The 43344-nt window shown below is 66.6% G+C and carries 35 protein-coding genes, 1 tRNA gene and 4 pseudogenes; 12 read left to right on the plus strand and 28 right to left on the minus strand.

Translation table 11 applies throughout. The annotated features are described in order from the left end of the window. Nucleotides 1-168: transposase (locus tag BM430_RS34320; RefSeq protein WP_143132164.1), on the minus strand; the 168-nt coding region annotated here is incomplete at its 3' end. 219 nt (nucleotides 169-387) lie between these two features. On the opposite strand from BM430_RS34320, the gene BM430_RS29805 reads away from it, so the two are divergent. Further along, nucleotides 388-2463, plus strand: a complete 2076-nt coding sequence (locus BM430_RS29805) for a hypothetical protein (RefSeq protein ID WP_143132165.1) — start codon at nucleotides 388-390, stop codon at nucleotides 2461-2463. Between the two features lie 49 nt (nucleotides 2464-2512). On the opposite strand, the pseudogene istB reads toward BM430_RS29805, so the two are convergent. Both istB and BM430_RS29815 read right to left on the minus strand, forming a co-directional pair. After that, nucleotides 2513-3139 (minus strand): annotated as a pseudogene (istB, locus tag BM430_RS29810) (IS21-like element helper ATPase IstB); the annotation flags it as partial. Between the two features lie 77 nt (nucleotides 3140-3216). After that, nucleotides 3217-5904 (minus strand): AMP-binding protein, encoded by a 2688-nt coding sequence (locus tag BM430_RS29815; protein WP_093570874.1) that lies wholly within the window; start codon nucleotides 5902-5904, stop codon nucleotides 3217-3219. Between the two features lie 316 nt (nucleotides 5905-6220). On the opposite strand from BM430_RS29815, the pseudogene BM430_RS29820 reads away from it, so the two are divergent. Next, nucleotides 6221-6977, plus strand: a pseudogene (locus BM430_RS29820) (IS5 family transposase). Nucleotides 6978-7065: 88 nt separating this feature from the next. Here BM430_RS29820 and BM430_RS29825 read toward each other — a convergent pair. From BM430_RS29825 to BM430_RS29840, 5 genes are all read right to left on the minus strand, one after another. Next, entirely contained in the window at nucleotides 7066-7812 is a 747-nt protein-coding gene (locus BM430_RS29825) for a glycosyltransferase family protein (protein ID WP_093570845.1), read from the minus strand. Between the two features lie 45 nt (nucleotides 7813-7857). Then, the gene (locus tag BM430_RS29830; protein ID WP_177303210.1) at nucleotides 7858-9441 is read right to left on the minus strand and encodes an aminoglycoside phosphotransferase family protein; all 1584 of its coding nucleotides are present in this window, start codon (nucleotides 9439-9441) and stop codon (nucleotides 7858-7860) included. Between the two features lie 109 nt (nucleotides 9442-9550). After that, on the minus strand, nucleotides 9551-9919 hold the full coding sequence (locus BM430_RS29835) for an HAD family hydrolase (protein WP_280142294.1): 369 nt from the start codon (nucleotides 9917-9919) through the stop codon (nucleotides 9551-9553). 281 nt (nucleotides 9920-10200) lie between these two features. Next, a complete protein-coding gene (locus tag BM430_RS34325) occupies nucleotides 10201-11304 on the minus strand; it encodes a hypothetical protein (protein WP_143132167.1) in 1104 nt (367 codons plus the stop codon). A gap of 326 nt (nucleotides 11305-11630) precedes the next feature. Further along, a complete protein-coding gene (locus tag BM430_RS29840) occupies nucleotides 11631-12383 on the minus strand; it encodes a capsular polysaccharide synthesis protein (RefSeq protein ID WP_093570848.1) in 753 nt (250 codons plus the stop codon). Nucleotides 12384-12735: 352 nt separating this feature from the next. On the opposite strand from BM430_RS29840, the gene BM430_RS29845 reads away from it, so the two are divergent. Both BM430_RS29845 and BM430_RS29850 read left to right on the plus strand, forming a co-directional pair. Beyond that, nucleotides 12736-12812, plus strand: a tRNA-Pro gene (locus BM430_RS29845). A gap of 25 nt (nucleotides 12813-12837) precedes the next feature. Then, on the plus strand, nucleotides 12838-13146 hold the full coding sequence (locus BM430_RS29850) for an ETC complex I subunit (protein ID WP_093570849.1): 309 nt from the start codon (nucleotides 12838-12840) through the stop codon (nucleotides 13144-13146). Between the two features lie 16 nt (nucleotides 13147-13162). Here the strand turns inward: BM430_RS29850 and BM430_RS29855 are convergent, their stop codons facing one another. Then, on the minus strand, nucleotides 13163-14254 hold the full coding sequence (locus tag BM430_RS29855) for a spore photoproduct lyase family protein (protein WP_244539719.1): 1092 nt from the start codon (nucleotides 14252-14254) through the stop codon (nucleotides 13163-13165). Further along, nucleotides 14251-15417 (minus strand): MFS transporter, encoded by a 1167-nt coding sequence (locus BM430_RS29860; RefSeq protein WP_244539720.1) that lies wholly within the window; start codon nucleotides 15415-15417, stop codon nucleotides 14251-14253. The genes BM430_RS29855 and BM430_RS29860 overlap by 4 nt, the downstream gene beginning before the upstream one ends. Before the next feature lie 469 nt (nucleotides 15418-15886). Here BM430_RS29860 and BM430_RS29865 point away from each other — a divergent pair, with 469 nt between their 5' ends. The 4 genes from BM430_RS29865 to BM430_RS29880 all read left to right on the plus strand — a co-directional run bounded on the left by BM430_RS29865 (nucleotide 15887) and on the right by BM430_RS29880 (nucleotide 18978). After that, the gene (locus BM430_RS29865; RefSeq protein WP_093570851.1) at nucleotides 15887-16087 is read left to right on the plus strand and encodes a hypothetical protein; all 201 of its coding nucleotides are present in this window, start codon (nucleotides 15887-15889) and stop codon (nucleotides 16085-16087) included. 207 nt (nucleotides 16088-16294) lie between these two features. Continuing rightward, entirely contained in the window at nucleotides 16295-16636 is a 342-nt protein-coding gene (locus tag BM430_RS29870; RefSeq protein WP_093570852.1) for a DUF1491 family protein, read from the plus strand. A gap of 138 nt (nucleotides 16637-16774) precedes the next feature. Further along, nucleotides 16775-17950 carry an acetylornithine deacetylase gene (argE, locus tag BM430_RS29875; protein WP_093570853.1) on the plus strand — a complete coding sequence of 392 codons (1176 nt, stop codon included), beginning with the start codon at nucleotides 16775-16777 and terminating at the stop codon, nucleotides 17948-17950. Between the two features lie 101 nt (nucleotides 17951-18051). Then, on the plus strand, nucleotides 18052-18978 hold the full coding sequence (locus tag BM430_RS29880; protein WP_093570854.1) for a bestrophin family protein: 927 nt from the start codon (nucleotides 18052-18054) through the stop codon (nucleotides 18976-18978). A 48-nt stretch (nucleotides 18979-19026) separates the two neighbouring features. Here the strand turns inward: BM430_RS29880 and map are convergent, their stop codons facing one another. The 15 genes and pseudogenes from map to BM430_RS29950 all read right to left on the minus strand — a co-directional run bounded on the left by map (nucleotide 19027) and on the right by BM430_RS29950 (nucleotide 33379). Continuing rightward, a complete protein-coding gene (map, locus tag BM430_RS29885; protein ID WP_093570855.1) occupies nucleotides 19027-19779 on the minus strand; it encodes a type I methionyl aminopeptidase in 753 nt (250 codons plus the stop codon). A gap of 85 nt (nucleotides 19780-19864) precedes the next feature. Beyond that, on the minus strand, nucleotides 19865-20707 hold the full coding sequence (locus BM430_RS29890; RefSeq protein ID WP_093570856.1) for an alpha/beta hydrolase: 843 nt from the start codon (nucleotides 20705-20707) through the stop codon (nucleotides 19865-19867). After that, nucleotides 20707-21150 carry a RidA family protein gene (locus tag BM430_RS29895; protein WP_093570857.1) on the minus strand — a complete coding sequence of 148 codons (444 nt, stop codon included), beginning with the start codon at nucleotides 21148-21150 and terminating at the stop codon, nucleotides 20707-20709. The genes BM430_RS29890 and BM430_RS29895 overlap by 1 nt, the downstream gene beginning before the upstream one ends. Before the next feature lie 252 nt (nucleotides 21151-21402). Beyond that, entirely contained in the window at nucleotides 21403-22995 is a 1593-nt protein-coding gene (locus tag BM430_RS29900) for an AMP-binding protein (protein ID WP_244539723.1), read from the minus strand. A 199-nt stretch (nucleotides 22996-23194) separates the two neighbouring features. After that, a complete protein-coding gene (locus tag BM430_RS29905; RefSeq protein ID WP_093570859.1) occupies nucleotides 23195-24340 on the minus strand; it encodes an acyl-CoA dehydrogenase family protein in 1146 nt (381 codons plus the stop codon). Between the two features lie 138 nt (nucleotides 24341-24478). Next, entirely contained in the window at nucleotides 24479-25312 is an 834-nt protein-coding gene (locus tag BM430_RS35095) for an enoyl-CoA hydratase family protein (protein WP_210188469.1), read from the minus strand. A 186-nt stretch (nucleotides 25313-25498) separates the two neighbouring features. Next, nucleotides 25499-25888 (minus strand): annotated as a pseudogene (locus BM430_RS35100) (MarR family transcriptional regulator); the annotation flags it as partial. Next, nucleotides 25819-26583 (minus strand): SDR family NAD(P)-dependent oxidoreductase, encoded by a 765-nt coding sequence (locus BM430_RS29915; protein ID WP_093570861.1) that lies wholly within the window; start codon nucleotides 26581-26583, stop codon nucleotides 25819-25821. The pseudogene BM430_RS35100 and the gene BM430_RS29915, both read right to left, overlap by 70 nt. Before the next feature lie 273 nt (nucleotides 26584-26856). After that, nucleotides 26857-28113 (minus strand): flavin-dependent oxidoreductase, encoded by a 1257-nt coding sequence (locus BM430_RS29920; RefSeq protein WP_093570862.1) that lies wholly within the window; start codon nucleotides 28111-28113, stop codon nucleotides 26857-26859. A 4-nt stretch (nucleotides 28114-28117) separates the two neighbouring features. Further along, a complete protein-coding gene (locus tag BM430_RS29925; protein WP_093570863.1) occupies nucleotides 28118-28576 on the minus strand; it encodes a cupin domain-containing protein in 459 nt (152 codons plus the stop codon). 24 nt (nucleotides 28577-28600) lie between these two features. Beyond that, nucleotides 28601-29296, minus strand: a complete 696-nt coding sequence (locus BM430_RS29930; RefSeq protein ID WP_093570864.1) for an ABC transporter ATP-binding protein — start codon at nucleotides 29294-29296, stop codon at nucleotides 28601-28603. After that, nucleotides 29296-30066 carry an ABC transporter ATP-binding protein gene (locus BM430_RS29935; protein WP_093570865.1) on the minus strand — a complete coding sequence of 257 codons (771 nt, stop codon included), beginning with the start codon at nucleotides 30064-30066 and terminating at the stop codon, nucleotides 29296-29298. The genes BM430_RS29930 and BM430_RS29935 overlap by 1 nt, the downstream gene beginning before the upstream one ends. Beyond that, nucleotides 30063-31052, minus strand: coding sequence for a branched-chain amino acid ABC transporter permease (locus BM430_RS29940; protein ID WP_093570866.1), 990 nt, complete (start codon nucleotides 31050-31052; stop codon nucleotides 30063-30065). The genes BM430_RS29935 and BM430_RS29940 overlap by 4 nt, the downstream gene beginning before the upstream one ends. After that, entirely contained in the window at nucleotides 31049-31972 is a 924-nt protein-coding gene (locus tag BM430_RS29945) for a branched-chain amino acid ABC transporter permease (protein WP_093570867.1), read from the minus strand. Before BM430_RS29945 ends, BM430_RS29940 begins: the two co-directional genes overlap by 4 nt. Nucleotides 31973-32194: 222 nt before the next feature. After that, on the minus strand, nucleotides 32195-33379 hold the full coding sequence (locus BM430_RS29950; protein ID WP_093570868.1) for an ABC transporter substrate-binding protein: 1185 nt from the start codon (nucleotides 33377-33379) through the stop codon (nucleotides 32195-32197). Between the two features lie 389 nt (nucleotides 33380-33768). Between BM430_RS29950 and BM430_RS29955 the strand changes: the two genes are divergently transcribed. Both BM430_RS29955 and BM430_RS29960 read left to right on the plus strand, forming a co-directional pair. Beyond that, nucleotides 33769-36147, plus strand: a complete 2379-nt coding sequence (locus tag BM430_RS29955) for an oxidoreductase (protein WP_244539721.1) — start codon at nucleotides 33769-33771, stop codon at nucleotides 36145-36147. A 270-nt stretch (nucleotides 36148-36417) separates the two neighbouring features. Continuing rightward, nucleotides 36418-38103 (plus strand): methyl-accepting chemotaxis protein, encoded by a 1686-nt coding sequence (locus BM430_RS29960; RefSeq protein WP_093570870.1) that lies wholly within the window; start codon nucleotides 36418-36420, stop codon nucleotides 38101-38103. Between the two features lie 564 nt (nucleotides 38104-38667). Here the strand turns inward: BM430_RS29960 and BM430_RS29965 are convergent. Then, on the minus strand, nucleotides 38668-38979 hold the full coding sequence (locus BM430_RS29965) for a hypothetical protein (RefSeq protein ID WP_093570871.1): 312 nt from the start codon (nucleotides 38977-38979) through the stop codon (nucleotides 38668-38670). A 150-nt stretch (nucleotides 38980-39129) separates the two neighbouring features. On the opposite strand from BM430_RS29965, the gene BM430_RS29970 reads away from it, so the two are divergent. Further along, nucleotides 39130-39753: a glutathione S-transferase family protein gene (locus tag BM430_RS29970; RefSeq protein WP_093570872.1), complete on the plus strand. Its 624-nt coding sequence runs from the start codon at nucleotides 39130-39132 to the stop codon at nucleotides 39751-39753. 60 nt (nucleotides 39754-39813) lie between these two features. Here the strand turns inward: BM430_RS29970 and BM430_RS29975 are convergent, their stop codons facing one another. Both BM430_RS29975 and ilvD read right to left on the minus strand, forming a co-directional pair. Next, the gene (locus BM430_RS29975; protein WP_093570876.1) at nucleotides 39814-40596 is read right to left on the minus strand and encodes a tetratricopeptide repeat protein; all 783 of its coding nucleotides are present in this window, start codon (nucleotides 40594-40596) and stop codon (nucleotides 39814-39816) included. A gap of 55 nt (nucleotides 40597-40651) precedes the next feature. Further along, on the minus strand, nucleotides 40652-42385 hold the full coding sequence (gene ilvD, locus BM430_RS29980) for a dihydroxy-acid dehydratase (protein ID WP_093570873.1): 1734 nt from the start codon (nucleotides 42383-42385) through the stop codon (nucleotides 40652-40654). Between the two features lie 704 nt (nucleotides 42386-43089). On the opposite strand from ilvD, the pseudogene BM430_RS29985 reads away from it, so the two are divergent. Further along, a pseudogene (locus BM430_RS29985) lies at nucleotides 43090-43344 on the plus strand (IS110 family transposase); the annotation flags it as partial.

Consider the following 43344-nt stretch of genomic DNA (forward strand, 5'->3'; position numbering starts at 1 on the left):
TTCAGACTGGCGCACCCAGTTCCGTAGCGTCTCGACCGAGCAGCCGATCTTGGCGGCTATCGACTGGATCGCCGACCACTGCGAGCCGTGCTCGCCCTCATGGTCGCGCACCATCCGCACCGCGCGCTCGCGCACCTCGGGCGAAAAAGGGGCTGTTCGTTTCGTCATGGCTCCATCCGCTCAGAAGTTGGAGCCTCCGGGAAACCCGGGGCGGTTCAGTCGGCGCGAGCGGCTTCACATTCACCAAGCTCGCCACCGGCGTCTACGAGGGCACGTTCACCTACACGATGACGGGGCCGGAGACCCGCTTCGAGTTCTTCCTAGCGGTCGGGGCCGGCAGCGGGGCGCGCTCCACGCGCGGCTTCGTCCGCCTGGAGCAGGCGACGCTTGAGATCGTCTCGACGCCGCTCACCACCAACCATCAACGGGCAGGTCGCGAGTTATCGCGCGCAGAGCGTCGCACGGCTTGCCCAGGCCCCCAGCCGCCGCCGCGAAGCGACCGTCGCGGCTGACGGTTCGTCCCTGGACGGCCTGACCAAGGTCATCGACGGCACGGCGCTGATGAGCGCCGCGGGAGCAGTCGGGCCCGACGAGGCGAACATCGTCCGGATCATGCCCAGCACGTACCTCGGCGAGCGCGCTCCTGGCGAGACCGTCGAGAAGGCGCCGTCGATCCTGCCGGCCGCGTTCGTGCATCTCATCGGCCAGGGCCGCGCCGAGGATGTGCGGGTGATCTCGCGGTTCCCCGACAGCCAGTCGAGCCAGGACACCATCCAGATCATCCGCATCCTGTGGAGCGGGTATTACGCGAACATCCTGTTCCTAATCAGGAACGATCGCTACGCGCTCCACATCGAAGCCGGCAACGCCTCCAATCGCGCGGTGCAGGTCTTTGAGGACATCATCGCCATCCACGAGGGTGCCACGGGCTGGCCGAGCCCGTCCGCGATTGGCGTCGGCCAGCATGCCGGCAACCGGCAGACCTACCGACGTGTCCGCGCTCGGTCGCCCTATGCCGGCCTCGGCATGCACGACAACATCAACTGGAGCGAGGCGAGCTACACGCTCATCAAGGACTCCGTTCTCCACGGCACCGGGATCGACGGTCGCTCTCTGGTGCTCACCAGCACCGGCTCGGGCCTCGTCTCGCCGGTTGTTGTGCGCGGCTCGACTCTGGCGGGGCATGTCCGGATGGACTGCACATACCTGTCGGGCGTGGCTCCCAAGGATCAGAAAGCCAACCGCTACGGCTACAGCCTCACCGTCTACGCCTCGTCGCCGATCGACGCGGTGGGCGTGTGCGACGTGTCGACCCTGACACTCATGTCGGCCGCGAGCCCATCATCCGCGGTAGCGCTGACCGGCCCGGCCGCGGCGGCGCTGTTCGGCGCGTCGCCGGACTACCGTGAGGGCGCCGCGGATTACCCCGCCCGGGTCTACGGCGCCCTGGCGTGGACCGTTCCGGCTGGTGAGAGCGACCCCGGCGTGACGGGGGCCGCGCGGCTCAGCGATCAGCGTGGGAACGCGTTCTGGCTCGGTGTCGCGTGGGACGGCCTCGCCCCCGTGACGGTCAACCTCGCGCTCGACTACCGAGGCCTGAGCAACGACGCTGTGGTCGCGGCGCTCAACAACGCGCTCGCCTCCGCGATGGGCAATAACACCGGCGGCCGGGCCTTCAGCCTCTCGCAGCCCTACAACAACCGCCCGCCGGTCCATCAGCCCGACCGCGAGGGACGCGGGCTCAACGTCGGCTCGACCACGATCCTGCACGGCATGGCCCTGGCCTGGTCCGGACACGACGTGCGGGCGATGACCTCGACGGACGCGACCAGCCTGTTCGCCGGCATCGCGATCGGCGACACCATCCCGGGCCGGCCTGCGCGGTTTCTGCGCACCGGCTGGATCGGTCAGGCGCAACTCCGGTTCGACGGCATGCCGAGCACACAGCCCGGCGACCGGTTCCAGGTGTCAGCCTCGGTCCCTGGCGCGCTCGTCGAGGGCACCGACCTGCCGCTGCTCGTCGTGCGCTCCGTCGAGCCGCACGGCGCCTGCCTCAAGATCATCGAGAGCGTGCTGTTCACGGGCGACACGAACCAGGCTGTTCGAGACGCCTTCGCGAGCATCACCTACCGCGACGTACCCGGACTCGGCGATGCAGTCGACGCCAAAGCGTCCCGGAGCGCCAACCTCTCCGACCTCGGCAGCGCCGGCGCGGCGCGCGCCAACCTCGCCCTGCCTCTCCGCCCCGGCGATACTGGGTTCGTCCCGCAGCTCGGCGCAGAAAGACGCGAGCCTCGCCCAGGCGGTCACGGCGCTGGGCACTGGCAACGTGGTCCCGATCCGGCTGGTGGCGTAGCCCGTGACCGGCATCGAGATCGCCGCGCTCCTCAGGGACTACGGGCCCTACGGTGCGATAGGCCTGCTGTGCGCTGTGGTCGTCTACCTCATGTCAACGCCGATTGAAGTCTGACCCACCTTTGGGTTTGTCGCCGATCGTAACCTGACCCACCCCTCACGCAGGAACCGCTGGTTCCCGCACCGGCCGCGCCACCAGCCCGGCGCGCCGCTTGTCCTTTAGCCGGTAGCTCTCGCCCGTGATCGTCACCACGCTGGCGTGGTGCAGCACCCGGTCCAGCATCGCCGCCGTCAGCACCGCGTCGCCGGCAAACGCCTGGTCCCACGCCCCGAACGACAGGTTCGAGGTCAGGATCATCGCGCCCCGCTCGTAGCGCTTGGCCGCCATCTGGAAGAACAGGTTCGCCTGCTCGCGCGCAAACGGCAGGTAGCCGATCTCGTCGACGATCAGCAGACGGTAGAGGTTCACTGCCCGGTGCATCGCCTCCTTCAGGCGCCCCTGGCGCTGCGCCGTCTCCAGCGTCAGAACCAGGTCCGCCGCACTGGTGAAGCGCACCTTCATCCCGCGCTGCGTCGCCAGGTAGCCGAGCGCGATCGCCAGATGCGTCTTGCCCACGCCGGACGGGCCCAGGAACACCACGTTCTGCGCCCGCTCCACGAAGGCCAGGCTGGCCAGTTCCTGGATCTGCGCCCGTGGTGCCCCGGTGGCGAAGCCGAAGTCGTACCCCTCCAGCGTCTTCACCGCCGGGAAGCCCGCCACCCGGGCGAACATCTCCCGTGCCCGGCCCGCAGGCCGGCGACTTCACTGGACCTCCGAGACCAAACCTTCAGCCTCGCCGGCAGCCGCCGAGCTGGGCTTTTTTACAGCTCGCTCATCTCAAATTTTTCCAAGCTCTTAGATCTGGATATTTTTCCACTCGTCGATTTGATAAGGAAACCGCGAGGCAGAAGTCGCACCCGACGCGGTGACACGCTACATAATGAAAAGACAAGATTCCGTATTTCAGTTTCAATGGCATCCGAGGCGCAATCTTCCAAGGGCTCGGCAAGGACGATCAACTCTGCGGTCGAGCTGGAGCTGTCATACCGACTTGCCACAAGAACCCTGCCGGGGGCCAGCCCGTTAATTCTATTGATCTCGTCTTCGATCTCGTGAGCAACCACATTCTTGCCATTGATGATAATGACATCGTCCGATCTGCCTTTGACAAAAAGCTCGTTGTCTACGAACGCGCCAAGGTCGCGGGTGTTGTACCAGCCTTCGACAATACGCTCTGCTGACAGTTCGGGCAGTGCATAATACCCAGAAAACATTGAAGACGACCTGATCCAGATTTCTCCAATTTGTCCATCCGGCACGCGTGCAGTCTTTTCTCTGATTTCGACTTCTACACCTGGAAGCAACTGGCCTGAGGAGAGATAGGGCGATAGTTCGCCGACGCCCATCCTGACCGGGGTCCCGAAGACGCTTTGCGATACGGCAAACACGTTCTCTGCCATCGCATAACTGGTGCCGAGCTTACTAGAATCGCACCCCATGGGGCCGAGCTTTTCAGCAAAAGCATCAAAGGCGTCGATGCGACAGGGCTCCGAACAACTGATGACCGCCTTGATGCTGCTCAGATCCCACCAGCGGCTACCGTCCACGAATTTAGCAATGTGAAGGAAGGCAAAATTTGGTAGCCAAGCATACGCGGCTTTTTCTTCCTGTATTTGATCGAGAAGTAAGGTAGGATGCGTCACCCACTCAATTGCGTCCATGCTGATAATGGGACATCCGACAATGGCTGGGATTACGAAAGATGTAATAAGTCCCATATCATGGTAAAGTGGCAACCAACTGCAAATAACATCACCAGTTTCGATTTTAATACTGTTAGCATAGAGCCGACATTGCTCCAACACTTGAGCATGCGTCAGCATGACACCTTTCTTGTGTCCGGTCGTGCCAGAGCTGTGTTGCAGGAAGGCCAAAGCGTCCTTCGTTGCTAAAGCGGGTGTGATCTCCTGAACGCGCTCCCAAGCGTCGGATGGTACCACCAGATCATCGACCAGCACGCAATGCAGTTCGATGCCGCGTGGCACGTGTTGCGCGAGATCACGAGTTGTGATGACGGCGGCCGGAGTGATCCTTGAAAATAGCACTTCCATGCCATCTTTGAAAACGGCCGGATCTTGCTTCCGAGTGAGCGGGGGAAGCATGGTTGGAATTAAGCCGAGAAGCGTGCAGCAGATGAAGGACGAATATATGTATTGAGAATGATCGAGGATGATTGCAACGATTGAGCCAGGTTCGACGCCAGTTAATGCGTCTTTCAATGTGATAATATCAGAGGCCACATCGCGGTAGGTAAGGGTTTTTTCTGAATTATTCTTGATAAATTTCGCAAAACGCTCGTCCGGGGTCTCGACGGCACGCTGGACAAAGTTGGAGAAAATAATTTCCACGTAGTTGGCGTCGTCGCTAGCCGCTATGCCATGCCCGGCGAGCAGTCTACGGATTTCTCCGACCGTTGCTGTCTCCATTGTAGCTTCAAAGGAAAATCTTACATTGAAAGCAGCCTCGACTCCGGTTAAAATTTCGACTTGCTTGAGGCTGTCCCAATTCTCCGTAACATCCATGCCGGAATTTTCTGATATGTCGGCGGCAGGCAGATCTAATAATCTGCCGATAACTTCGGACAAGCTCGGAGACGCATTCCATTGCCTCAGAGCCGATTGGCTGCCCAGGAGCCGCGACGGGCGATTTGGCGCACCAACGGCATCTGTCGTCCAGCCGGCAACTAGCAGGGTGTGAATGTATCCAGCGATCCCACGATAAACCTTCATATCAAAATGAGCCCAGTCAGACTCGCCTTTTGTTAGCTCATCAGGTAAATTAAGAGGCGGGATAAGAACTATATCAAGATTTTTCGATTTTTCTTGAAATATCTTATAGAAATCAGCGGCACGTGCGGCACGCTCAGGCATATTATCACTTGTGCACGAATGAGTTGCGCTAAATATAATCTGAGCTTGGGGTTGAAATTTTTTTAGATACTCAATGATAGAAATCCAATTATCAGCGGACTGTTCTGGAGTTAGAAAATTTGTAACTTGTAAATTATTATTAAATATATTGTTTGCACCAGCCAAGTGCATTGGGAAACCGAACTCAAAATCCATCCCATCTTTAGAGAATTTATATAATCGCATGTCTACATCAATAAGATTATCGAGCAGTAAAACATCGAATTTCGAATTCAGTAAGTTTGCATGAAATGTCGGTAGATCGCGACTGATCTCCGTAAGGCCTGCATATTCCTTGTAGTTCTCTGCAAGATACCTAAAACTATTATTAGAATCGTCCGCTGGCAAATCTAGAAATCTCATCATTTCTTCGATATTCGGGAGTGTTTGCGTCCCGTTGATGAAATTTTTTACGAAAATATCACTTCTCGGCAAAGCGGTGTTATTTAGACGGACGAAATTATAGTCGCTTATTAGAAATAATGTCGGCAGGTTGGACAAACAAGAGCCAACAATGCCAACTTTCAAAGCCATCGACATTAATTTCTCCTTCACATCAGATGAGGAAATTTACGCCTAGAAGAGCGTCCGGCAAGCCAGTTTCCGAGTGTGCGGCATAAATTCCAACGCAGGAGTTGGCAAGGCGGGTCGTCTACAGGTTTGGCCCCAACGCATTCAGCAACGGCCTCTCACTGCCACCGTATGTGCGACAGAATTACAAAATAGCCTGGCTGTACGCGTCGTCCTTCGTAAGGTTCACTCAGCCGTATGATGCACATTCAAATGCATTGCATCTAAAGTGCGAGAGCGTTCTGATTCAGTTTCGAGTGTAGGCGCCTCCCACATGGAGGAGACAATGGCAGAGCTGTTACGGCTATCGGACGAGAAATGGCAGGTCATCGCGCCATTCATGCCCAAAAACCAGCCCGGCGCGCACCGCAAGGACGACCGCAGGATCATCTCGTGCATCCTACGCGTCATCAAGTCCGGCTGCCGCTGGAAGGACTGACCGACCGACTATGGTCCCTCCACCGCCGTCTCCACCCGCTTCAACAGGTTGTCGCGCCGCCGCTTTTAAACCGGCCTGCTGCACGCCCTGGCCAAGGCCGGATGGTCCGACGAAGCCGCTGCTCTCGACTCAACCTACGTCAAAGCCCAGCGCGCCGCCCAAGGCGAGAAGGGTGGCCCGTGAACAGGCCATCGGCCCCTCGCGGGCGGGTGCGACCACCAAGATCCACGTCCTCACCGATGTGATCGGCCGCCCCGGCGTCATCCACCCCACCCCCGGCAACGCCAGCGTCGTGAAGACCACGCCCGCCGTGCTGGAGAAGGCGCCCGCCCGCGCGCGCCAGCTGATCGCCGACAAGGGCTACGATGCCGACTGGCTGCGCCAGGACCTGCGCGAGCACGGCATCAGCGTGATCATTCCGGGCACCCGTGCCCGCAAGCGCAAGATCCGCCTCGACAAGCGCCGCTTTCGCGACCGCTGGCGGGTCGAGGCGGTGATCTGCCGCCTCAAGGGCTTCCGCCGCATCGCCACACGCTACGACAAGCTTGCCCGCAACTTCGCATCGGCTCTCGCGCCCGCTGCCATCATCGCGTTCTGGTGCTGATTGAGTCTCAGCCCTAGAATCACATTTCGCCCATCATTGCAATACCTTGAACGGGTTTAGACCCTAGCGCCACGCCAATGTAGTTTCGTTATTTTCGGTCAAAAGCGCCCGACACTGCGATCTCGTTTTGTCGCAGAAATTCGTATTCATCTGGGGTACCACAAAAAAGTACATCCGATTTGTCAATTACTGTATAATTTACTTCCAATCCCCTATTTATCATGTGCTGATACAAGGGCGCAACGAAGAGCTCGTGCGAGGAGGGGTTGGCGAGCTCTTGTTCGTATGATTGGTAATATGTTTGGGCGTCATAAAAGGAGTAGAGGCCAGTGCAGCAATAATGCGAAATTCGCACTTTCTCGACGACGCGCCGGACTCGGGCAGAACCTGGATCAACCGGCTCAACGAACGACCAGTGCGAACCTTCGCCGACGAAGGTTTCCAGAGAGCCGTGGCACTTCGTAGCGGACGGTTCGACGGAGAGGCCCGGCCGAAAAGTGTCGATGTTAAAGATCGTAAGCGGTTCGTCGAGAGCTACGCCTGCCTTATCCAAGCCGAGCGCAACTGTTTCGGCTTGACCTCGTGTGGGTTCTGGGAGGGCGACCAACCTAACGTTGGATGCACCACAAGCAGCACATCTCTCCTCAAGGAACTGGGTTAAGCCTGGAAGATCGCGATAGACGATGAGGATTGACTGGGTAGTGAAACTGCGCTCAAAGCTAAGCAAAGCCCAGTCGAAGACTGGCCGACCAGCCAGCGGCAACTCGTACTTGGGTCGGTCGTAGCCAGCGTCGAGGAAACGTCGGCTCAATCCAGCCATGGGCAGGACGATCATCGGGTTGATCCTATTACGTGAGAGGGATGGGGGCGAACCCCTCGTTCAAACGTCGAGACCCACGAAGAGCCTCAGGGCGTTGGCCAGGAATGCGCGCTGGCGGTTCGGTTTGTCGGCATGAAGGGGGAGCATAGAGAGGAAGAGGTGGATTGTGAGAGCGCGGATCTCCGGGTCAGTGATGCGCCGTCCCGCGACCTGGAACTCGGAGGCCGCGCGACCGACCCATCGTGCGGATCCCTCGTCGGGGAAAGAGATTGTGATGGCTCGCTCGCCCTGTACGTCGAGAACGTACCGGTTCGCGAGGATGAAATCGTAGCCCTCGAGCGAGTGGTTGAGTTTGGCCAGATCGTACCGCACATCACCGTAGACGCTCGGCTCGTTCTCCACGAAGGAGCCGCGCGGGTCGATGACCTTTATCGATTCCTGACGGAAATCATAGAAAATGTTAGGGAAACAGAAATCCCCGTGCATCAACCCCGTCGTCTCGGGCGAGCTCGGCTGAATGAGGCTCGCGGCCATCTCCGCGATACGCGACAGGCCGGGGAGCGGCCGGCCGGCATAGGTCCATCCCTCGTCCAGATCGAGGCCGGTGGCGCGCGCATAGGCGGCGAGACGCTCGGGGGTCTTCTGAAGCACCAAATGGTCGATCGCTGAGCAGGTCTCCGCAGGCGCTTCCATCCGAACGCAGCGCTGCAGGAAATCAATACCAGAGCCGAGGATCTGCTGCCACATCCGCTGCCCGAGCCTGCCAAAAACGTAGAGTTCATGCAGGGTTGGGCTGTACTCGTAGGCCACACGGTAGGAGAAGGTGCCCGACGCGCTCGTATCGCTACCAAGGTATTGCGGTGCATACAATCGCATTATTGGCGGGAGTTGCTCAAACCAGTTCGCCTCCATCCGAACCTTGAGTTCGTTACGGCTGGACTTCTCGACAATACGCCGGTTGATCTTCAGGCTGTTGAAGGCCCGGGCCGTCGTCACCTTGGCCCGGGAATGATAGTAGGTCTGCAGGTGGCCACAATCAATCCAATCGCCTAGCTCGCAAAGTCGAAGGCGAGTTGAAGACGATGAATAGATGTTGAGTGCCTCAATGAAGTTGCCCCGCGCTATCGTTAGGGCTCGGCGCAAGTCACTACCGCTTGAGAAGGCGAAATAGCCGGTGAGGACGGGCCCACCCGGCAGTCCGGCAGGGTTCTCCTCAACGAAGCGACCAGCGCCGTCGACGAGCCCCCAGGAGTACGAGAGTGCAGCAGCGGTGACGGATGCAATGTCAAGTTCGTTTGGGATGGTGTCAAGGAACATGGTGTCGCCATGCAGGATCCGGATTGGACCCACCGCGCCGAGCACCGATAGCGCATAGGCGATGCTATCGCCGAGGCTAAGGTCGTCGGGAATGGATAGCACCTCTATGCCGCGTCCCCGCAGCATCCCAAGGTCCCACCCATCCGGCTCGAAAGAAGCCGGAAGAGTCAGCACCAAACGACCTCCGAGGGCTGCGGCACGCTCGGCCTGCAGGGACACCAGACGGTCATGGCCGATCGGCAGAAAACTTGGTGGCACACGGCCATACTCAGCGGCGATCTCAGCGTTGACGTAAGCTCCTGAGGTGATGAGTGTGGTAGCGCGCATCGTTCGTACAATCCATGGTTGCGGGAGCGCGGACAATTGACGCCGCATAATAAATGAACGCGCTCATATACTCATGAGTGAGGCGTCATCAAGGGAATTGTGCGGATCGTTAGTCCTGAGATTTGTAGCCAACAAGCTTATGAATAGCAGGCAAGTCGAGCTTGGCGAACTCGTCGGGGCGAATCGCTTTGTCATCAACGTAGAAGCCTTCAATGCCACACCACGGTTTTCCAAGTATTATTTCATCGTATGGTATGTCGTGTTGTTCTAGCCAATTAAGAATGACCGGAAGGGTCTTGACATTCATAATGCCCAGATTTCCGTTGTATGTATTCATGTTGCGGGCAGTGCTTATCACGATCCGGAAGCCCTGTTCACGCAATGAGCGCAATTTTTCGACTATGTCGACCCTCGGCTTTCGGTCCATATATGGAGCTCCCGGCTCATCAATCGTTAGTGTACCATCAAGATCCATCACTATCGTTTTCATTGCAACTTACCTTTTCTATTGTGGAAGTAGGAGAGGAGCCAGCTCGCAAACATAACATCTTCCTCATTAGGAGGCTGACAGACTGGCATTTTTCCCGAAATTAGCGCAGCGTGATCGGTATCGATATCGGAAAGCCATGGTTACAATTATCACATAGCCAGCTTGTGTGGTGCGTAAGTATAAGTACCCGCTCAAAATTTGAAATTTTTGGCACTTAGTCAAAGTGGACATCATAATGCGCGATTAATCATATTTAAGGACAAGAATCTCTACTTTCCGATAACTAGACTTATTCTGCCGTAAACATATCTCACATTGCTAAATTTATTTGGCGGCACAATCTTGTTGCTTACCGGAAAATCAGACATAAAATTAGAAAAATCTTCGGCGGCTTGGCCCAAGATGACTAAATCGGAGGTTTGTTCAGTCTTCAACACCCCATCAATTACTGTGGTTTGATCATTCTGTGTTGACGGCAGACTAATTAAATAGTCAAATACGTCTTGCCGCCATAAGTTTATGCTGTTTGCGCCTGGCGTGAAATTGATTCCATTTTCATTCAGAGCCGCACCTACGTCTACGAGGTCAATCAAAGAATGCACCCGATCAAGACGCGGAGTAAAAGCATCATAATCGATGCCGATCATGTAACTATCTCTCAATGCAGTAAGCGAGCGGCCTAGTATCTGCTGGAAAAATGGATGATATAACACCTTTTTTTGCAATAATAATGCCTTATCAATGTCATCATGTATCAACCCAGGATTAACCATAAAATAATCACGAATAAGTGGATCGCCAACAACAAAAGGCGACGAATGAATCGCTTGCTCAGCATTGATGCAAGTATTATAAAACTCATACCACAAATTACTAGACGCAAACTTAACTAAATCATCGGCGCGCCCTACATAGGTCATATCATTGAAAAAGAAGGGTTGCAAAATAAGAGCGGCAAAAATTAGAACCCTATGCTTAAATGGCGAGTTAGGCGAAGGGGCTGGCGCGAGAGCAAAGCGACGCTGAAGTTTACTGACATCTAAATCTAAAATAGCCTTATCTGTTCGGCTCTTTATTATCAAGTCGCCATCATTGAAAGTGCTCAATCCAAATCGTAGCGCCTTTTGTTGATGGAAGATGTAACCCATAGTTGTCAACGCTGGTTCTGGAGAAATTATCGATTCCAGCCCCCAGTCAGCTGCAGAAACAATATAATCTCGCACAAGGCTGTAATCGGTATCCCAACCAGAATACACAACCCTGTTGATTTTGCCTTGTGACTTCCAGATTCTATATGTATCTATTATTTTCTGAAATTCATTTATATCTCGTATTTTTCCACAGACCAAAACGTTAAAGCCGTCGCTCTGCATGTATTTACTCCATTTTCTAGAAGGACAGATAATTTAGCGAGATTGCTTCCATCTCTTTATCGGTCTCTCACCGACCGGGCCAACGGATTCGGTATGCATATAGGTTCGGCGGGTCAATAGCGAGCATGCGGTGGTCGTTGCGATTCGAAGCATATCCTTCATTCGGGCCCCAGGCGTACTGATCCGTCTATGGCTTGGCCGCGCTAGAGCATGCTCGACCTGCACAGCGTTGGCCGACCCGTCGACCTAGTAGGGGATAAACCAAACGCGTCGTGCCATCGCAGCGGTATAGATATATGATTAAGATTCGGCATTCTCCGATGCGATTATTGCGCTAGCAATTCTAGAGGGTATGTTGTGCGCCAGTTCAATTTGTGGAGAGGCGCTGCCGAAAATAATGAAATGATATTTTCGCTCGTTGGTTGGTCTTCTGATTCAAATAATATTTGCAATTGTTGTGGGGCGTTGGCAGATTCGCGTTGGAAGGAGTCCCAAATTTCACTGATATATTTGTCTTTTTCTACAATTAGGCCGAAAATATAATCCATCCAAAAATAAGGATAGTCGTTACTTTGTCCGCCACCCTCCAAGTCGACCTCCCACGTCGGATGCTCTGGTATTCTACTTCCATTGTAAAAAGCTTGCTGCCTTGGGGTTGACCAATATTTTATCATTTCACATAGCCAGCGCTCCATGAGTAAATTTTTCGCGGATGCCGCTAAAAACCAGGACGCTATTATGCGATCCGGCGACGGGTCGGAAAAAGCAAAAAACCCATTATTCATCAGACCTGGAAGCCAACTATCGAGAGAAACTCTTGGTATTACAGTCGCGTCAACCCAAATTCCACCTCGACGCAGAAGCACTGCCCGCAGAATATCTGTTAAGGCTTGATGCGTCATGTTTCTTGTGAGTGGAGTATAATCTTCGAGCACTTGATCACAGAGTTTTTGATCGATGAATATCACATCATAATCACTATTTAAGGTACGCCATTGCTCAAGGGCGAATTTTACAAGATCTGGTGCATTTTCAATGCCTTGCAGCCAGGAAATATAGATCACTTTAGGGTAGGCCATGATTTTTCCTTGCGTGGCCACTGTTTCAATGCTTGGCTGGCGAAACTAGGACCAGCATGATTGCCATTTGAGCCTGCTTTTAGCAAGTTCCGCATGCACCCTCGAGCGTGCCTGTGCAGCTCGCGCACGATGACACCCGGCGACGTTTGGCGAATCCGCGGGACCATTCGAGGATGGTGGCGGGTAGGGCGGATGCCATGAAGGGTCATAGCACGGGAACAGGGAGGGAACAGCTGTTGGGACTTTTCTGGGACTCTGCGCACCGACAGGGATTTTTCCAGCGTCTTAGCGCCCGTTCTGTGTCAGTGCGCGGCTTGCGCCCCACAGGGATTTTCACTAGGAACCAGGGCATCGGGGCGTAGCGCAGTCTGGTAGCGCATCTGGTTTGGGACCAGAGGGTCGCTGGTTCGAATCCGGCCGCCCCGACCATCCACTCCATGGACCAGAGCCCGCGATGTCGACCGCCCGCATCTTCCGCCCGGCCAAGGACCCGACCCAGTCCGGCCTCGCCCGGACCAAGCAGTGGACGCTGGAGTTCGACCAGACGAGCCCGCGGGAGACCGAGCCGCTGATGGGCTGGACCTCGTCCTCGGACATGCTGCAGCAGGTGCGGCTCGAGTTCGACACCAAGGAGGAGGCGATCGCCTACGCGACCCGCGAGGGCATCGCCTACCGGGTCGAGGAGCCGCAGCTGCCCCTGCGCCGCGGCCTCTCCTATTCCGACAATTTCAAGTACAACCGCACCGCGCCCTGGACGCACTGAGGTCCGGCCTCGCGCTTCAGAACGCGTAGCGCACGCCGCAAGAGGGCAGCTCCTCGGCGAGCAGCGCCTTGAACCGGGAAAGCCAGCGGCCCTTCCAGCCGGTGCGGTAGCGCAGGTTCTCCATCCCGCCCTCGGAGCGCTTGGTCTCCTGGATGTCGGGGCGCCACAAGAGCGCCTCGGCCTTCGGGTGCCAGCGCAGGTTCACCGCGTGCAGCGCGGCGTTGTGGGTGAGGAAGATGATCTCGGCCTTCAGCTGCGCCCGCGCGGCGGGGCCGATGCCGGCAGCGAGCGCGCGGAACAGCGCCCGCCAATCCTCCTCCCAGCCCTCGTAGAGGATCACCGGCGAGAAGTTGACGTGGACCTCGTAGCCCGCCGCCACGAAGGCGTCGATGGCCGCGATGCGCTCCGCCATCGGCGAGGTGCGTACGTCGACCACCCGGGCGATGCGCTCGGGCATCAGCGAGAAGCGGATCCGGGTCTTGCCCTCCGGCGCGTAGGCGAGCAGGTCGCGGTTGACGAACTTGGTGGCGAACGACGCCTTGGCGTTCGGGATGTCGCGAAACAGCCCGACGAGGTCGCGCACGCTGTCGCAGGCGAGCGCGTCGACCGAGAGGTCGCCGTTCTCGCCGATGTCGTAGACCCAGACCCGGTCGTCGATCTGGTCGGGCGCGGGGAGGGGGCCTTGCGCGGCGGCGTGGCGCCGGATCGCCCGGCCGACGGCCTCCGTGTTGACGAACAGGGTGATCGGGTTGGCGTAGCCCTTGCGGCGCGGCACGTAGCAATAGGCGCAGGCCATGGCGCAGCCGTTCGAGCTCGACGGCGCGATGAAGTGGGCGCTGCGGCCGTTCGGCCGCGAAGTCAGGCCCTTCTTGACCCCGAGCACCAGGGTCGAGCGCTTGATCCGCACCCAGTCCTCGACCGAGCCGGCATTGCCGTGCAGCTCCGGGATGTTCCAGTGCGAGGGCACCGCGATGCGCCGCGCATCCGGAAAGCGCTCCAGGATCTCGCGGCCGCGAAGGAATTCCTCCACCGCGGGCTCGTGGTAGATCGTGTCGATGGCGAGAAGGTTCGACAGCGGCGGGCTCGGGCGACCTGGGGGACCCGTCACGATCTAGGGCGGTCGCGGGGCTCCAGCAGGGGCACCAGCAGGCTCGCCGCCGCGAAGGCGCCGCCGACCGCGCAGAGCGCCGGCCAGCCGCCGGCCGCGAAGGCCCGGGTGCCGGCCGAGGCGCCGAGCGCCCCGCCGACGAAGATCGCGGTGAAGAACACCGTGTTGATCCGCCCGCGGGCGCCGGGGGCGAGGGCATAGACCCGGGTCTGGTTGGCGATCAGCGCGGTGTTGATGCCGATGTCGATGAGCAGCACCCCGATCGCGAGGGCGACGAGCGAGTGGCCGCCGAACAGGCCGAACACCGCGAAGGCGGCGAGCGTCAAGACGGCGCCGCCGATCAGCACCGGGCGCGGGCTGCGCGTATCGGCGAAGCGCCCGGCGAGGGGGGCGCAGAGCGCGCCCGCCGCGCCGATCAGCCCGAACAGGCCGGCGCCGGCCGGATCGAGCCCGAAGGGCGGCGCCTCGACGAGGAGCGCCAGCGTGGTCCAGAACGCGTTGAAGGCGGCGAACAGCAGCGCCTGGGCCAGCGCGGCGCGCCGCAGGACTGGCTGGGTGCGCACGAGGTCGAGGATCGAGCCCATCAGCGCGCCGTAGCTGAGACGCGCGGCAGGCGGCGTCCGCGGCAGCCCGAGCCAGGCGAGGCCGGCGAGCGCCACCGACAGCCCGGCCGCTCCGACGAACACCGCCCGCCATCCCGCCCAGGCGCCGACGAAGCCGCTCGCGGTGCGGGCGAGCAGGATGCCGAGCAGCAGGCCGGTCATCACCTGGCCGACCATCCGGCCGCGCACCGCGTCGGGCGCCAGCTCGGCGGCGAAGGGCACCGCCTGCTGCGCAGCGGTCGAGAGCACCCCGATCAGGAAGCTCGCCAGCACCAGGACGGAGAGGCTGGTGCTCGCGGCGGCCAGCACCAGCACGCCGGCGAGCAGCAGGAGCTGGCCGACGATCAGGCTGCGCCGCGCCAGCTTGTCGCCGAGCGGCACGAGGCCGAGGATGCCGACCCCGTAGCCGGCGAGCGTCGCGGTCGGCACCAGCACCGAGGCGTCGTGGCCGAAGACCTGGACCAGGAGGCCGAGCAGCGGCTGGTTGTAGTAGATGTTGGCGACCGCCCCGCCGGCGATCAGGCTGAGGCTCAGGCGGGTCGCGGCGGAGAGGGGCGACATGGACTGGGATCCTGGACTCGCGGTCCTGCGTGAGCGCGTCTCGTGCGGGTGCGGGCCCGACATAGCGGGTTTTCGCGCTGCGGCACGCGGCCTTCCCCGCACGGGAGGCCCGCCCTGCGGGCATGCCGCCGCGAGGGAGAGGCCTCGGGCGAAAGGCGCGATCACACGCCCGTGAGGTGCCTTCCGTGAGCGGAGATCATCGCCACATGAAGGAGCGAGAGGGCCGGAAGGTCCGGCTTGCTTCGGCGCGGGACGCGCCGATACTCTTTCCCGATCGCAGTCGATCGGTTCCCCGACGGGCGAAACGCGACGCCGGACGGAGTGCGGAGGTGCACCTCGTCCATGACCCGGCCGATGGCCGCGGCGCGGGCGCCCCGGGAACCGGGTTCCTCCGAGAGACCATGACGAGGGACCACGAGCGGTGATGCAGCCCGCCATCGACGCGATCCATCGCCTAAGGAGACGGACGATGTCGCAGTACCGCGTACTGTTCGCCAAGCAGATCCTCGGAGTCCCGTTCACCGTCGGGACCGTCGAGATCACCCGTGCCCGCGATCCGGAGCGGGCGGTGCGCGCCGCCGCCCTGCGCTTCGCCCGCCAGCACGGCGTCGAGGATTGGCGCGAGCGGGCCGACGTGGCCGCGCTCGACGGGGCGGCTCAAGCCGCCTGACCGGCGCCCGCACACCTACGGTTCGATGCAGCGCCCGATTGCCCCGCGATCGGGCGCTGTCCTATGAGGGGCCGACCCGACTGACCCAAGCGGACGAAGCGTTGGCAGGCCAACGCTTCGTCCGCTTGGAGTCTTGTATTGTCGCAGATTTTTACCGCGAAACCGGTCACCACTTTTGCGAAATCCGCTCAGAGGACGCCCCGCCCGATGGCACGCCTGCGCTCCGATTTCTGGGTCGCCGCCCACCTGCGCCGCTGCGCGGTCGAGGGGGTGAGCGCGGTGCAGCGCCGCCGGGGCGCGCCGGAGGCGGGGGCGATCTTCGTCAAGGTCGACCGCCTCGACGGGAGCGCCGACCTCTACGGCCCGGCCCCCCAGGCCCTGTTCGAGGGCAACGAGGAGGGCGGGCGCCGCTTCGAGGCCCTGATGCGCGAGGCCCTGCCGCCGGATGTCGAGGCCCGGCTCGCCAAGGAAATCCGGTTCGATTCCGATCTCTGGATCGTCGAGATCGACGACCGGGAGGGCCGGCATTTCCTGGACCTGTCCGCGTAGGGTCTTCGGCCGGTCGGCTGTCCGCCGGCGTCGGAACGCGGCATAAGGGGGAACCGCCCGCGCGGCGGTGGCATCGGCCCTGCAAACGTCGCGGGGCTCCCGATTCTCGCACCAGCCCGTCAGGCCCTCACGCTTCCCATGACGTCCTCCGATCCCACGCTCCCCGCCATCAAGGACCTTCTCGCCACCCTCGTGGGTTTCGAGACGGTCAGCTCGGCGAGCAACCTGCCCCTCGTCGATCACGTCGAGGCGTATTGCCGCCGCCACGGCGCCGCGGTCGAGCGGGTGGTCGACGCGACCAGCGAGAAGGCGGCCCTGTGGGTCACCGTCGGGCCGGCGGACCGGCCGGGTTATATCCTGTCGGGCCACAGCGACGTGGTGCCGGTGGAGGGCCAGGACTGGACGCACGACCCGTTCCGGCTGACCGAGATCGACGGGCGCCTCTACGGCCGCGGCACCTCCGACATGAAGGGCTTCCTCGCCGTCTGCCTGGCGCTCCTGCCCGAGATGGCGGCGGCTCCCCTCGCCCGCCCGCTGCACCTCGCGATCTCCTACGACGAGGAGATCGGCTGCCTCGGCGTCCGGCCGCTCATCGCCCATCTCCGCGAGCGGGACGTCGCTCCGCTCGGCTGCTTCGTCGGCGAGCCGACCGGCATGGCGGTGGTGATCGGCCACAAGGGCAAGTACGGCGCGAAGGCGACCTTCCGGGGCCGGGCCTGCCACTCGGCGCTGGCGCCGACGGGGGTCAACGCGATCGAGTACGCGGCGCGCTTCATCGACCGGGTGCGGCTGACCGCCGAGGGGCTGGCGAAGGACGGCGCCCGCGACGACCTCTACGACGTGCCCCACACGACCGGGCTCACCGCCCTGGTCCAGGGCGGCACGGCGCTCAACATCGTGCCCGACCGCTGCACCGTCGGGTTCGAGTTCCGGGGCATCGCCGCCGACGATCCCCGCGCCCTCGCCGAGACGGTGCTGACTTACGCCCGCGACGTGCTGGTGCCGGAGATGCAGGCCCGCGATCCGGCGTGCGGCCTCACGGTCGAGCCGGTGATCGACTATCCGGGCCTCGACATCGCCCCCGACGCGCCCCTCGTCACCCTGGCCAAGCGGCTGGCCGGCCGCAACGCCCACGCCAAGGTGTCCTACGGCACCGAGGCCGGCCTGTTCCAGAGCCTCGGCGACATCCCCTCGGTGGTGATCGGCCCCGGCGACATCGCCCGCGCCCACAAGGCCGACGAATACGTCGAGACGGGCGAGCTCGCCGAATGCGCCGCCTTCCTGCGCCGGCTGATCGCCGAGAGCTGCGCGTAGGGCCCTTACGGTCCGTCGGCCGGGGCCTCCCCGCCGGCGCTTGACCGCTGCCGCGCCGAGGCGGATGACCGCTCGCCTAGTTTCGTCCAGCGTGCGCGTCCATGATCGTCCGTCCCCGGCCCGGTGCCCTCGCGATCCTGTTCGCGTGGCGCGGGTCGATCCTGCCGCAGGTCGCCCCGCAGGTGATCGCCCTCACCGCTCTGTCCTGCCTGGTGGTGGCGACGGAGCAGGGCTGGGCCCACGCGATCCCGCTCAATGCCGGGATCGGGCCGTTCACGCTGATCGGCCTCGCCCTCTCGATCTTCCTCAGCTTCCGCAACAACGCCTGCTACGACCGCTGGTGGGAGGCCCGGAAGGTGTGGGGCGCCTTGATCGTCGAGACCCGCGGCCTCGCCCGGCTGCTCGGCGCGCTGCTGCCCGCGGACGGGGCGGGGAACGCGGCCTTGCGCCAGCGCTGCCTCAACCGCCTCGCGGGCTTCGCCCACGCGCTCCATGCCCGCCTGCGCGGGTGCGACGCCGCCGCGGCGGCCGCCCCCTTCCTGCCGGAGGCCGAGCGCGGGCGCCTCGCTGCCTGCGCCAGCCCGGCGGACGCGGCGCTCTCGAACCTCGCCGCCGATCTCGGGGCGGCACTGCGGGAGGGGGCCTTGAGCGACGTGTCGTTCGGCCTGTTCGAGCAGAAGCTCGCCGGTTTGTCGGGGGTGCAGGCGGCCTGCGAGCGCATCCAGGGCACGCCCTTGCCCTTCGCCTACACGCTGCTCCTCTACCGCACCGCCTGGCTCTACTGCCTGCTCCTGCCCTTCGGGCTCGCCGCCTCCCTCGGCTGGGGCACGCCGGTGGCGACGGCGCTCGTCGCCTACACCTTCTTCGGCCTCGACGCGCTCGGCGACGAGCTGGAGGAGCCGTTCGGCTCGGCCGCCAACGACCTGCCCCTCGACGCGCTCCTGCGCACCGTCGACGGCGTGGTGCAGGACGCGCTGGGCGCGCCGGTGCCGCCGCCGCTGGCGCCGGAGCGCTACTGGCTGCGCTAAGAGCGCAGCCGCCTGCGCTAAGAGCGCAGCCGCCCGCGCTGAACGAGGCTACTGCCCCGGCATGGTGAGGACGAGGGGCCCGTTGCGGGTCGCCACCACCGTGTGCTCGTACTGCACCGTCAGCGCCCGCGGGCGGCTGTAGAGGGTCCAGGGATCGTCGCCGTTCTCGGCATAGTCGGCGCCGAGCGACAGGAACGGCTCGACGGTGAAGACCAGCCCCTCCACCATGATCCGGCGCTCGGAGGCGTCGGGCCAGGTCGCGATCTCGGTCGGCTCCTCGTGCAGCGAGGCGCCGACGCCGTGGCTCGCGAGGTTGCGCACCAGGGTGTAGCCGTTCTTCTTGGCGAAGGCGCCGACCGCCCGGCCGATGCCGGAGAGCGGCTTGCCGGCCCCGACCTGGCGCAGGCCGGTCCACATCGCCCGGCGCCCGTCGCGGCACAGCCTCTCGACCGCGCGGGTCACCGGCGGCACCGCGAAGGAGGCGCCGGTATCGGAGAACCAGCCGTCCTTCTCCGCCGAGACGTCGATGTTGACGAGGTCGCCGAGGGCGATGCGGCGCTCGCCCGGGATGCCGTGCGCGACCTCCTCGTTGACGCTGATGCAGGTCGCGCCGGGAAAGCCGTAGACCATCTCGGGCGCCGGCCGGGCACCCGCCCGCTCCAGGAAGTCCCGCCCGATCGTGTCGAGCTCGAGGGTGGTCATGCCGGGCTCGATACCCCGGCCCATCGCCTCCAGCGCCTCGGCGACGATGCGCCCGATCCGGCGCAGGCCCTCCAGCTCGTCGTCGCTCGACACCGTCATCTCGTCGTCCCTCGCCGCGGGTCCCTTGCGGGGCGCAGGCCCCGGCGGGGAGCTTGTGCCATCGCGGCGGGGTCCCGGCCAAGCGTCAGACGCCGGCCAGGGTCCGCGTGAGGTCGCTGTCTGCGTCGGTCAGGTCCTCGATGACGCTGAAATGATGCCGCCCGGCGATCTCGAACGCCCGCGTCTGCGCCCCGAGCCCGTGCCAGACCGTCGGCAGCAGCAGGTTCTGGCGCCGGAATTCCGGCAATTCGTCACCCCCCGCGACGGCGACCAGCCGGGCGCCCGGGCGCGGGACGAGGAGGGCGGGGCTCTCGGCCCGGGCCTCGGCGGGATCGAGGCGCAGGGTCTCGTTCATCTCCGTGCCGAGGAGCGGGCGCAGGTCGTGGACGCCGCTGATCGACACCACCCGGGCGAGGCGCTCCGCGCAGGCGAGGGCGATGTCAGTGCAGAGCATGCGGCTGACGAGGTGGCCGCCGGCGGAGTGGCCGGAGAGGTGGATCGGCCCCGCCACCTCGGCGCTCGCCCGGTCGAGGAAGGCGGCGATCTCGGCGGTGATGCCGGCGATGCGCGCCTCCGGGCAGAGCGTGTAGCTCGGCAGCGCGACGGCGAGGCCGTGGGCGAGGGGGCCCGCGGCGAGATGCGACCAGACCGAGCGGTCGAACGCCTTCCAGTAGCCGCCGTGGACGAACACCGCGAGGCCCCGCGGCGCGCCCTCGGGCAGGAACAGGTCGTAGGCGTGGCGCGGCCCGGCGCCGTAGGGCAGGCCGAGACGGGCGCGGCCCTGCTCCGACAGCCGCGCGCGGAAGGCGGACGCTGCCTCGCTCCAGCGCGCCGGGTAGGCCTTGGCGTCGGGGATCGCCCCGACATTGTCGTAGGCGCGGTCGATCTCCCCGAGGGCGCCGCCGGTCGTCCAGGATGCCGGCTGCATCACGCTTCGTCCGGCACGATCGCGGTCGCCTCGATCTCGACCAGGGCGCCGGGCTCGACGAGGTCGGCGACGCCGACGAGGGCCATGGCGGGGAAGTGCCGGCCCATCACCCGGCGGTAGACCGGGCCGAGTTCGGCGAGCGAGGCGCGGTAGGTGTCGACGCTGCGCACGTACCAGGTCAGGCGCGCGACGTGCTCCGGCCCGGCGCCGGCCTCGGCGAGCACGGCGAGGATGTTGCGAAGAATCTGCTCGACCTGGGGCACGAATCCCTCGGCCAGCACCTCGTCGGCGTTCCAGCCGATCAGGCCGCCGGTCATCACCACGGTGCCGCGGCCGGCCATGCCGTTGGCGTAGCCCTTGGGCTTCTTCCAGCCCGGCGGCTGGAGGGTGGTGAGCGCCGGCGCCTCGGTGTCGGGGCGGAGCGGGATCGGGCTGGCGGTCATGCGGAGTCTCCCTGTACTGTTTGTAAAATTAGAACGATCGTGCGCATCCCCTCTCCCCGCGGGCGGGGAGAGGGCCGCGACGACCTTGTCGTCGGCGCGGCGAGGCGGCAGCCGATGGTGAGGGGGTGGTGCCGGAAGAGCCACATCCGGAGACACCCCCTCACCCTCGCCCTACGGGCTTGCTGCATCTCCTGGACGGAGACGCAGCCCTCTCCCCGCCCGCGGGGAGAGGGGAAACCGCGCTCCATCGGGCTATGTAGGGGTGACGGAACCCTGGACGGTCGCGGCCTCCGCCTCGGCCTGCTTGCGCAGGGCGAAGCGTTGCAGCTTGCCGGATTCGGTCTTCGGCAGGGCCGGCACGTAGTGTACCGCCCGCGGATACTTGTAGGGCGCAAGGTCCTGCTTCACGTGCTCCTGCAGCGCCTGCGTCATCGCCGCGTCGCCGGTGAAGCCCGCATTCAGCACCACGTAGGCCGCGACGATGCGGCCGCGCTCCGGGCAGGGTGCCGCGACGACGCCGCATTCGGCCACCGCCGGGTGGGCGAGCAGGCTCGCCTCCACCTCCGGCCCGGCGATGTTGTAGCCGGCCGAGACGATCATGTCGTCGTTGCGGGCCTGGAACCAGAAATACCCGTCCTCGTCCTGGAGGTAGGTGTCGCCGGTGACGTTCCAGCCGTCCTGCACGTAGACGGTCTGGCGCTCGTCGGCGAGGTAGCGGCAGCCGATCGGTCCGCGCACCGCGAGGCGTCCCGGCACGCCGGGCGGGCAGGGCCGGCCGGCCTCGTCGATCACCCTTGCCTCGTAGCCCGGCACCGGCTTGCCGGTGGCGCCGGGGCGGATCTCGTCCTCGGGCGAAGCGATGAAGATGTGCAGCATCTCGGTCGCGCCGATGCCGTCCATGAGCTTCAGGCCGGTCGCCTTCAACCAGGCATGGAAGGTCGGCGCCGGCAGGGTCTCGCCGGCCGAGACGCACTTGCGCAAGGATGACAGGTCGGCTTGCCCGATCAGCCCGAGCATCGCCCGGTAGGCGGTCGGCGCCGTGAACAGGATCGTGGCGCGGTGGCGGGTGATCGCGGCGGCGAGGTCCGCCGGCCCGGCCTTCTCGAGCAGAACCGCCCGGGCGCCGACCCGGAACGGGAATAGCACCAGCCCCCCGAGGCCGAAGGTGAAGGCGAGCGGCGGCGAGCCGATGAACACGTCGTCCTCATTCGCCCGCAGGACCTCGCGGGCGTAGCAGTCGCAGATCACCAGGAGATCGCGCTGGTAATGGATCGTCGCCTTCGGCAGGCCGGTGGTGCCGGAGGTGAAGCCGAGGAGGCACGGATCGTCGGCCCGGGTCGGGGGCGGCTCGAACCGGTCGGAGGCGCCGTCGAGGAGATCGCCGAGCTCGCCCCTGGCGGTGCCGCGCCAGGTGACGACCCGCACCGGCTCGGTCCGGCCGTCGGCGGCCTTCGCCATCTCGTCGATCAGCCCGGCATCGCAGAGTGCGAGCGGGATGCGGGCCTTGTCGAGGATCTGGGTCAGCTCGCGCGCCCGCAAGAGCGGCATCGTCGCCACCACGATCCCGCCCGCCTTGATGATCGCGAGGTACAACGCGACCTTGGTCGGGTTGTTGGCCGAGCGCAGCAGCACCCGGCCCCCCGGCACCAGCCCGAGGCGGTCGGTGAGGACATTCGCCATCCGGTCGATCTGCCGCTTCAGCGCGGCATAGGTCCAGGTGACGTGCTCGCCGACGAGCGCCACCCGGTCGCCGCGCCCCTCCGCCACGTGGCGGTCGACCAGCTCCACGGTGGCGTTCAGGTGCTCGGGATAGCCCAGCCGGTCGAGGTTGACGAAGTCCGGCATCCGGTCCGGCGGCGGCAGGTTGTCCCGCACGAAGGTGTCGGGGCGCCGCGCCCATGGGCTGGCACCGGGGCCGATGGCGGCCTCCGGTTGCGCGGACTCCTCTTGCGCGAAGGCCGAGGTTTCCGGGCTCTGGGTCTGCGGCATACGGGTTTCCGGCACGGCAGCCTCCATCGGACACTCCTCTGGTGAGATTCCGCCCTCAGGCGAGAATCTGGCGGGCGATGACGAGCTTCTGGACCTCGGTGGCGCCCTCGTAGATCCGCAGCGCGCGGATCTCGCGGTAGAGCGTCTCCGGCACCGAGCCGGAGCGGACGCCCTCGCCGCCATGGAGCTGCACCGCCCGGTCGATCACCCCCTGCGCGGCTTCCGTCGCCACCATCTTGGCCATCGCGGCCTCGCGGGTGATGCGGGGCGCCCCCGAATCGCGGGTCCAGGCGGCGCGGTAGACGTGGAGCGCCGCGGTATCGATCGCCGTCGCCATCTCGGCGAGGCTGGTCTGGGTCAGCTGCATCGCGGAAAGCGGCGCCCCGAACAGCTTGCGCGATTGCGCGCGCCGGAGCGAGGCGTCGAGGGCGCGGCGGGCAAAGCCGAGCGCCGCCGCGCCGACGGTCGCGCGGAAGACGTCGAGCGTCGCCATCGCGACCTTGAACCCGGCCCCGGCCGCGCCGATGCGGTTCTCGGCCGGTACCCGGCAATCCGCGAAGCGCAGGCGCGCGAGCGGGTGGGGGGCAATGGTGTCGAGGCGCTCAGATATCGTCAGGCCGGGCGTGTCCGCCGGCACCAGATAGGCCGAGAGGCCGCGCGCGCCCGGCGCCTCGCCGCTGCGGGCGAAGACGACGTAGGTGTCGGCGATGCCGCCGTTCGAGATCCAGGTTTTCTCCCCGTCGAGCCGTACCAATCCATCCAGGGTCGGCGTCGCCGCTAGCGCGATCTGGGCGACGTCGGAGCCGGCCTCCGGCTCGGTCAGCGCGAAGGCGGCGATGCGGCGGCCCGCCCGCACCCCGGGCAGCACCGCCTCGCGCTGCGCCGGCGTGCCTTCGAGCGTCAGCGCCCCGGTGCCGAGGCCCTGCATGGCGAAGGCGAAGTCGGCGAGCCCGTCGTGGCGGGCGAAGGTCTCGCGCAGGAGGCACAGGGCGCGCACGTCGAACACCCCGTCCTCGGGGGCGGCGAAGCGCAGGAACCCCGCCTCGCCGAGCGCCGCGACGAGGCGCCGGCACGAGCCGTCGACGTCGTGGTGATCGACGAGGTCCGGGACCGTGCGGGCGGCCCAGGACTCGGCCTCCGCGGCGAGGTCGCGGTGGCGGGGCTCGAAGAACGGCCATTCGAGGAAGGTTTGGTCCGGCATGGTCAGGGCCTGTTTGACGGCTCGATGCAGGTGATCCCGCAGACGTCTCGATCATCCTCCGCGTCATCCCGGGTTCCGCTGCGCGGCCCCGGGATGACGCGGAGGGTTTCAGAACCGTCGGGCGAGGCGAACAGAAGCTCAGTTCCCCTCGAAGACCGGCTTGGTCTTGCCGGCGAAGGCCTCGAAGGCGCGTCGGAAATCCTGGGTCTTCATGCAGAGCGCCTGGGCCATCGCCTCGGCGTCGATGGCGGCGTCCACCCCCATCGCCCATTCCATGTGCAGCATCCGCTTGGTCAGGCCGTTGGCGTAGGCCGGGCCCTGCACCAGCGCCCGGGCGGTCTCGCGGGCCGCATTCAGGGACTCGCCCGCCGGCACCAGGCGGTTGAAGAAGCCCCAGCGCTCGCCCTCCTCGGCGCTCATGAAGCGGCCGGTATAGAGAAGCTCCGAGGCCCGGCCCTGGCCGACGATCCGGGGCAGGATCGCGCAGGCGCCCATGTCGCAGCCGGCCAGCCCCACCCGGTTGAACAGGAACGCCACCTTGGCGCCGGCACCCGCCACCCGCAGGTCGGAGGCCATGGCGATGATCGCGCCCGCACCCGCGCAGACGCCCTCGACCGCCGCCACGACCGGCTGCGGGCAGGCCCGCATCTCCTTGACGAGGTCGCCGGTCATCGTCGTGAAGGCGTGGAGGTCGGCTGCGCCCATCGTGGTGAGCGGCTCGATGATCTCGAACACGTCGCCGCCGCTGGAGAAATTGCCGCCCGCGCCGGTGACGACGACCGCCGTCACGCTCTCCTCGAAGCGCAGGGCCCGGAAGGTGTCGCGCAGTTCCGCGTAGCTCTCGAAGGTGAGCGGGTTCTTCTTCTCCGGCCGGTTCAGCGTCACGGTCGCGATGCCGTCTTGAACCGCGAAGCCGAAATGCTGCGGCGTGAACCCGGCGAGCGGGGCCGCGATGGCGTTCTGGCGCCTCATGGTGCCTCCCTGGCGTTTCGGTTTGGGTTTGGCCGGCGCGCCGCCCGGCCGCACCGAGGCCTTGAGGGCGGAGAGCTGGGTCGAGAGCGCGTCCTGCTCGGAGGGATCGAGGGCGCCGACGAGCTCGGCGATCCAGTCGGCATGGGCCCGGGCCATTCCGGCGAAGACGCGCCGCCCCTCCGCCGTCAGGCGCACCTGCACCGCCCGGCGGTCGGATTCCGAGACCTGGCGGTCGATCAGCCCTTCCTGCGCCAGCCGCTCGACGAGGCCGGTGACGTTGCCGTTCGACACCATCATCCGGCGCGACAGCTCGCTCAGCATGATGCCGTCGGGCGCGCGCTCGAGCTGCGCCAGCAGGTCGAAGCGCGGGAGCGTGGTGTCGAACTGATCGCGCAGGCGCCGGCGGATCTCCGCCTCGATGGTGTTGGCCGTGGTGAGCAGGCGCAGCCACAGCCGCAGCTCGCTGCGGTGGCCGGGGACCTCGGCGGGAATCTCGACCGGGGCGTTCACAGCTCGCCTCCCGCCACCGCGACGGCCTGACCGGTGACGGCGCCGGCCTGCCGTCCGGCGAGCCACAGCACGGCGTCGGCGACTTCCTCGGGACGAATCAGGCGGCCCATCGGGTTGTGGCGGGTGAATTCGGTCATGAGGTCGTCGCGGGCCCGGCCGGTCTTCGCCTCCAGCCCGTCGATGGCGCTGCCGACGAGGTCGGTGTCGGTGAAGCCGGGGCAGACCGCGTTGATCGTGATGCCGGTGGCGGCGAGTTCCAGCGCCAGGGCCCGGGTGAGGCCGACGACAGCGTGCTTGGCGGCGCAATAGGCGCTGACGTAGCCGTAGCCCTTGAGCCCGGCGGTGGAGGCGACCGTGACGATCCGGCCGCCGCCGCTCGCCTTCATGGCCGGGACGACGGCGCGGGCCGCGACCAGCACCGGTTCGACGTTGAGCGCCATCATCCGGCGTAAGGTCTCGACGTCGCTGCGCGCGAGGGGTGCGGTCTCGGCGCCTCCGGCATTGTTGACCAGCACCGCGACCGGGCCGGCCTGCTCCGCTGCTTGCTTCAGCGCGTGCTCCAGGGCCGCCGCGTCGGTGACGTCGGCCGCGACGGCGTGGGCGGCGCCGAGGTCCCGGCGGGCCCGCTCGGCGCTCTCCGGGCTGCGGCCGAGCAGAGTCACCCGCTCCCCCGCCGCCACGAACGCCGCCGCGATCGCCCGCCCGATGCCGCGGGTCGCGCCGGTGACGAGGACGTGGCGGGGAGGAGGGGTGTCGGGCATGGATGTTTCAACCTTAAAGGATTTGGGCGGATTTCCCCTCCCCCCTCTGCGGGGGAGGGTGGCCCCCGCGTCAGCGGGGGTCGGGAGAGGGGAACCACGCTTCAGGATAATGCAAAGCCGTTCTGACGGGCGCCCCCTGAAGCAGCGTCGCGCTGCCCCTCTCCCGCCCGGCTCCGCCGGGCACCCTCCCCCGCAGAGGGGGGAGGGAGAAAGGCCGCGCCTTTTCCTCTCCCCGCCCGCGGGGAGAGGAGAGGGCTCACGGCGCGGTGTGTCTCACACCGCCACCCTGAGCGGGCTCACCTTCCCCGCCACCGCGAACCCCGCCTTGCCGGCATAACCCCCGACGATCGCCTGGCGCTCGGCGTGGCTCAGCACGTCCTCGATCCGAGAAAACCCCGCCGGCGCCCGCTTCTCGACCTCGTCGATCACCCGCTCCGGCCCGCCCTTGCGATTGAGGAGCACGATCTCGGCGGTCTTCGGCCGGCGCTCGGCCTCGTAGGCGTGGAGCGCCTGCATCGGGTGCTCGGCGCCCGCCAGCGCGTCGCCGAGCGCCCGCGCGTCGAGGATCGCCTGCGAGGCGCCGTTCGAGCCGACCGGGTACATCGGGTGGGCGGCGTCGCCCAGCAGCGTCACCCGGCCGTGTGTCCAGCGCGGCAGCGGATCGCGGTCACACATCGGGTATTCGAAGATCTGCGGCGTCGCCTCGACCAGGGCCGCGAGGTCGAAATCCGGCAGGGCGAAGCGCTTGGCGTAGGGCAGCACCTGCGAGCGGTGGGCGGGGCGCGACCAGCTCTCCTTCGGCGGCGGCGAGAGCTTGCCGTCCGCCATCTTCACGAACACCACCCAGTTCATCAGCTGGCGCCCGTCCCGGGCCTCGGCGATCGGGTAGAGCACGCATTTGGCGCCCATGCCGCCGCCGATCGCCATGGTGCGGCCGTCGCCCCAGGGGGCCCACTCGGTGGCGCCGCGCCACATCAGCACCCCGTCCCAGCGCGGCGGGCCCTCGTCGGGGAAGAAGGTCTTGCGCACCACCGAGTGGATGCCGTCGCAGGCGACCAGCACGTCGGCCCGGATCGTCCGGCCGGCATCGCCCCGGAGCGAATCGGTGAAGTGGGCGGTGACTCCGCCCTCGTCCTGGAGGAAGCCGGCGAGGGACAGGCCGGTCTGCACCGCGTCGGGACCGAGCCGCTCGCGCACCGCGTCGTAGAGCACGGCCTGCAGCCGCCCGCGATGGATCGAGAATTGCGGCACCGGGTGGCCGGCCTCGATCCCCCGCGGCTCGCGCCAGACCTCCTGGCCCTGGCGGTTGAAGTAGGCGAGTTCCTTCGTGCGGATCGCCACGCGGTCGAGGGCCGGCAGCAGGTCGAGCTCGGCAAGCTCGCGGATCGCGTGCGGCAGGGTGTTGATGCCGACGCCCACCTCGCGGACTTCCGCCGCCTGTTCGACGATCGTGGCGCGGATGCCGCGCCGGTGGAGCATCAGGGCGGTGGCGAGTCCGCCGATCCCGGCGCCGACGATGAGGACGCGCATCGGCTCACTCCGCGTCCGGGGGCGGCAGGAAGTCGACCTCGTGCTTGGCCGAGATCGCCACCACGTCGGCGGGGTTGGCCTGCGGCCCGAGATTGTGCAGGGCCCAGAACAGGTCGTAGAGCCGGCGCGCCGGCGAGACCCAGAAGAAGCACTTCACGTCCGCGTCGGAGCGGTTGAACAGCCCGTGCGGCTGGCCCCGCGGCAGCCGGATCGTGTCGCCGGCCTCGGCCACGCTCTCCTGCCCGTCGAGGACCGCGGTGAGGCGCCCTTGCAGGATGTACAGGAACTCGTCCTGCGTCGGGTGGATGTGCGGCGGCACGAAGGTGCCGGGCGGGAAGGTGGCGTGCCAGGACAGCGAGCTCTCGGAGAGCTGCTTGGGCACGTAGATCTGGCCGAGGATGTTCCAGCGGACGCCCTCGATGCCCTCACCGGCGCGGGTGATGCCTGCGGTCATGGGGGTCATGCGGTCACTCCTTCAACAGATGTTTCACACATGAAGGAACCGGTCCTTCACCTCCGGCGCCTGCCGGAGCGCGGCGCTGGTGCCGGTCCAGACCACGCGGCCCTTCTCGATCACCACGTGCCGGTCGGCGAAGCGGGCCAGCGCGTCGACGTTCTTGTCGATCACCAGGATCGCCTCGCCCTCGTCCTTGATCGCCCGCAGGCAGGCCCAGATCTCCTCGCGGATCAGCGGCGCCAGCCCCTCCGTCGCCTCGTCGAGGACGACGAGGCGCGGATTGGTCATCAGCGCCCGGCCGATCGCCAGCATCTGCTGCTCGCCGCCCGAGAGCTGGTCGCCGCCGTTGCGCCGCCGCTCCTTCAGCCGCGGGAACAGGCGGTAGACGGCGTCGAGAGTCCACTTCGCGCCCCGCCCGCCACGATGGGTCGCGACGAGGTTCTCCTCGACCGAGAGGGTCGGAAACACCTGGCGCCCCTCCGGCACCAGGCCGAGGCCCCGCCGGGCGACGAGGTGGGACGGGCGCCCGGCCATGTCCTCGCCGTCGATCAGGATGCGGCCGGCCCGCGGCTTCAGGAGCCCGAAGATCGATTTCACCGTGGTGGTCTTGCCCATGCCGTTGCGGCCGAGCAGGGTCACCACCTCGCCCTTGCCCACCGACAGGTCGATCCCGAACAGGATGCGGGAATCGCCGTAGGCGCTCTCCAGGCCCTCGACCGTCAGCATCAGGCCGCCTCCTCCTCGCCGAGATAGGCGGCGCGCACCGCCGGATCGGACCGGACCACCGAGGGCAGGCCGCTCGCGATGACGCGGCCGTAGACCAGCACGCTCATCCTGTCGGCGAGCGCGAACACCGCGTCCATGTCGTGCTCGATCAGCACGATGGTGTGGGTCGCTTTCAGCTCGCGCATCAGCCCGACCAGGATCGCCGATTCCTCCGGGCCGGTGCCGGCGAGCGGCTCGTCGAGGAGGAGCAGGCGGGCTTTCGTCGCGAGCGCCACCGCCAGTTCGAGCTGGCGCTTCTCCCCGTGCGACAGGCTGCCGGCCCGCCGCCCGGCCCGGTCGGCGAGGCCGACGCGGCCCAGCGCCTCCATCGCTTCCGCGTTGAGGCTCGCCTCGCTCGCCGCCGGGCGGAAGAACCGGAAGCTTGAGCCCGACCGGGCCTGGACCGCGAGCGCGACGTTCTCCAAGACCGAGAACCCGTCGAGGATCGAGGTGATCTGGAACGAGCGGGCGAGGCCCCGGCGCACCCGGGCGACCATCGGCAGGTGCGTCACGTCCTCGCCGGCGAGGTGGACGCTGCCGGAATCGCTGGGCAGGCTGCCCGAGAGCTGGTGGATCAGCGTGGTCTTGCCGGCGCCGTTCGGCCCGATGATGGCGTGCAGCTCGCCCGAGGCCACGTCGAGGCTGACGTCGTCGGTGACCTTCAGCGCCGCGTAGGACTTCCGGAGATTGCAGATGGAGAGAAGGGGATCTTGGAGGAGCGGGGTCGTCACGCGCGCCTCCCGAGCTTCGCGGCGAGGCCCGCGAGGCCGCCGCGGGAGAGGAGCACCACCGCGACCAGCATCAGCCCGAGGCCGAGGCGCCAATGGTCGGAATAATGCGCCAGCACCTCCTCCAGCGCGATCAGCGCGGCCGCGCCGGCGACGGGGCCGATCAGCGTGCCCATGCCGCCGAGCACCACCATGACGATCAGCTCGCCCGAGCGTTGCCAGCTCATATAGGCCGGCGAGGCGAACTCGGCCTGGTTGGCCAGCAGCACCCCGGCGAGGCCCGCGATGGCGCCGGCGATCACGTAGGCGGTGAGCCGGTAGGGCAGGGGCGAGAAGCCGATCGCCTGCATCCGCACCGCATTGTCGCGGCTGCCGCGCAGGACCCGGCCGAAGCGCGAGGCGACGACGCGGCGCAAGGCCAGGAGCGCCACCGCCAGCACGGCCAGCACGCAGTAGAACAGCGCCGGATCGCCCGCGATCAGCCGCATCCCGAACAGGGTCGAGCGGCCCGACAGCGGCAGCCCGTCGTCGCCGCCATAGGCCGAGAGCGAGACCATGAAGAAATACGCCATCTGCCCGAAGGCCAGCGTGATCATGATGAAGTAGACGCCGCGGGTACGGAGGCTGATCGCCCCGGTGACGAGGGCGAAGAGCGCGCAAGTCGCGGCGGCCACCGGCGCCTGGATCGCGAGGTCGCGGATGCCGTGGGCGTCGAGGATGCCGACCGCGTAGGCCCCGAGGCCGATGAAGGCGGCATGGCCGAACGACACCATCGCGCCGTAGCCGAGGACGAGGTCGAGGGAGAGGGCGGCGAGCCCGAAGATCATCATCCGGGTCGCGGTGACAACCAGGAAGGGCAGGCCGGCGGCCTCCGCCGCGACCGGCAGGGCGGCGAGCGCCGCCAGGACCAGCCCGGCGAGGGCGGTGCCGGGGAGCGCAGCCCGGCGCCGGGGCGGCTCGGCGGTCACGCGGGCGACGAGCGTCGTCATCGGGACCCCCGCGCCGGAAACAGGCCCGAGGGCCGGAAGAACAGCACGGCGGCCATCAGGATGTAGATCAGCATCGGGGCGAGCGTCCGCCCGGTCTGCGAGGCGGAGGAGGCGTCCATCACGCTGCGCAGCAGGATCGGCCCGAAGGTGCGACCGAGCTGGTCGGCGAGGCCGACGAGGAGGCCGGCGACGAAGGCGCCCCGCACCGAGCCGACGCCGCCGATGACGATGACCACGAAGGTCAGGATCAGCACCGAATCGCCCATGCCGGGATCGACCGAGAGGATCGGCGCCACCATCGCGCCGGCAAAGCCCGCCAGCATCGCGCCGAGGCCGAACACGACCAGGAACAGCCGCCGGATGTCGACACCGAGGGCCGCCACCATCGGGCCGTTGCTGGCCCCGGCGCGCAGCCGCATGCCGAGCCGCGTGTGGTTGACGAGGAGGTGGAGGCCGAGTGCCGTGGCGAGGCCGGCGACGATGATCGCGACCCGGTAGAGCGGGTAATGCAGGGTGCCGACGAGTTGGACCGACCCGGACAGGGCGTCCGGCACCGGCACGCTCATGGGGGCTGCACCCCAGACGATCCGCACGCCCTCGTTGAGGATCAGGATCAGCCCGAAGGTGGCCAGCACCTGGTCGAGGTGGTCGCGTCCGTAGAGGTGGCGCACCACCAGGAACTCGAGGGCCAGCCCGAAGACGAGCGTCGCCGGCAGGGCGAGCAGCAGGCCGAGGCCGAAGCTGCCGGTGGCGGCGGTGAAGGTCGCGGCGAGATAGGCGCCGATCATGTAGAGCGCGCCGTGGGCGAGGTTGATGAGGTCCATCACCCCGAAGATCAGGGTCAGCCCGGCCGCCACCAGGAACAGCAGGATGCCGAGCTGGACGCCGTTCAGCGCCTGGATCAGGAACAGGTTGAGCATGGCGCGACTCGGTCGTGCAAAGTCTGGCTCGGGGCGGTCCACACCCTCCGAGTCATCCCGGGGCCGCGCAGCGGAACCCGGGATCCATATCCGCTGACGCAGCCAGCACAGGGGGGACGGTTCCGCATCATCCGGCAACCTCGGCGGTTATGGATCCCGGGTTCCGCTTGCGCGGCCCCGGGATGACGTGGAGTTTTATGGTGACCCGTCAGCGGATGACGCTTACTTCATCTTGCACTCGGCCGCGTAATTGTCCTGATAGTTCGAAAAAATCTTCTCGGCGATCTGGGTCTCGTACTTGCCGTCCGGGCGCTTGGCCGCCTTGACGAGGTAGAAATCCTGGATCGGATAGTGGTTGTTGCCGATCTTGAAGTTGCCGCGCAGGGACTGGAACTCGGCGGCCTTGAGACCGGCGCGCAAGGCGTCCTTGTCCTTCAGGTCGCCCTTGGCGCGCTTGATCGCGGCGTCGATCATCAGGGCGGCGTCGTAGGCCTGCATGGCGTAGGTGCCCGGCACGCTGCCGTACTTCTTCTCGTAGGCCGCCACGAAGGCCTTCGATTGCGGGTTGTCGAGGTCCGGCGCCCAGTTGGCGCCGCCGAAGTACCCGACCGCCGCGTCCTTCTGCGCCGGCAGGGTGCTCTCGTCGACCGTGAAGGCGGAGAGGAACGGGATCGAGCTCAGGCCCGCCTGGCGGTACTGCCGCACCAGGTTGACGCCCATGCCGCCGGGCATGAAGGCGAACACCGCGTCGGGCTGCGCCGCCGAGATCTGCGCGAGTTCGGCCGAGAAATCGAGCTGGCCGAGCGGCGTGAACATCTCGTTCGCCACCTCGCCCTTGTAGGAATGCTTGAACCCGGCGAGCGAGTCCTTGCCGGCCTGGTAGTTCGGCGCCAGCAGGACGAGGCGCTTGTAGCCCTTGTTTTGGGCATACTTGCCCAGCACCTCGTGGACCTGGTCGTTCTGGTAGGAGGAGACGAACAGGTTCGGGTTGCACTCCGACCCGGCATAGTTCGAGGTGCCGGCATTGGGCGAGATCAGGAAGGCGCCGCCCTCGGTCACCGGGCGCACCACCGCGCGCAGCACGTTGGAGAAGGTCGGCCCGACCACGAAATCGACCCGGTCGCGCTTCACCAGCTCCCGCGCCTTGTTGGTGGCCACATCGGGTTTGAGCTCGTCGTCGACCGTCACCACCTCGGTCTCCAGGCCGCCGAGCTTCTTGCCCAGAGTGTCGAGGGCCAGCAGGAAGCCGTCGCGGCCCTGCTCGCCCAGAACCGCCGAGGGGCCGGACAGCGTGAACATCAGCCCGACCCGGACCTTCTCCGCGCCTTGCGCCGCGGCGGGGCCGGCCAGCAGCGTGGCGCCCAGGAGCGCGGTCGCGAGGCGGCTGGCGTTCCGGATCGGATTCATCCCGTGTGTCCCCTGATCTGTCGAGAGCATCGACGGCACTTGTCCGGCGTGATGCGGCCGAAGTCGAGTCGGCGCGTGGGACGAGGGCGGCGCTCTTTCGTCGGATCCCGCCCCGCCTCGCGAGGAATACTTTACGCATGAAATATCGTCTGGCAACCGTGTCTGTCGACTTTTTCGCTCTGCCGCATCGCTGTGCAGTGCAGCGAGCAGAATGCTGAAAAACAAGACTTTTTGCTTGATGCATCGCAGCATCGTCGTGGTGCGGCGAGAGCCGGGACCGGAAACCGGCCGGGCCGTCCCGCGATCCACCATGCCCCCTCTTGCGCCGCGATGTTTCAAGGTTAAAGTTTCTCGGCCGGCGCGCCCGCCGTCACGATGAGGAGCCCTCCATGACTGGCCCGATGCGCGTCACGGTGATCGGCGGCGGACCCGGCGGGCTCTACTGCGCTCTCCTCACCAAGAAGCGCCGGCCCGGCTGGCAGGTCGATGTCTACGAGCAGAACCGGGCCGACGACACGTTCGGCTTCGGCGTGGTGTTCTCCGACGAGACCCTGCACGAGTTCCTGTCGCGCGATTCGCGCTCCTTCTCCCGCATCCGCGACGCCTTCTCGTACTGGGACGACGTGGCGATCCACAAGGAGGGCAAGACCATGCGCTGCGGCGGCAACGGCTTTGCCGGGGTGAGCCGGATGCGCCTGCTGCAGATCCTCCAGGAGCGTTGCCGCGAGGAGGGGGTGGAACTGCATTTCGGCGAGAGCATCCCGCCGGACCAGCTTTCGACCCGTTTCCCCGATTCCGACGTGATCGTCGCCTGCGACGGCATCAACTCGCGCATCCGCGAGCACTTCCGCGAGGCCTTCCAGCCGGAGGTCGAGATCAAGTCCAACCGCTTCTGCTGGATGGGCTCGACCCGGCCGATGGACGAGTTCAACTACTTCTTCCGCGAGACGCCGCACGGCATCGTCTGCGCCCATACCTACCAGTACGAGCCCGGCCGCTCGACCTGGGTGTTCGAGATGGACGAGGCCTGCTGGCAGGGCCACGGCTTCACCGAGACCGACGAGGAGGGCTCGCGCCGGATCCTCGAACAGATGTACGCCGAGGAGTTGCAGGGCCACGGCCTGCTCCTCAACCGCTCGACCTGGCGCCGCTTCCCGCGGATCTTCTGCCAGAGCTGGTCGCACGACAACATCGTGCTCTTGGGCGACGCCAAGGCCTCGGCGCATTTCTCGATCGGCTCGGGCACCAAGCTCGCGATGGAATGCGCCATCGCGCTCTCCGACGCGCTGGTGACACACGCCGAGGAGGACGTGCAGGCGGCGTTCTCCGCCTATGACCGGGCGCGCCGCACCCCCTGCCAGGTGATCCAGCACAATGCCGACGTGTCGCTCGCCTGGTTCGAGCACATGAGCCGCTCCTGGGACATGGATGCGGAGCAGTTCTCGATGGTGGTGATGTGCCGGGCGAAATCCGTCACCTACGACAACCTGGTGGTGCGCGATCCGGACTATGTCAGAGCGGTGGACGATGCGTTCTACGCCCGCCTCCACGCCGAGACCGGCGAGGATTACCGGACGAGCCGGCCGACGCCGATGTTCACGGGGCTCTCTTTACGGGAGATGCGGATCCCGAACCGGGTCGCGATGGCGCCGATGGCGCAGTACTCGGCGGACGAGGGCGGCAACCTCACCGACTGGCACTTCGTGCACTACACCTCGCACGCGCTCGGCGGCCCGGGCCTGCTCTTCACCGAGATGACCTGCCCGTCGGCCGATGCCCGGATCACCCCGGGCTGCCCGGGGCTCTGGACCGACGCACACGAGGCGCAATGGCGCCGCATCGTCGACTTCGTCCACGCCCACACCGACACCAGGATCGTGATGCAGCTGGGCCATGCCGGCCGCAAAGGCTCGACGCAGGTCGGCTGGGAGCGGATGGACCGGCCGCTGCCCGGGGGCAACTGGCCGATCGTCTCGGCCTCCCCGATCCCGTATCTCGACGGCGTGAGCCAGGTGCCGGAGGCGCTCGACCGGTCCGGGATGGACAGGGTGCGCGACGACTTCGTACGGGCCGCCGAGCGGGCGGCGCGGGCGGGCTTCGACATGCTGGAGCTGCACTGCGCCCACGGCTACCTGATGGCCTCGTTCCTCTCGCCCCTCACCAACACCCGCACCGACGCGTATGGCGGGTCGATCGAGAACCGCCTGCGCTTCCCCCTCGAAGTCTTCTCCGCCATGCGGGCCGTCTGGCCGGCGGAGCGCCCGATGTCGGTGCGCATCTCCGCCACCGACTGGGCCGAGGGCGGCATGAATGAGGCCGACGTCGTGGCGGTGGCCGAGGCCCTGCACGAGGCGGGGTGCGACCTCGTCGACGTCTCGGCCGGCCAGACCGTCGCCGACCAGCGTCCGGTCTACGGACGGATGTTCCAGGTCCAGTTCGCCGACGCGATCCGCAACCGCGGGCACAATCGCGCGCCGATGGCGGTGATGGCGGTCGGCGCCATCACGGAAGCCGGCCAGGTGAACACGATCCTGCACACCCGCCGGGCCGACATCGTGGCGCTCGGCCGGCCCCACCTGTGGAACCCGAATTTCTGCCGCCAGGCCGCCGCCTGGTACGACGCCCGCACGCAAGCCTGGCCGAAGCAATACCTGCCGGGCCGCGACCAGGCCCACCGCGAGCTTCCCAAAGCGCGCGAGCAGGAGATCGCCCTGCGGCGCAAGGCCCGTCCGCGGCCGCACCAGGCCGGCCAAGCGGCAGCGGAGTAAGACCGTCGCGCCTTCGGATTTGTCCGAAGGCGCAAGGCAAGCCCGAACGGGCGTCGGCGCTGATGCGCCGGACGCGCGAGAGGGTATAGGACCGCTCAAGTGCTGGGCATCGACTGCCCAGTCGATCGGCGGCGGTGCCGATCGTCGCAATGATCTGACGCTTCGTGCGCCAATGACTCTTTTCTTAAGTAAGGACTAACGAAGCGGCTCGTATGCATGGCCACGCCTCGCTTCCCGAGGCTTGACCATCGGATGCCGGGCAGTCGCAGGATGAAGTTGTCGATCAAGCATGTCCTGATCGGGACGACCATGACGCTGATGCTGTTCAGCGTGGCGCAAGGCGGCAACGGCATCATGCGGCTGGTGACGCTGCGGGACGATGTCGTCGATGTCGCCCGGACCCGGATCCCGGCCTCGAACCTGATCAACCAGATCTATGCCGAGACGCAGGCCTACCGGATCAACCTCTACCGCTTCGTCGTGACCTCGACCGACGATGCCGCCTACGACCGCAACGAGCAGGCCCTGACCGACAGCCGCAAGGCGCTGATCGACCTCCAGGCCAAGTACGAGCCGCTGATCTCCGGGCCGGAGGAGCGGGCGACCTTCGGGCGCTTCGTCGCCCGGTGGAGCGACTACCTCGAGGGCCAGAAGATGGTGACCGGCGCGATGGCGGCGGGCGACCAGGCCACGGCGCTCGCGACGCTGACCAGCGCCCAGATGAGCGGCACCAACGCCGAGGCGACCGGCGCCCTGAAGGCGATCGTGGCGATGAATGCCGGCGCCGCCCTGGCGAGCGCCGAGCAGAGCAGCGCCAGCGCCGACCGTGGCATCCTGGCGGCGGCAATCATGACGGCGCTCGCCTTCGCGGCGGCGATCGGCGCGGTGATCTTCAGCCTCCTCGGCATCGCCCGCCCGATCGCCCGCATGACCGGCGCGATGGGCCGGCTGGCGGCCGGCGACGTCGCGGCGCCGATCCCGGGCGCGGCCCGGCGCGACGAGATCGGCGCCATGGCGGCCGCCGTGCAGGTGTTCAAGGACGGGCTGATCCGCGCCCGCGCCCTGGAGGAGGAGACGCGCCTCGCCCGTGCTTCCGCCGAGGAGCAGCGCCGGGCCGGCATGCGCCAGATGGCGGATGCCTTCGAGCACGCCGTCGGCGGCATCGTCGGCCAGGTCTCGGCCTCCGCGACCGAACTCCAGGCTACCGCCCAGACCATGACCGCCACGGCGACGCAGACCGCGACCCAGTCCACCGCCGTCGCGGCCGCCGCCGAGGAGGCCTCGTCGAATGTCGGCACCGTGGCGGCCGCCGCCGAAGAGCTCGGCGCCTCGGTCCAGGAGATCGGCCGCCAGGTCGACGGCTCGGCCCGCCTCGCCCAGGCCGCCGTCGCCGAGGCCGGCCGGACCGCCCACCAGGTCCGCGCGCTCACCGAGGCGACCGCCCGCATCGGCGACGTCGTCGGGCTGATCTCGTCCATCGCCGCGCAGACCAACCTCTTGGCGCTCAACGCCACTATCGAGGCCGCGCGGGCCGGACCGGCCGGCCGCGGCTTCGCGGTGGTGGCGGCCGAGGTGAAGGAATTGGCCGGCCAGACGGCACGGGCGACCGAGGAGATCACGAGCCAGATCGCGGCGATCCAGGCCTCGACGGGTCAGGCGGCCGGCGCGATCGGCCAGATCACGGCGCGGATCGAGGAGATCTCGGGCGTGGCGACCTCGATCGCGGCGGCGGTGGAGGAGCAAGGTGCGGCGACGCAGGAGATCGTGCGGAACGTCAGCCAGGCGGCGGCCGGCACCGGCGAGGTGACGGGCAACATCGCGGGCGTGGCGGGCGCGGCGGAGGAGACGGGGGCGGCGGCGAGCCAGGTGCTGGGGGCGGCCACCGAGCTGTCGCGTCAGTCCGAGCATCTCTCGGCCGAGGTGGCGCGCTTCCTCGATACCGTGCGGGCGGCCTGAGCCCGTTCGACCGATATCTCTGAGGGCTCGATTGATCGGGCTCCACAGGGTCAACACACTCCGCGTCATTCCGGGGCCGTGCAGCGGAGCTCGGAATCCAGAACCTCAGAGCCTGTTTGAGTTGGCCGACCGCATTGAACCCCTCGATGTCATCCCGGGGCCGCGGAGCGGAACCCGGGATCCATAACCGCTGACGGTGCAGGATGAAACGGAACGCTGCCCGCCCTTTCAGGCTGCGTCAGCGGTTATGGATCCCGGGTTCTCGTCTTCGACGAGCCCCGGGATGACGTTGAGAGATGTCGGCCTGTAAGCAGATCGATCGGCGTAACCGCTCAAACAGGCTCTCAGCTTGGTCGCAAAGAGGCGGGACGTCCTCCGCTTGATCCTGAATCATCCGTGGTTCTGGATTCCGGGCTCTCGCCTTCGGCGAGCCCCGGAATGACATGCAGGGAGTCAGCTCTGTGGCTTCAAGCGAATAGGCTCTGAGAGACGCCCTGGGTTCCGTCTTCTCGCGGCCTCGGAGCGATGAGCGAGGATGGAAGCCCAGCCCCCTCGAACGCGGTCTCACGGCGGGTCGCGCTCGATCCAGGCGGGGTCCATCGCCGTCATCTCCTCGTCGAAGGGCGCCGGCCCGGGCGCCTCGCCGCGGATCAGGGTCTCGGCCTCGTCGTGGTCGACGTCGCGCATCTGCTCGGCGAGGAGCGCGAGGTAGCTCGCCGCCGCGGCCGTGCCGAACAGCTCGGCGAAGCGCGCATGGGCCACCGCCGTCATCGTCTCGACCACCGCCTCGGGCGGGCTGCCGGCCTCGACGGCGTTGTCGAACACCGCCCGCCAGGCGCGGGACAGGCGCTCGCGCAGTTCGAAAGTATCGTCCACGGATCGGCCTCTCCGGGCCGGGAACGGCCGGAGCGGAGTATGGGACGGGAGGCGGGCGGATTCCAGGCGGGGGAGGGGTGCCAACCGGCCGGTCCGGCCCGATATCCGCCCGGACGGCCGTCGCTCGGCCGCGAGGGAGGAACGGACCCGATGAAACTCTACGGCACCAGCCTGTCGCCCTTCGTCCGCAAGGTGCTCGTCGTCCTCGCCGAGAAGGGCATCGAGGCCCGGCACGTGCCGCTGCGCTTCCACGACCCCGATCCGCGGTTCCGCAAGGCGAGCCCGTTCGGCAAGATCCCGGCCCTGGAGGACGACGAGTTTCGCCTCGCCGATTCGACGGCGATCATCCATTACCTGGAGCGCAAGCATCCGGAGCCGGCTCTGCTGCCGGCGGGGGCGCAGGATCTCGGCCGGGCGATCTGGTTCGACGAGCTCGGGGATACCGAGCTTTTTCCGCTCCTGATCAAGCCTTTCGTGCAGCGGGTGCTGCGGCCGAACATGATGAAGCAGCCCTGCGACGAGGCGGTCGTCGCCAAGTGCATGACCGAGGAATTGCCGCGGCCGTTCGATTATCTGGAGGGCGTGATCGACGGGCCGTTCCTCGTCGGCGGCGTGTTCAGCCTCGCCGACATCTCGGTCGCGACCGGCTTCCACAACCTGCATCTCGCCGGCGAGGCGGTCGATGCCGGGCGCTGGCCGCGGCTCGCGTCGTATGTCGCGGGCATCCTGGAGCGCCCGTCGTTCCAGACGGCGATCGCGGCCCGGCAGGGCTGAAAAACGAAAGATGGACGGGAGGGGGCGGGCGTCCGTCCCCTCTCTCAGCGCCCCGTCATCTCAGCGGCCCTTGGCGCTGCGGCGGTAGAAGCCGTCGACCTGGGACTGGGCCTCGGCCCGGTCGCGCTCGTTGGCCGCCGCCATCGCCTGCTCCTGCAGGGCGACGATCCACTGGTCCTTCGGCCCCTCCGCGGCGTCGCGGGCCAGCGTCAGCCAGGCGAGGCCGCGGGCGCGCTGCGCCGTGACGCCCTGGCCGTTGATCAGCAGCTGGCCGAGCAGCGCCTGCGCCGCCGGATGTCCCTTCTCGGCGGCGAGGTTGAACCAGCGCGCCGCCTGGCGCGGATCCTGGGTCACCCCGGTGCCGTCGAGGTAGAGCCGGGCGAGGTTGTACTGCGCGTTCGGGTCGCCGTAGTAGGTCGCCGCGTAGTTGAACATGTCGTAGGCGCGCTCGACGTTCGGGCGCACGTACGAATTCTTGATCCCGTCGAGGAAGTAGCGGCCGAGCGCCGTGAAGGCGCTCGCCACCACGCCGGCATTCGGCGCCTCCGGCCCCTCGTCGGCGTTCTCGTCGGCGATCTTCGAGAAGAACTCGAACGCCTTGAGGTCGTCGTGCGGGACGCCGTCGCCCTCCGCGTACATGCGGCCGAGCTTCCACAGGGCCAGGGCGTGGCCCTGGCCGGCGGCGTATTCGAGGGCGCGCGCCGCGCCCTCCTTGTCGCCGGCATTGTAGTCGCGCATGCCCGTCCGCATCGCCTCGCGGGCGTTGCGGTAGCCCACGGCCGCGGGCACCGGGGTCCGCACCGCGGCGTCGAGCGCCGCGGCGGGACCTTCCCCGGCCAGCATCAGGCCGAGGAGCGCGAGGAGGAACCGGCGGCCCGCCCGCTGGGGCAGGCCGGCCTCAGATATCCGCATAGGAGAGCGTCTCCTGGGCCCCGCCCGGATGCGTCACCGCGCCCGTCACCGCCGGGCCGACGGTCTGCGCGTACTTCCACAGGTAGCCCGAGGTCGAATCGTTGGCCCGCGGCTGCCATGCCGCGCGGCGCTGGGCCAGCTCGTCGTCCGTGAGGTCGACCGAGAGCGTGCCCTGGACCGCGTCGATGCGGATCATGTCGCCGTCCTTGAGGAGGCCGATCGGGCCGCCCACCGCGGCCTCGGGCCCGACATGGCCGATGCAGAAGCCGCGGGTGGCGCCCGAGAAGCGGCCGTCGGTGATGAGCGCCACCTTGTCGCCCATGCCCTGGCCGTAGAGGGCGGCGGTGGTCGCCAGCATCTCGCGCATGCCGGGGCCGCCCTGCGGGCCCTCGTAGCGGATCACCAGGACCTCGCCCTCCTTGTAGGTCCGGTTCTTCACCGCCTCGAAGCAGGCCTCCTCGTTGTCGAAGACGCGGGCGGGACCCGCGAAGGTCTGCTTCTCCGGCGGCATGCCGGCGACCTTCACGATCGCGCCCTCGGGGGCGAGGTTGCCCTTGAGGCCGACGACGCCGCCGGTCGCGGTGATCGGCTGGGTGGACGGCCGGACCACGTCCTGGTTGGCGTTCCACGCCACCTTGGCGAGGTTCTCGGCGATGGTGCGGCCGGTGACGGTGATGCAGTCGCCGTGCAGGTAGCCGCCGTCGAGGAGCGTCTTCATCAGGAGCGGGATGCCGCCGACCTCGAACAGGTCCTTGGCGACGTAGCGCCCGCCGGGCTTCAGGTCGGCGATGTAGGGGGTGCGCTTGAAGATCTCGGCGACGTCGAACAGGTCGAACGAGATGCCGCATTCATGCGCGATCGCCGGCAGGTGGAGCGCCGCGTTGGTCGAGCCGCCGGAGGCCGCCACCACGGTCGCGGCGTTCTCGAGCGCCTTGCGGGTGACGATGTCGCGCGGGCGGATGTTCTTGGAAAGCAGCTCCATCACCATCTCGCCGGCGGTGGCGCAGAACCGGTCGCGGATCTCGTAGGGGGCGGGCGCGCCGGCCGAGTAGGGGAGCGCCAGGCCGATCGCCTCGGAGACGGTCGCCATGGTGTTGGCGGTGAACTGCGCGCCGCAGGCGCCGGCCGACGGGCAGGCGACCTGCTCCAGCTCCTCGAGGTCGTCGTCGCTCATCGCGCCGACCGAGTGCTTGCCGACCGCCTCGAACAGGTCCTGGATGGTGACCGGCTGGCCCCGGAAGGTGCCGGGCAGGATCGAGCCGCCATAGATGAAGACGGACGGCACGTTGAGGCGCACCATCGCCATCATCATGCCGGGCAGGGACTTGTCGCAGCCGGCCAGCCCCACGAGCGCGTCGTAGGCGTGGCCGCGCATGGTCAGCTCGACCGAGTCGGCGATCACCTCGCGGGACGGCAGCGAGGCGCGCATGCCGCGGTGCCCCATGGCGATGCCGTCGGTGACCGTGATGGTGCAGAACTCGCGCGGGGTGCCGCCGGCGGCGGCGACGCCCTTCTTCACGGCTTGAGCCTGGCGCATCAGCGAGATGTTGCACGGCGCCGCCTCGTTCCAGCACGAGGCCACGCCGATCAGCGGCTGGTGGATCTGCTCGCGGGTGAGGCCCATGGCGTAGAGGTACGACCGATGCGGCGCACGGTCCGGACCCTCGGTCACGTAGCGGCTGGGCAGCTTCGATTTGTCGGTGGTGTGACGCGCGTCCATGGCCCTGTCCCGTACCCGTGGTTTCTTGAATGGCCGGTTTTTTCCCGGTCCCGCTCCCTGCGCCGCCCTGGGACGGCTACGCGAAACGGACCCGTTCCCGGGTCAATCCGCCAGCGTCGCCCGCGATCCCCGGGGGGATCGGGAAGACCACGATAAATCGCTGTGGGGACAGTCGCTTAACGTGGCCGTTGAGGTGCCGCCGGTTTATGGCGGGATCGCGGCGGCGCGGGGGGCGGTCTGGGGCAAAGCTGGGATGCTTTCGCGGTGTTGCGACCTCGCCACAGCTAAGCTTGCGGTGAAGGTCTGACATGCGAGGCGGTCGGTCGTCGGCATGGGTGGGAGAGTGCCGGTTGTTTGTGCCCGGGGTGAGGCGCGAGCCGTGCGGGAATGTGGCTTGTCGGGGGACGGCGTTCCGCGATCGGGCGGGGGTGGGCGTGATGTTTCACATCGTTCCGACAGGTCACTTCGCAGCAGCGATCCCGCCGAACAGGGTCATCCCGGAGCCGCGCAGCGGAACCCGGGATCCATAACCGCCGACGGTTCAGGACGAGGCGGAAAGCGATCCGCTTCATTCTTCAACGTCAGCGGATATGGATCCCGGGTTCTCGCCTTCGGCGAGCCCTGGGATGTTGGGGTGGACGGCCCCCGCCGGCATCATAAGTGCCAGGTTGAGGTCGTCTGACACCCAACCGAGGAGACCGTCCGTGACGCAGATTAGCATCATCGGCCTGGACATCGCCAAGTCCGTCTTCCAGTTCGAGGCCCAGGACGCGCAGGGCGCCGTGGTGAGCACCGAACGCGTCTCGCGCGACAAGCTGCTGCCGGCGCTCAAGAAGATCCCCGCCACCATCGTGGCGATGGAGGCCTGCGCCACCGCCCATCACTGGGCGCGCCAGATCCGGGCTCTGGGCCACGAGGTGCGCCTGCTGCCGCCGGCCTACGTCAAGCCGTTCGTCCAG

It is taken from the genome of Methylobacterium sp. 174MFSha1.1 (assembly GCF_900116815.1).
GTDB lineage: Bacteria > Pseudomonadota > Alphaproteobacteria > Rhizobiales > Beijerinckiaceae > Methylobacterium.

Coding starts and splice junctions, on each gene's coding strand:
- BM430_RS29905 (WP_093570859.1), bottom strand. CDS start 24,340: ATGCCGGACCAAACCTTCCTCGAATGGCCGTTCTTCGAGCCCCGCCAC.
- BM430_RS29830 (WP_177303210.1), bottom strand. CDS start 9,441: ATGCGCGCTACCACACTCATCACCTCAGGAGCTTACGTCAACGCTGAG.
- BM430_RS29975 (WP_093570876.1), bottom strand. CDS start 40,596: ATGCTGGCCGGGGAAGGTCCCGCCGCGGCGCTCGACGCCGCGGTGCGG.
- BM430_RS29915 (WP_093570861.1), bottom strand. CDS start 26,583: ATGCCCGACACCCCTCCTCCCCGCCACGTCCTCGTCACCGGCGCGACC.
- BM430_RS29945 (WP_093570867.1), bottom strand. CDS start 31,972: ATGCTCAACCTGTTCCTGATCCAGGCGCTGAACGGCGTCCAGCTCGGC.
- BM430_RS29850 (WP_093570849.1), top strand. CDS start 12,838: ATGTCGACCGCCCGCATCTTCCGCCCGGCCAAGGACCCGACCCAGTCC.
- BM430_RS29960 (WP_093570870.1), top strand. CDS start 36,418: ATGAAGTTGTCGATCAAGCATGTCCTGATCGGGACGACCATGACGCTG.
- argE (WP_093570853.1), top strand. CDS start 16,775: ATGACGTCCTCCGATCCCACGCTCCCCGCCATCAAGGACCTTCTCGCC.
- BM430_RS29900 (WP_244539723.1), bottom strand. CDS start 22,995: ATGCCGGACTTCGTCAACCTCGACCGGCTGGGCTATCCCGAGCACCTG.
- BM430_RS29920 (WP_093570862.1), bottom strand. CDS start 28,113: ATGCGCGTCCTCATCGTCGGCGCCGGGATCGGCGGACTCGCCACCGCC.
- BM430_RS29940 (WP_093570866.1), bottom strand. CDS start 31,052: ATGACGACGCTCGTCGCCCGCGTGACCGCCGAGCCGCCCCGGCGCCGG.
- BM430_RS29860 (WP_244539720.1), bottom strand. CDS start 15,417: ATGTCGCCCCTCTCCGCCGCGACCCGCCTGAGCCTCAGCCTGATCGCC.
- BM430_RS29970 (WP_093570872.1), top strand. CDS start 39,130: ATGAAACTCTACGGCACCAGCCTGTCGCCCTTCGTCCGCAAGGTGCTC.
- BM430_RS29870 (WP_093570852.1), top strand. CDS start 16,295: ATGGCACGCCTGCGCTCCGATTTCTGGGTCGCCGCCCACCTGCGCCGC.
- ilvD (WP_093570873.1), bottom strand. CDS start 42,385: ATGGACGCGCGTCACACCACCGACAAATCGAAGCTGCCCAGCCGCTAC.
- BM430_RS29890 (WP_093570856.1), bottom strand. CDS start 20,707: ATGCAGCCGGCATCCTGGACGACCGGCGGCGCCCTCGGGGAGATCGAC.
- BM430_RS29955 (WP_244539721.1), top strand. CDS start 33,769: ATGACTGGCCCGATGCGCGTCACGGTGATCGGCGGCGGACCCGGCGGG.
- BM430_RS34325 (WP_143132167.1), bottom strand. CDS start 11,304: ATGCAGAGCGACGGCTTTAACGTTTTGGTCTGTGGAAAAATACGAGAT.
- BM430_RS29895 (WP_093570857.1), bottom strand. CDS start 21,150: ATGACCGCCAGCCCGATCCCGCTCCGCCCCGACACCGAGGCGCCGGCG.
- map (WP_093570855.1), bottom strand. CDS start 19,779: ATGACGGTGTCGAGCGACGACGAGCTGGAGGGCCTGCGCCGGATCGGG.
- BM430_RS29930 (WP_093570864.1), bottom strand. CDS start 29,296: ATGCTGACGGTCGAGGGCCTGGAGAGCGCCTACGGCGATTCCCGCATC.
- BM430_RS29825 (WP_093570845.1), bottom strand. CDS start 7,812: ATGATCGTCCTGCCCATGGCTGGATTGAGCCGACGTTTCCTCGACGCT.
- BM430_RS29865 (WP_093570851.1), top strand. CDS start 15,887: ATGTCGCAGTACCGCGTACTGTTCGCCAAGCAGATCCTCGGAGTCCCG.
- BM430_RS29840 (WP_093570848.1), bottom strand. CDS start 12,383: ATGGCCTACCCTAAAGTGATCTATATTTCCTGGCTGCAAGGCATTGAA.
- BM430_RS29880 (WP_093570854.1), top strand. CDS start 18,052: ATGATCGTCCGTCCCCGGCCCGGTGCCCTCGCGATCCTGTTCGCGTGG.
- BM430_RS29815 (WP_093570874.1), bottom strand. CDS start 5,904: ATGTCGATGGCTTTGAAAGTTGGCATTGTTGGCTCTTGTTTGTCCAAC.
- BM430_RS29925 (WP_093570863.1), bottom strand. CDS start 28,576: ATGACCCCCATGACCGCAGGCATCACCCGCGCCGGTGAGGGCATCGAG.
- BM430_RS29950 (WP_093570868.1), bottom strand. CDS start 33,379: ATGAATCCGATCCGGAACGCCAGCCGCCTCGCGACCGCGCTCCTGGGC.
- BM430_RS35095 (WP_210188469.1), bottom strand. CDS start 25,312: ATGAGGCGCCAGAACGCCATCGCGGCCCCGCTCGCCGGGTTCACGCCG.